This is a genomic window from Filomicrobium sp. (genome assembly GCF_025698805.1).
Classification (GTDB): Bacteria; Pseudomonadota; Alphaproteobacteria; order Rhizobiales; family Hyphomicrobiaceae; genus Filomicrobium; species Filomicrobium insigne.
Genome location: NZ_JAILWT010000001.1, coordinates 229272 through 286942, shown reverse-complemented (window position 1 = coordinate 286942; position 57671 = coordinate 229272). Strand labels below are relative to the sequence as shown.

At 58.0% G+C, this 57671-nt stretch carries 54 protein-coding genes, 1 tRNA gene and 2 pseudogenes (2 of these 57 cut by a window edge); 33 read left to right on the top strand and 24 right to left on the bottom strand.

All coding sequences use genetic code 11. The features are described from left to right. From hisA to K5845_RS01280, 5 genes are all read left to right on the top strand, one after another. Positions 1-204, top strand: partial view of a 1-(5-phosphoribosyl)-5-[(5-phosphoribosylamino)methylideneamino]imidazole-4-carboxamide isomerase gene (gene hisA, locus K5845_RS01300; RefSeq protein ID WP_287958095.1) — the end only. Its footprint begins 525 nt before the window's first position; 204 of the gene's 729 nt are visible here — the last part of the coding sequence; its start codon lies beyond the left edge, outside the window; the stop codon is at positions 202-204. Positions 205-327: 123 nt separating this feature from the next. Continuing rightward, a complete protein-coding gene (locus K5845_RS01295) occupies positions 328-753 on the top strand; it encodes a hypothetical protein (RefSeq protein WP_287958093.1) in 426 nt (141 codons plus the stop codon). 153 nt (positions 754-906) lie between these two features. After that, the gene (locus tag K5845_RS01290; RefSeq protein ID WP_172655254.1) at positions 907-1269 is read left to right on the top strand and encodes a DMT family protein; all 363 of its coding nucleotides are present in this window, start codon (positions 907-909) and stop codon (positions 1267-1269) included. 15 nt (positions 1270-1284) lie between these two features. Next, positions 1285-2067, top strand: coding sequence for an imidazole glycerol phosphate synthase subunit HisF (gene hisF, locus K5845_RS01285; RefSeq protein WP_287958091.1), 783 nt, complete (start codon positions 1285-1287; stop codon positions 2065-2067). Positions 2068-2414: 347 nt separating this feature from the next. Beyond that, a complete protein-coding gene (locus K5845_RS01280) occupies positions 2415-2858 on the top strand; it encodes a penta-EF hand family protein (RefSeq protein ID WP_287958089.1) in 444 nt (147 codons plus the stop codon). A gap of 102 nt (positions 2859-2960) precedes the next feature. On the opposite strand, the gene nth is transcribed toward K5845_RS01280, so the two are convergent. After that, complete coding sequence (gene nth, locus K5845_RS01275) at positions 2961-3731, bottom strand: endonuclease III (protein WP_046477601.1); 771 nt, start codon at positions 3729-3731, stop codon at positions 2961-2963. Positions 3732-3787: 56 nt separating this feature from the next. Here nth and K5845_RS01270 point away from each other — a divergent pair, with 56 nt between their 5' ends. Then, positions 3788-4285, top strand: coding sequence for a DUF2244 domain-containing protein (locus tag K5845_RS01270; protein ID WP_287958088.1), 498 nt, complete (start codon positions 3788-3790; stop codon positions 4283-4285). 17 nt (positions 4286-4302) lie between these two features. On the opposite strand, the gene K5845_RS01265 is transcribed toward K5845_RS01270, so the two are convergent. Next, on the bottom strand, positions 4303-6540 hold the full coding sequence (locus K5845_RS01265; protein WP_287958086.1) for an SUMF1/EgtB/PvdO family nonheme iron enzyme: 2238 nt from the start codon (positions 6538-6540) through the stop codon (positions 4303-4305). Between the two features lie 289 nt (positions 6541-6829). On the opposite strand from K5845_RS01265, the gene K5845_RS01260 reads away from it, so the two are divergent. Continuing rightward, entirely contained in the window at positions 6830-7675 is an 846-nt protein-coding gene (locus tag K5845_RS01260) for a fumarylacetoacetate hydrolase family protein (protein ID WP_046477604.1), read from the top strand. A 189-nt stretch (positions 7676-7864) separates the two neighbouring features. Here the strand turns inward: K5845_RS01260 and K5845_RS01255 are convergent, their stop codons facing one another. Beyond that, a complete protein-coding gene (locus K5845_RS01255) occupies positions 7865-9382 on the bottom strand; it encodes a vWA domain-containing protein (RefSeq protein WP_287958084.1) in 1518 nt (505 codons plus the stop codon). 187 nt (positions 9383-9569) lie between these two features. Between K5845_RS01255 and K5845_RS01250 the strand changes: the two genes are divergently transcribed. Beyond that, positions 9570-10193 carry a LysE family translocator gene (locus K5845_RS01250; RefSeq protein WP_287958083.1) on the top strand — a complete coding sequence of 208 codons (624 nt, stop codon included), beginning with the start codon at positions 9570-9572 and terminating at the stop codon, positions 10191-10193. 13 nt (positions 10194-10206) lie between these two features. Here the strand turns inward: K5845_RS01250 and K5845_RS01245 are convergent, their stop codons facing one another. After that, complete coding sequence (locus K5845_RS01245) at positions 10207-13452, bottom strand: coiled-coil domain-containing protein (protein WP_287958081.1); 3246 nt, start codon at positions 13450-13452, stop codon at positions 10207-10209. A gap of 254 nt (positions 13453-13706) precedes the next feature. Then, the gene (locus K5845_RS01240) at positions 13707-14873 is read right to left on the bottom strand and encodes a thiolase family protein (RefSeq protein WP_160298690.1); all 1167 of its coding nucleotides are present in this window, start codon (positions 14871-14873) and stop codon (positions 13707-13709) included. Positions 14874-15101: 228 nt separating this feature from the next. Between K5845_RS01240 and K5845_RS01235 the strand changes: the two genes are divergently transcribed. The 5 genes from K5845_RS01235 (at position 15102) to K5845_RS01215 (ending at position 19604) form a co-directional block, all read left to right on the top strand. Beyond that, on the top strand, positions 15102-15614 hold the full coding sequence (locus K5845_RS01235) for a Fur family transcriptional regulator (RefSeq protein WP_244466793.1): 513 nt from the start codon (positions 15102-15104) through the stop codon (positions 15612-15614). 67 nt (positions 15615-15681) lie between these two features. Next, the gene (locus K5845_RS01230) at positions 15682-16557 is read left to right on the top strand and encodes an ATP-binding cassette domain-containing protein (RefSeq protein ID WP_076605291.1); all 876 of its coding nucleotides are present in this window, start codon (positions 15682-15684) and stop codon (positions 16555-16557) included. Further along, positions 16554-17351 (top strand): metal ABC transporter permease, encoded by a 798-nt coding sequence (locus K5845_RS01225; protein WP_046477610.1) that lies wholly within the window; start codon positions 16554-16556, stop codon positions 17349-17351. The genes K5845_RS01230 and K5845_RS01225 overlap by 4 nt, the downstream gene beginning before the upstream one ends. Before the next feature lie 113 nt (positions 17352-17464). Beyond that, a complete protein-coding gene (ispG, locus tag K5845_RS01220) occupies positions 17465-18697 on the top strand; it encodes a flavodoxin-dependent (E)-4-hydroxy-3-methylbut-2-enyl-diphosphate synthase (protein ID WP_287958412.1) in 1233 nt (410 codons plus the stop codon). Positions 18698-19136: 439 nt separating this feature from the next. Next, complete coding sequence (locus K5845_RS01215) at positions 19137-19604, top strand: bactofilin family protein (RefSeq protein ID WP_210165803.1); 468 nt, start codon at positions 19137-19139, stop codon at positions 19602-19604. 153 nt (positions 19605-19757) lie between these two features. On the opposite strand, the gene K5845_RS01210 is transcribed toward K5845_RS01215, so the two are convergent. Both K5845_RS01210 and K5845_RS01205 read right to left on the bottom strand, forming a co-directional pair. Next, entirely contained in the window at positions 19758-20234 is a 477-nt protein-coding gene (locus tag K5845_RS01210) for a hypothetical protein (protein WP_046477616.1), read from the bottom strand. A gap of 203 nt (positions 20235-20437) precedes the next feature. Further along, positions 20438-21346, bottom strand: a complete 909-nt coding sequence (locus K5845_RS01205; protein WP_046477622.1) for a polyprenyl synthetase family protein — start codon at positions 21344-21346, stop codon at positions 20438-20440. A 113-nt stretch (positions 21347-21459) separates the two neighbouring features. Between K5845_RS01205 and mtgA the strand changes: the two genes are divergently transcribed. The 3 genes from mtgA to K5845_RS01190 all read left to right on the top strand — a co-directional run bounded on the left by mtgA (position 21460) and on the right by K5845_RS01190 (position 23824). Next, a complete protein-coding gene (gene mtgA / locus K5845_RS01200) occupies positions 21460-22845 on the top strand; it encodes a monofunctional biosynthetic peptidoglycan transglycosylase (RefSeq protein WP_287958077.1) in 1386 nt (461 codons plus the stop codon). A 187-nt stretch (positions 22846-23032) separates the two neighbouring features. After that, a complete protein-coding gene (gene rpmF / locus K5845_RS01195; protein ID WP_046477624.1) occupies positions 23033-23218 on the top strand; it encodes a 50S ribosomal protein L32 in 186 nt (61 codons plus the stop codon). Positions 23219-23398: 180 nt separating this feature from the next. Continuing rightward, entirely contained in the window at positions 23399-23824 is a 426-nt protein-coding gene (locus K5845_RS01190; RefSeq protein ID WP_046477626.1) for a hypothetical protein, read from the top strand. A 172-nt stretch (positions 23825-23996) separates the two neighbouring features. Here the strand turns inward: K5845_RS01190 and phaR are convergent, their stop codons facing one another. Beyond that, entirely contained in the window at positions 23997-24647 is a 651-nt protein-coding gene (phaR, locus tag K5845_RS01185) for a polyhydroxyalkanoate synthesis repressor PhaR (protein ID WP_046477627.1), read from the bottom strand. Positions 24648-24915: 268 nt separating this feature from the next. Here phaR and K5845_RS01180 point away from each other — a divergent pair, with 268 nt between their 5' ends. Then, on the top strand, positions 24916-26106 hold the full coding sequence (locus K5845_RS01180; RefSeq protein WP_287958075.1) for an acetyl-CoA C-acetyltransferase: 1191 nt from the start codon (positions 24916-24918) through the stop codon (positions 26104-26106). Positions 26107-26209: 103 nt separating this feature from the next. After that, a complete protein-coding gene (locus tag K5845_RS01175; RefSeq protein WP_090226545.1) occupies positions 26210-26935 on the top strand; it encodes a beta-ketoacyl-ACP reductase in 726 nt (241 codons plus the stop codon). Positions 26936-27011: 76 nt separating this feature from the next. Here K5845_RS01175 and K5845_RS01170 read toward each other — a convergent pair whose 3' ends face one another. The 3 genes from K5845_RS01170 to K5845_RS01160 all read right to left on the bottom strand — a co-directional run bounded on the left by K5845_RS01170 (position 27012) and on the right by K5845_RS01160 (position 30719). Then, a complete protein-coding gene (locus K5845_RS01170) occupies positions 27012-27206 on the bottom strand; it encodes a hypothetical protein (protein WP_244465033.1) in 195 nt (64 codons plus the stop codon). Positions 27207-27385: 179 nt separating this feature from the next. After that, a complete protein-coding gene (gene polA / locus K5845_RS01165; protein ID WP_287958072.1) occupies positions 27386-30382 on the bottom strand; it encodes a DNA polymerase I in 2997 nt (998 codons plus the stop codon). A gap of 127 nt (positions 30383-30509) precedes the next feature. Continuing rightward, a complete protein-coding gene (locus K5845_RS01160; protein WP_046477631.1) occupies positions 30510-30719 on the bottom strand; it encodes a hypothetical protein in 210 nt (69 codons plus the stop codon). Positions 30720-30961: 242 nt separating this feature from the next. On the opposite strand from K5845_RS01160, the gene K5845_RS01155 reads away from it, so the two are divergent. After that, positions 30962-31609, top strand: coding sequence for a cation efflux transmembrane domain-containing protein (locus K5845_RS01155; RefSeq protein ID WP_090226537.1), 648 nt, complete (start codon positions 30962-30964; stop codon positions 31607-31609). Between the two features lie 39 nt (positions 31610-31648). Here K5845_RS01155 and tsaA read toward each other — a convergent pair whose 3' ends face one another. Further along, positions 31649-32128, bottom strand: a complete 480-nt coding sequence (gene tsaA, locus K5845_RS01150; protein ID WP_046477635.1) for a tRNA (N6-threonylcarbamoyladenosine(37)-N6)-methyltransferase TrmO — start codon at positions 32126-32128, stop codon at positions 31649-31651. Positions 32129-32248: 120 nt separating this feature from the next. Between tsaA and K5845_RS01145 the strand changes: the two genes are divergently transcribed. The 3 genes from K5845_RS01145 to K5845_RS01135 all read left to right on the top strand — a co-directional run bounded on the left by K5845_RS01145 (position 32249) and on the right by K5845_RS01135 (position 34197). Beyond that, positions 32249-32325, top strand: a tRNA-Arg gene (locus tag K5845_RS01145). A gap of 251 nt (positions 32326-32576) precedes the next feature. Continuing rightward, positions 32577-33332: an outer membrane protein gene (locus K5845_RS01140; RefSeq protein WP_287958070.1), complete on the top strand. Its 756-nt coding sequence runs from the start codon at positions 32577-32579 to the stop codon at positions 33330-33332. A gap of 268 nt (positions 33333-33600) precedes the next feature. Next, entirely contained in the window at positions 33601-34197 is a 597-nt protein-coding gene (locus K5845_RS01135) for a GNAT family N-acetyltransferase (RefSeq protein WP_287958069.1), read from the top strand. 292 nt (positions 34198-34489) lie between these two features. Here K5845_RS01135 and K5845_RS01130 read toward each other — a convergent pair whose 3' ends face one another. Then, a complete protein-coding gene (locus K5845_RS01130) occupies positions 34490-35503 on the bottom strand; it encodes a LacI family DNA-binding transcriptional regulator (RefSeq protein WP_046477641.1) in 1014 nt (337 codons plus the stop codon). 117 nt (positions 35504-35620) lie between these two features. Between K5845_RS01130 and K5845_RS01125 the strand changes: the two genes are divergently transcribed. From K5845_RS01125 to K5845_RS01110, 4 genes are all read left to right on the top strand, one after another. Next, entirely contained in the window at positions 35621-37129 is a 1509-nt protein-coding gene (locus K5845_RS01125; protein ID WP_046477642.1) for a tripartite tricarboxylate transporter permease, read from the top strand. After that, positions 37129-37581, top strand: coding sequence for a tripartite tricarboxylate transporter TctB family protein (locus K5845_RS01120; RefSeq protein ID WP_287958068.1), 453 nt, complete (start codon positions 37129-37131; stop codon positions 37579-37581). The genes K5845_RS01125 and K5845_RS01120 overlap by 1 nt, the downstream gene beginning before the upstream one ends. A 35-nt stretch (positions 37582-37616) precedes the next feature. After that, positions 37617-38591 (top strand): Bug family tripartite tricarboxylate transporter substrate binding protein, encoded by a 975-nt coding sequence (locus tag K5845_RS01115; RefSeq protein WP_046477649.1) that lies wholly within the window; start codon positions 37617-37619, stop codon positions 38589-38591. 126 nt (positions 38592-38717) lie between these two features. Beyond that, entirely contained in the window at positions 38718-39914 is a 1197-nt protein-coding gene (locus K5845_RS01110; protein WP_287958066.1) for a CaiB/BaiF CoA transferase family protein, read from the top strand. Between the two features lie 85 nt (positions 39915-39999). Here the strand turns inward: K5845_RS01110 and K5845_RS01105 are convergent, their stop codons facing one another. Further along, complete coding sequence (locus tag K5845_RS01105; protein WP_287958065.1) at positions 40000-40980, bottom strand: MBL fold metallo-hydrolase; 981 nt, start codon at positions 40978-40980, stop codon at positions 40000-40002. Between the two features lie 132 nt (positions 40981-41112). Further along, a complete protein-coding gene (locus K5845_RS01100; protein WP_197540891.1) occupies positions 41113-41697 on the bottom strand; it encodes an OsmC family protein in 585 nt (194 codons plus the stop codon). A 150-nt stretch (positions 41698-41847) separates the two neighbouring features. Here K5845_RS01100 and K5845_RS01095 point away from each other — a divergent pair, with 150 nt between their 5' ends. Continuing rightward, the gene (locus tag K5845_RS01095) at positions 41848-42882 is read left to right on the top strand and encodes a GlxA family transcriptional regulator (protein ID WP_287958063.1); all 1035 of its coding nucleotides are present in this window, start codon (positions 41848-41850) and stop codon (positions 42880-42882) included. Positions 42883-43043: 161 nt separating this feature from the next. Then, positions 43044-43925, top strand: a complete 882-nt coding sequence (locus K5845_RS01090; RefSeq protein WP_287958062.1) for a substrate-binding domain-containing protein — start codon at positions 43044-43046, stop codon at positions 43923-43925. 95 nt (positions 43926-44020) lie between these two features. On the opposite strand, the gene K5845_RS01085 is transcribed toward K5845_RS01090, so the two are convergent. The 5 genes from K5845_RS01085 to K5845_RS01065 form a co-directional block, all read right to left on the bottom strand. Next, positions 44021-44872, bottom strand: coding sequence for an ABC transporter substrate-binding protein (locus K5845_RS01085; protein ID WP_052743766.1), 852 nt, complete (start codon positions 44870-44872; stop codon positions 44021-44023). A 27-nt stretch (positions 44873-44899) separates the two neighbouring features. Then, entirely contained in the window at positions 44900-45670 is a 771-nt protein-coding gene (locus tag K5845_RS01080) for an ATP-binding cassette domain-containing protein (protein ID WP_170832396.1), read from the bottom strand. Then, complete coding sequence (locus K5845_RS01075) at positions 45663-46370, bottom strand: ABC transporter permease (RefSeq protein ID WP_287958061.1); 708 nt, start codon at positions 46368-46370, stop codon at positions 45663-45665. Before K5845_RS01075 ends, K5845_RS01080 begins: the two co-directional genes overlap by 8 nt. A gap of 228 nt (positions 46371-46598) precedes the next feature. Further along, positions 46599-47438 (bottom strand): quinoprotein dehydrogenase-associated SoxYZ-like carrier, encoded by an 840-nt coding sequence (locus tag K5845_RS01070; protein WP_287958060.1) that lies wholly within the window; start codon positions 47436-47438, stop codon positions 46599-46601. Between the two features lie 88 nt (positions 47439-47526). Continuing rightward, on the bottom strand, positions 47527-48261 hold the full coding sequence (locus tag K5845_RS01065; protein WP_082101057.1) for a thermonuclease family protein: 735 nt from the start codon (positions 48259-48261) through the stop codon (positions 47527-47529). A gap of 323 nt (positions 48262-48584) precedes the next feature. On the opposite strand from K5845_RS01065, the gene K5845_RS01060 reads away from it, so the two are divergent. From K5845_RS01060 to speE, 3 genes are all read left to right on the top strand, one after another. After that, positions 48585-50897, top strand: coding sequence for an AsmA family protein (locus K5845_RS01060; RefSeq protein ID WP_287958058.1), 2313 nt, complete (start codon positions 48585-48587; stop codon positions 50895-50897). Positions 50898-51221: 324 nt separating this feature from the next. Then, the gene (gene speD, locus K5845_RS01055) at positions 51222-51779 is read left to right on the top strand and encodes an adenosylmethionine decarboxylase (RefSeq protein ID WP_076605293.1); all 558 of its coding nucleotides are present in this window, start codon (positions 51222-51224) and stop codon (positions 51777-51779) included. Between the two features lie 283 nt (positions 51780-52062). Next, positions 52063-53070: a polyamine aminopropyltransferase gene (gene speE, locus K5845_RS01050; protein WP_090226515.1), complete on the top strand. Its 1008-nt coding sequence runs from the start codon at positions 52063-52065 to the stop codon at positions 53068-53070. A gap of 80 nt (positions 53071-53150) precedes the next feature. On the opposite strand, the gene K5845_RS01045 is transcribed toward speE, so the two are convergent. From K5845_RS01045 to K5845_RS01040, 3 genes and pseudogenes are all read right to left on the bottom strand, one after another. Then, positions 53151-53768 carry a pyridoxamine 5'-phosphate oxidase family protein gene (locus K5845_RS01045; protein WP_090226513.1) on the bottom strand — a complete coding sequence of 206 codons (618 nt, stop codon included), beginning with the start codon at positions 53766-53768 and terminating at the stop codon, positions 53151-53153. A 3-nt stretch (positions 53769-53771) separates the two neighbouring features. Next, positions 53772-54074, bottom strand: a pseudogene (locus K5845_RS21170) (gamma-butyrobetaine hydroxylase family protein); the annotation flags it as partial. A gap of 27 nt (positions 54075-54101) precedes the next feature. Further along, positions 54102-55298: pseudogene (locus K5845_RS01040) on the bottom strand (Mrp/NBP35 family ATP-binding protein); the annotation flags it as partial. Positions 55299-55727: 429 nt separating this feature from the next. Between K5845_RS01040 and fdhD the strand changes: the two are divergent. After that, on the top strand, positions 55728-56606 hold the full coding sequence (fdhD, locus tag K5845_RS01035) for a formate dehydrogenase accessory sulfurtransferase FdhD (RefSeq protein ID WP_046480107.1): 879 nt from the start codon (positions 55728-55730) through the stop codon (positions 56604-56606). Positions 56607-56703: 97 nt separating this feature from the next. Here fdhD and K5845_RS01030 read toward each other — a convergent pair whose 3' ends face one another. Continuing rightward, positions 56704-56982, bottom strand: a complete 279-nt coding sequence (locus K5845_RS01030; RefSeq protein WP_139165282.1) for a hypothetical protein — start codon at positions 56980-56982, stop codon at positions 56704-56706. A gap of 155 nt (positions 56983-57137) precedes the next feature. On the opposite strand from K5845_RS01030, the gene K5845_RS01025 reads away from it, so the two are divergent. Continuing rightward, positions 57138-57671, top strand: partial view of an aminoglycoside phosphotransferase family protein gene (locus K5845_RS01025; protein ID WP_502814118.1) — the 5' portion only. 261 nt of this gene lie beyond the right edge of the window; 534 of the gene's 795 nt are visible here — the first part of the coding sequence; it begins with the start codon at positions 57138-57140; its stop codon lies beyond the right edge, outside the window.

Below are 57671 nucleotides of genomic sequence, written 5' to 3'. Positions count from 1 at the left end.
GGCCTCAACCTGCCCGCAACCGCCGAGCTGGCTCGCTCCACGACGATCCCCGTCATCGCGTCCGGCGGTCTGGCGTCCATTGAAGATGTGCGCGCCCTGCTCAAGCCGGAATACGCCATGCTCGCCGGCGCCATCACCGGCCGCGCTCTCTACGACGGCCGTATCGACCCAGCCGAAGCCTTGGCGCTTCTGAAGGCGGCGTGATCTAGAACGCCGGGTGGCGCGCACAATGAGCTGGAAGCTGATTGTTAAGTGCAACCGCATTAGGCATCTGCCTGCGGACTGGCCGATCGTGTCGCATCAATGAAGCGAAGAGGCTGGGGCAGAGTGATTTTTCAGTATTCAGCAGAAGTGTTCGTTGATGCCTCCGATGGGCTTCGCCGTGTGTGGTCGGCTGTGGAGGTTTATCTAAAAAACGCCGTTGCTAATTCGCCCAGTCTCTCGGGCCTGCCGGTAACAATACGCTATGTACCGATCGCCATGCCTGAAATCACGCGAGGGCGTTATCCCGAGCGCTCGAAGTTGCGCAAGGAGGAACGTCTGTATGACTGCGCGCCTCAGCTCGACTATGATGTCTTTGTTCGAGGGACCTTTGAACAGCAGCTTCGAGAGTACCTGCGGGGCTTTGCGTTGTCGGTGCCGTACTTGGCCGATCTCGGCGCTACCCAAGAGCAGATCGAAGAGTTTGAGGCGATCCTAGCGGATGCGGTTGAGCGCATCATCGCCGAAAGGCCAGAGCAAACGCGGCACTAACGGTCCTCGCTGGTTAGAAATTCGAGCCGACCTTGGCGAGGCAGCGCGGATCAGGCGACAACCACCTCCCGAAATCGTAAAGGATGATGGCTCTCGGCGCTAACGCCAAGGTAACCTCTCGCGGCATCCATCTTCATCTCTCCTGGGGCACCCATGTCCAGCATTGCCATTCCGGCCAGCGTTGCGCCGATCCTGCTCCTGACAATCTCCAATATCTTCATGACGTTCGCCTGGTACGGCCACCTCAACTATAAGAGCTGGCCGCTGTGGCTCGTCGTGATTGCGAGCTGGGGCATAGCGTTTTTCGAATATTGCTTCGCAGTGCCCGCCAACCGGATTGGTCACGAAGTCTATTCGGCCGCTGAATTGAAGACGATCCAGGAAGTCATCACGCTCACTGTTTTCGCGGGCTTCTCGATCTGGTTTTTAAAAGAACCGCTGACCATCAACCACGCCATCGGCTTTGGCCTCATCATCGCTGGCGCCTTTTTTGTGTTCCACGGCCCGATCCGTTGAGGTATGCCCAGCTCCATGACCTTGAAAACGCGCATTATCCCTTGCCTTGACGTCCATGCTGGCCGTGTCGTCAAAGGCGTCAATTTCGTCGATCTCATTGATGCGGGCGATCCTGTCGAAGCCGCAGCTGCTTATGACGAGGCGGGCGCCGATGAGCTTTGCTTTCTCGACATCACCGCAAGCCACGAGAACCGCGACACGATTTTCGACATTGTCGAGCGTACGGCTGAGCGCTGCTTCATGCCGCTGACCGTCGGCGGCGGCGTGCGCACCGTGGAGGACATCCGCCGTTTGTTGGAAGCCGGTGCTGACAAAGTTTCGATTAACACCGCCGCCGTGACGAACCGCCAGTTCGTCAAAGAGGGGTCCGAAAAGTTCGGCGCGCAGTGCATCGTCGTCGCCATTGATGCCAAGAAGGTCAGCAGTCCCGACGAGCCCCCGCGCTGGCAAATTTTCACTCACGGAGGCCGTAAACCCACCGGCATCGATGCCATCGCCTTTGCCCGCGAAGTGGTCGATCTGGGCGCTGGCGAAATCCTGCTCACCTCCATGGACCGCGACGGCACAAAGGCCGGATTTGATATCGGGCTCACCCGCGCGGTGGCCGATGCCGTCAGTGTGCCTGTGATCGCTTCGGGAGGGGTGGGCACCTTGGAGCATCTGGTCGACGGCGTGCGCGACGGACACGCGAGCGCTGTGCTCGCAGCCTCGATCTTCCACTTCGGAACATATTCCGTCGGCGAAGCGAAGCGTCACATGGCCGAAGCCGGCCTCGCTATGCGCCTCGACGGGATTTGAACGCTCTCCACGTCATCCCGGCATTTATTGCCGGGATCCAACGTGCAGCTAAGCACGGCCTCTTGGGGCCCCAACCGAGTGCCGCGCTGCGCATTCTGGGATCCAATACCCGCGTTGTGAGTTGACACAACGCGGGGGCACATCGCGTGCAATCAACCTAGCTTAAGAGCCGTGTTCGATCACAGGATTGTCATCGAAAGGAAATGCGTGTTTGCCGAGAATCCGTGCACTGCGTCAGGATGCAGCACGGCAAAAACACAATCTGATTAGGTTACTTGGTATAGGAAAGCTCGCGCTCGGAATTAACGAATTGAGTGCAGTAAAAATTAGTTCAAGCGAGGCAACAAATGATCAGAAAGCTATCCATCGCCCTCAGCGCATGCTGCGCCGTTGCTGCGACGGTCGCCACAGTTTCTCCGGCCGCGGTCGCCAGCGAGCCCACCTTTGACGATCGGCGCGAAATTGCATGCTCGATTATCGCGAAGCACGATCGCGATCGCGACGGACGGCTGAACATTTTTGAAGCCAAGCGCGCGGGCAAGAAAGCTTTCAAGACCCTCGACACCAACGGTAACTGGACGCTTCAGTATCCGGAAGTGGGTAGTCGCATCAGCCCGGCTGCCTTCGATCGTTACGATCGCATCAAGATTCGCGGCATGGACCGGATCGAGTGGACCCGACTTGTCAAAGCGCGTTTCCGCGCCGCGAGCCAGGATCGCCGTACGGTCACTTGTGATGATCTGCTGATGAGCCGCGAAGGCCGCGATCTCTTAGCCGTCATCTGGTACTAAGAATTTGCGTCCGAACGGACTGACGAACCATCAACGCCGGCTCAACCGAGCCGGCGTTTTTCGTTTTCATGCCCCAGCGGGGAGTACGAGCCGAATAAAGACCTAGGGAGCCGGTGTCTTATCCTCAAAGAGACACAGATCGCTGATGGGGCAGCGCCAGCATTCTGGCTTGCGAGCCTTGCAGAGATAGCGCCCATGCAGGATCAGCCAATGATGGGCTGCGACGCCGTATTCCTTAGGCACAACGCGCAACAGGTCGTCTTCGACAGCCAGAGGCGTCGTCCCGGCCGATAACCCGATGCGGCGCGCGACGCGATAGACGTGGGTGTCAACCGCCATGGTCGCAGCCCCGAAAGCGACGTTCATCACGACATTGGCCGTCTTGCGCCCCACGCCAGGGAGTGTCTCCAGTGCATCGCGGTCCTGCGGCACCTCGCCGCCGAATTCGTCAATCAACTTCTGGCTAAGAGCGATGACGTTTCGGGCTTTGTTGCGATAAAGTCCGATGGTTTTGATCGCTTCACGCACCCGGTCCTCTCCCAGAGCCAACATTTTCTCTGGCGTATCGGCGATCTTGAACAGGCTACGCGTGGCTTTGTTGACGCCAGCATCCGTGGCCTGTGCGGAAAGCACGACAGCGACCAGAAGCGTGAAGGGATTGGAATGCTCCAGCTCACCTTTTGGCTCGGGGGTAATCTCGTGAAAACGTTCAAAGACTTGTTTGATGGCGTCCGGCGACAGAAGTTTTACGCTGCTCTTCGAGCGCTTCGCGCTTTTGCCAGCCTTGCGGGAACTTTTACGTTCCGCTTGGGCTTTCTGCGTTACGGCCCGTCGGGGAGCGGGCTTGGCATCGCCCGGCATATCGGCTTTCATAGGGACTCCTGGGGCAGGTCCTTGAGGATGAGCGCTTAGGCGCGGATGAGACACTGATGACCGAAGCAGCATCGAAAAAGCAAGAGCCGGGGACGTTCAAAGCTGTGCTCTTCCCCTATCGGTCGCTTAGACCGACCGGTTTCCTTATATTGATGACGCTGATCGGGATTACGAGTTTTTCGTTAGGTTTGGTCTTCGCCTTCATGGGGGCGTGGCCCGTCGTCGGCTTTTTCGGCCTCGACGCATTGTTGATCTACTTCGCTTTCAAACTCAACTATCGCGCCGGCCGAGAATACGAGATGGTTGACCTAGATCCGCGTCAGCTTGTGCTGACACGTGTCGACCCCAAAGGACGCCGTGAGATCTTTGACTTCAATACCTACTGGGTCCGAGTCAACCTTCTTGAGGAACATGACGGCCGCACAAGCCTGTCATTGTCCTCCCACGGCAACGAGATCGTCTTCGGCAGTTTCCTGACAGACGATGAACGCAAGGATTTCGCCGTCGCATTACATGATGCCTTGTTGACGGCACGCACTGTGCGTCCGGCGTGAGCGACGGTTCCTCTTCTTTATTTCGCGTTATCTGAGCGGGTCTTCGCTGTGAGGACCCGGGCCACACGGAAGCCTGTGTGGTCATTGCGCGTGGACGCCTTTAGGCGATTCCGGCTTGATGAGCGAAGTGACCGCGGAACATCTGGCCATCCCCCCCCACGGACGACCTTCGGACTTTGCCGGTCCCCGGCGAAGGCGGACCCGTCGCCAGGCGCATCGCTGTAGGTATCCGTCCAGGTATCCTGCACCCATTCCGCGACGTTGCCATGCATGTCGAAAAGACCGAAACGGTTGTCGTCGAATTGGCCAACTTCAACAGTCTTGCCCGCGCACCCCCAATGGTCGAATGAGCAGTGAGCGGCTTTGCGGCCTAGATAGGAGCCCGTTGCATAAGTCGTTGTCGTGCCGGCCCTGCAGCAGTATTCCCATTCGGCCTCGGTAAGCAGCCGGTACGTGTGTCCCGTTTCTTCGCTAAGCCACTCGACATAAGACTGCGCATCCATCCAAGACACGTTGATCACGGGCCGCCGTCCGCGTCCCCAACGTTTGTCCGACGGCTGATGCAAAAGGCCGCCCGCATCGTAGGCCGCATCCCATTCCTCGAAGGTGATGGGATAGAGGCCAACAGCCAGCGCCCGCGGAATGACAACGCGATGTTCGGGCAGCTCTGACGGGTGCGCCTTTTCTTCTCCTGAGCCCATCGTGAACGTGCCACCCGGCACGATAACAAGCTCTGGCGCGATATCGCTGTCCCGGAAGACGTGCCCGATTTTGAGGAGTTCCGTTTTGACGCCGTCGTCGACAGTCACATCGACCTGCGCCAAACCTTCGGAGCGCAGCTTGATGTCCTGCGCATCACCTTCCGCTCGTGCTTTGGTCTGACGGTGAACCTGCTTTTGACCCTCGTCGAGTTCCTGTAGTCGCCCGTGAGCAATGGACGAGTACCGCCCGTGCGGCCAAACTGCGAGGAAGCGCTGATAGGCTTCAACGCTGTCACGCTGGCTCGCCCAAAGCCAATTCGAATGCTCGCGAGCCTCTGACGACAATTGGTGCGCCCGATCACGCGCTAGCTCTCCATAGTAGCCAGGGAAGTGCTCAGCAAATCTTGTAAGCAGCGCGATGTCGCGGGTGTTGCGCAGCCGTTCCCATTCTGCTGCACCGAGTGCCAATGCAAGTTGCCCGGCCATTTCACCGATATTGTTGATGCTGAGCTGAGTGCCTGCTGGAAGCGTCGGTCCGATCGGTGCGTGCGCCGGTACGGATATAGGCGCGGGCGCAGGAGTGTCAGCAGGCCGTTCGCTGCTCACAGGGGCGGTCGCCGTCTTCACCCTCTCAGGGGGACGGGGTGACGCGGTGTCCTGGGCTTGCCGTTGCGGCTGCGAGGAAGGCTGCGGCGTCGGCGTGACGCGCGTCGCTGCAGGCGTTACGCGTAGCTTTGCCGCGACCGCGTGCCCTCCAACGGTGACGGACGGCCGATTACTATCGCTACGTGCAACGGGCGCTGAAGCCCGAGGGCCTTCGCCCAGGGAAGACATATAAAACGGACCCGGGAGATCGGAATGCATCCAGGGACGTTGCGCGCCGCTCGTTGCTGCAAAGACCCGATCCTGGACGTGCGTGAAAACGTCGGTGATCTCGCCTTCATCGTCCGCGAGGCTCTCAAGCAGTGCGCTTGTGAACGGACTATGTTTGCCGGGCGTGTCATATGCAAGCTCGCCCGGGCTGGCGGCGAACGCCACAAACGCGCCCTGCGGAGCTTTGATGTAGGCAAGTCCCGAGCCGCTACGCCCACCAGACCGATAGTCCGTATTGAGCGATCGCGTTGCGCTACGTTGAAAAGGGTTTTCCTGACAGGCGTCAATGAGTGCGACGGAGACACCGGCGCGATCGACCATGCCCTCAAGGATGTTACCGAGGAAGAACGAACGCCGATGCACATGATCTTCAAATTCAATCCGTGCATCCACGGGAAGCAAATAGTTTTGCCCCCAAATATTGGTTCCATGACCGGCAAAGTAGAAAAGAGCTGCCGCGCAGCCCTCCATCTTAACGCGAAAGGCATCCAGAGCGTCTTCCATGGCGCCACGGTTCAGATTTTGCCGGACACTGACGTCCCAGCCCATGCGCTTTAGCGCGCGGCTGACCTCGACGGCATCATTGGCGGCATTGGCGAGAGGCGCCGTGCGCTGATACTCCGAATTTCCGATCACGAGCGCGCAACGCTTTCCGCCTCGGGCCGCTTGCGAACCTGCCATCGCCATACCATCCGTCTGTTTGTGTAATTCCCACTCTGATGACAACTCAAACTGCGATTCGTAATTCTGCGAAAGACGGCGACCTGGACAAGTCCACATGCCTGAAATTGGTGTGGGTTAAATTGGCTGAGGTCACCTGCGTCAGTTTGATGTCTCCGCCGGTTCGCCAAAAGATGAGTGGGTTTGGCTACGCTTGTCTTTGCCCTTTGTCCGCAAACGCGGCATTGTCCGACGCGGCGTAATCTAGCCGGTGGTCGCCGGCCCCACGCAAAGGGAGACAGAAACGCACATGCGGTTGGTTCGCTTTGGCGCACCGGGTGCCGAAAAGCCTGGTATTCTTGACGATGAGGGACGTATCCGCGATCTGAGCGGCCACACCGCGGATTTCGCCAGGGACGGGTTATCCCCCGAACGTTTGGCGCATATTGCCGGACTGGACCGCCAGAGCCTGCCGATGGCTCCTGATGACGCGCGGATTGGTCCGCCGGTCGGCGATGTCCGCAATTTCATCGGTATTGGTCTGAACTACGCCGACCATGCGGCCGAAGCAGGCTTGCACATTCCTAGCGAGCCCGTGGTCTTCAACAAATTGGCCAACTGCATTATCGGTCCCAACGACGACGTTATGCAGCCTCGCAATGTGCAGAAGATGGATTGGGAGGTCGAACTCGCCTTTGTCATTGGACAGCGTGCCCGTTACGTCGAGAAGGCGGATGCGATGCGGTATATCGCCGGTTTCTGCATCTGCAATGACGTCTCCGAGCGCCACTTTCAGCTCGAGCGCTCCGGTCAATGGGCGAAAGGCAAGTGCTGCGAGACATTTGGCCCCCTCGGGCCGTGGTTGGTAACCCCGGACGAAGTCGACGTGGCGAATCTCGGCCTTTGGCTCGATGTCAACGGCGAGCGCCGTCAGACCGGCTCAACCGCAACGATGATCTTCGACGTGCCCTACATGCTCTCGTACGTCACACAATTCATGGTGCTGGAGGCGGGGGACGTCGTCACGACCGGAACGCCGCCAGGCGTTGCGCTGGGCATGAAAGAGCCGAAGTGGCTACAAGCAGGTGACGTTATTCGCCTTGGGATCGATGGCCTCGGAGAACAATGCCAGAGAGTCGTGCCCTTCAAGCTGTGATGTCGAGACAGCAGACGGCCCGCCCCGGAGATGCAACGGGGGCGGGCCGATAAACGCGCCGGTCTCGGGCCCTTGGGGTCATAGGGCTGGGCACCTGCGCACGACCATTGTCGGCACTGCCGGCGCGTTTGAGTGCTTCCGGAAAAGTGGGCACCGGTCTTCCGATAGGAAGCACGGTCAACAGAGCCCCTAGTAGGACTGCTGCCGTTTGGCCTTATGCTGCTCGTAACGCATTGTCTTTCGCGTTTTGCTCCATTCATCGCCATCAAGATTGCTGGCCGCCTCCGAATTTTGCGCTTCGAGTTGGTTGAGCGTACCGACGATCGAAGCGGAAGCTGCCCCTGGGCCGCTACCGTATTGCGCGCGCGACTTTGCGAGGTAAGCCGCGTTGTCCTGTAGCAACTTGCGAGCGGCCTTCACGTCACCTTTGTCGCGTAATTCCACCGCTCGTTCGGAGGTCTCCGTTGCGATCTGAGCCGCGACCTGACTCATGACAGCTTTATCGATGCTGTCTTCCTGCGCTTTTTGATCGGTCGAAAAGCTGACGCTGACATCGGCCTTCGCATCGCGTCGCGAACCGGCATCGAGATCGATATAATTCACCGAGACCTGCGCAACATCGTCCGGTTCTGCACGCGTATTGGCGTCGGCCTCCAGTTCAACCACGAGATAGCGTTCGTGACCGCCTGTCAGTTGATTGAGTTTGAGCTTGATACGATTGCCTTCGATATCGGCGGTTCTGCCGAGAATACGTCTGGGACGGAAGCCCTTACGGCATTCGATAATGATTTCGATATCCTGTGCGGCAATGGACAGCGCATCGCCAAATTCGGAGTTGAAGATCTTCACGAGGTCGCTCGGCGTTTCAGCAAATGCGTGGTTGCCGTCGCTCGCCAGCGCGAGCCTTTGCATCAGGTCCTCATTGTAGCCGAGGCCCAATCCGATCGTCGTTACGGAAATCCCTTTGCCGCCGAGCTTCTGGCCAAGCTTTGCAAGTTCGCCTGGGCTCGACGGACCGACGTTGGCCTGCCCGTCGGACATCAGGATCACGCGATTGATACGTCGCTCGGAAAGCTCTTTTTCAACTTGGCGGCCGCCTTCGACGACACCGGCAAAAAGCGCTGTCGTCCCGTCTGCACGCAATCGGTTTACAGCCTGCTGCAAGTCTTGATGTGAGGTCAGCCGTTCGGCAGCTTGCAAAATATCGACGTTATGATTGTAGGCGATGAGGGCCACAATATCGTCCCTGCCCAAACGGCTCAGCGCCATTTCCGTCGCCTCTTTGGCAGCCTCGAGGCGCTTACCACGCATTGATCCCGACCGATCGAGCACAAGCGCGACGTTGACCGGGGTGCGTGACTCTCGGACCTCCGTTTCGACGGGCTTTAAGCTGAGCCGCAAATAAACTTTGCCGCCCTGGGCGGGCAGCACCGATTGACCGAGATCCGCCGTAACGTTGACTTCTGCGGCGAAAGCAGGCGTCCGGATCGCCAAAAACAATCCAATGAAAAGGGCGAAAAGGCTAAGCCCCAGGACCAGGGCCGCTGCTTTCGCAGCCGCCTGAAAAGTGTCCAGTACGGACATGTCGGACGTCTCCTCGCTGATAATTAAAACAATCACGACAAGATGCCGCATCGTTTCGGCGGAAACGGGCAAGGCATTGGGCAAAACCTGGATCAATGGCGGCAGGAAAAAGTTCGCGTGCATCTGTGACCTTGGAGGCACACGAATTGTCGGCACACACGAGAACGAAGATGGGTCTGAGAACCAGGAGGCCGTCGCACCGTCTTGTGTGAAAGTCTCTCGGCGATCATAGTGACGCCGCTCACAAATCGTGGAGTCCATTCAGAGTCCCGCGAACTCAGAAAAGAAAAGTCACGAGGAAATTTGCCCGGTGCAGATCAGTATGACGCTTGGCAGCGCTATCGCTTTGCTCGGGTCCATGATTGTTCTTGCGGTTGTTCCGAGCGTGAGCGTCATGACGGTAACCGCGCGGGCGGCGTCGGCCGGTTTTCTTCACGGCGTCTTCGTCACGCTCGGCATCGTTGCGGGTGACGTGATCTATATCATGTTGGCGATCTTCGGCCTTGCGCTTCTCACCGAAACGCTGGGAAGCACTGCCTATCTGATCAAATATGTCGGCGGCGCATATGTGCTCTGGTTGGGTATCAGCCTATGGCGTTCGACGGGACGCGTCACGGGCGAAAGGCACGAGGACGGATCCTCGCTTCTGTCGAGCTTTATGAGTGGCCTGCTTCTCACGTTGGCCGACCAAAAGGTCGTGCTCTTCTACCTAGGCTTTCTTCCGGCTTTTCTGAATCTCTCGAAAATCACGGGTGTCGATCTGGCGATCATTATCGCCATCACAGTCGTTTCTGTGGGAGGAGTGAAGCTCGGCTACGCATATTTGGCGGACCGTGCCGGATTGCTTTTGGGAGCTGGGGCAAGCGGGCTCCTGAACAAGGCCGCAGCCGGTATCATGATCGCCGCCGGCGTCTACCTAATCCTCAAGCCGTAGCGATAAAAACCTCCTAGCGCTCGTCCACGCTGATCAGAGCTTCCTCGACCATTTGCCACGCCTCGACTTCGCTGAGATCGAGATCCGCCATGACCTGCTGAACGTCGCGCAAGCGATCGAGAAGCTCTTGCTCGTCGACGGTCAAGCCATTGGCATAAGCGGTCTCCAATTCGGCGATGATGTAGGAGATGAGGCCGGTTTCTGGGAACAGCATGAGGATCGGGAAAAGTTCGTTCACGTCCCGGTCAGCACGATCGAGAATATCGGCGCGTTGGCCGTTTCCGTCGATCTCGCTGCGGAGACGGGAATATTCTTCACTCAGCGCCAAATTATGCTGGTTCTGGTATTCACCCATCAACTCGTGCAGCCGCTGGTTACGATCGGCATTACGCTTGAGCGCTTTCCAAGCGTCGATCGCCGCCTCGCGCACGCCTTCTGTTCCCAGACGTTCTTTGATGACGACATCCGTCAGGCCGAGCGCCTTTAGCAGCCGGCCCTCGTAGTACGAACGCAATTTCTCGGCTTGTTCAGGCGATAGGTCATCACTCTCTGCGGATTTCTTGTCGCGCGCATTATCGGCATACGTCAGATATGTCGGGAGATCCTGCGGCACACTTGCCGGGGCGGCGTTCAGCACGCCACCTTCCCGCACTTCATCCTTGCCTCCTATCAGCAGCGGATGACCACTTTGCCAAGTTCCCGTCATGGGGTTTACAGAAGAAATTTTCGCGATCGTTTTATAGAGGTCTTTGTGAATGTAGAACCGGTCGCGCTCATCGGCCCGCGTATCTTGCACCGCATACCGCAAGGTCGCCGCGGCATTGAGGGTCCGTCGCAGGATGGGCTGATGCGGTGGGCTCACCTCATTGAAGAGAACCTCGGAGGAAAATCCGTCGCGTTCATTGATCGGTTGAAGGTTGTGCAACACGATTGCCGCGTGATCACCAACATGAGGCTGCAACGCAACCGTGACCAGCTGCTTAAGCTCTGCCAGACGCCGATGCTCTTCGCTACTTTCATACTGCTTGCGTGCCACGATCGACAGGAACTCGAAGAGTTCCGGACGCACCAGATAACGGCGCGGTTCCATCGGATCTTGTGCCACCGCCCCGATTGTCGCCCCGGCGTTCAGAACTTTGCGAACGCTGGCCCTGTCACCTGTCTCATTGTCCGAGAGTATGACTTCTTGCGTAAACCCATCGACGGGCGTGATTGGCTGCATGGCCTCAATCACCGCATGCGCCGTCTCATAGGCATCGGGTGCGAGTGCATTTTCAATGATCGCCTCAAGCTGCTTGGCCGAACGTGGCTTGTAGCTCGGCACATCCTGCAAAGGTGAGCGCAGCGCATTGGCACCAAACAACCCGGTCATCAGAACCAGGAGATCGATCGCGATCGCATTGGCAAGCGCCAGATAGGCGAGCCGGTTGCCGTCCTGGAACGCATTCCAGCTCACGACGAAGTTGTGCGCTTTGTCGTCCCGGTTGAGTTCGGCGAAATTGATCCGCTTGCGCAATTGATCGGTGGTTTCGCTGGGCAGCCCGGAATCCGCGAGACAGCCGCGCGCGAAGTCGAACAACTGATCCGTTGTCGAATGCCGTTCGAGCTTTTCGCCGCCAACGCAGTTCTGCGCGAAGACCTTGGCGCCAGCGTTGAGGGTAAACAGTGCGGAAGCGGCATCCGTTGCCCGTTTGGGATCGCAGTCGACCGTTCGAATGCTTTCGCGTGTGGCTGGCGTGGCCGCCATGGCACCGAGCAACTGCGCACATTGCTGCTGAAGATCAGTGAGACGTTCCACAGTCGGCTGGCGGCGGAAGGCAGCCTTGGCGCGCTCAAATGCAGGAAGTACGTGCGCTGGATCGACATTCAGCGCGGACTCTTCCACGCCGGTTGTGCGTTCGGCCGCGGAGATGCGTCGTTCCGCGGTGGCTGCTTCCCCCTTGAGTTGTGCAAGGGTGCCTTCGATTTGCGACAGCTCCGACTTGATAGAAGCGATGCGTTTATCGATCTCGCTGACGCGCTTTTGGGGGCCGCGCAGGCGTTCGTTGGCCACCTGCAGCTCGGCAGCGACGCGGTCAAGCGCGGCTTTCTCGGCACGCCACATCTGACCGCGACCGGCTTTGCCAGAGCCTTCTACGCCCTTCTCTTCAGCGAGGACCTTGGCCCGCTGCTCATCCATACGCCGCTCGATTTCCGAGACGACTTGCTGCTGTTCAATCACAGCCGTCATGGCGCCGGGACGTTCCGCTTGCAGCTGTGAGAGCTCCTCATTCAGTTGAACGTTCTTGCCTTGCAGTCCGGCTTGTTGGCTTTCCGCCGAGGCGCGACGCTCCTGCTGTTCGGCTATGGTGCGGCGGCGCGCTTCCATTTGTTCGACGAAGTAAGCTTCGATGGCAGATTGCGAGCCCTGGGCTTTTCCGGCGAGCTCGTCGAGCTGGTTCTCATAAGCGCCCCAGCCCTCGGATCGAAAGAGCGTTTCAGTTTCGGTTTGCTGCCGCGCAGAAAGCGTACGTCCGATATCGGCGACAATTCCGGCAACCTGATTCTGCGCCCGCAGCACGGATGCGCGCGTCCGTTCCTCTTGCGGAAAGATCGCGGTGAACCGCGAGTCGAAGGCGAAGAAGACAGAGGTCCCCATGCAGGCCAGAAACATGACCCAAAGAACGGCGTTTCGGACGATCACCTTCGCGCCCTGGAAGTAGGGTCGAACGAGATCGCCCTGCAGGATCGCAAGAAGCAGGATGAGCGCCAACCCGACGCCCGCGAACAAGATATGGTTGGTGGTGAGGGGGAGGCCGCCGGTTGACGCCAGCGCGATGACACCGCCGACAATGCCGAAGCCAGCAAGCATACCCACGATGACGCCAGTGAGACCGTAGACGCGGTTCCGCGAGCGGCTATGCATACCTGTTGCAAACGATTCACCGATCAGCCAGGCGGCAATCAGCATAACGCCCTGTATGCCGAAGGTGATCAAGCCGGACAGAAGCGGTTCGCGCGTGAAATTGCGCATGCCGTCCCACGTTGTCCAGCCAGAGGCCATAGACAAAGCGAACGCGGCTAAACCAAGCAGCGCCAGCCGCCAATTGGAAAGGATGTTGGCTTCGAGCGCGGCCCACATGCGCTTCCAGAAACCCTGCGTAAGCCAAAAAAGCAGAAAGGCGCTCATCAGAGCGAGCAGCGTCGGCCAAGCCGGGCCGATCGCATCTTTCAGCGGCTGCAACCACCCGGTGATTGCGTCTGGGCTCAGATTTTCCATCACCAAATCCGTTTCAGCTCGTCCCCGCTTGCTGACACGGCTTTATCCGGAAGCAGTGTCGGGCGATAGGGATGCTGCGCTCCGATCCGCTGAGAGCCGCGTACACAAACAAATCAATTTGGGGATATTTGCTGCCGATCCTGGCGATAAAGCGACGAATGCGGCGGCAATGGACCGGCGCCGGGGCCTAATTTTGAATAATTGTTCGCGGACCCATCCACATGTGCCCCGACTTTATGCCGAGAGCCTGTCGCTCAAATTGCTTCGAACAAAGCGGCCACGCCGATCCCGCCGATCGCACCTAGCGCCGCAATTCCCAAATTTGGTTTTTTATCGTCGCGTTGACGCACCATGCGGGTGAACAACCGTACGACGAGAACAGCACCAGCTGCCGCCAAGGGATTTCCCCGCACGATCGCTCCACCGTCCGGATTGACGAGATCATCTTCGAGGCCGAGTGAAGACGAAAAAGCGATCGCCTGCGCAGCAGAGTTTTCGTTCAGCTCAACGAGGCCGATGTCTTTCGAATTGAAACCTTCGAGGCGGCCATAGAGCTTCTTCATCGCCTCCATTGGCGCTCCGGCCTCATTCCCGTGGACGACCCCCTGCGAGACGCTCGCCACAAATCGTAAGGCCGGGGGCTTGCCGAGCTTCTGCCAGACCGCCTCGGATACGATTGCGACGATGGCGGCGCCGTCATGCATGGCGCTGGTGTTGCCCGGTGTAAGGGTACCTGTGGGCGGAAGAAACGGAGGAAGTGCAGTAAGTTCGTCCAGAGACGGATCAACGCCGGCGCTCTGGTCACGGGCCTCCTCAGCATTGCCACGCAACGGCACGATCTCTCCGACAAACGTCCGCTTGTCCTGTGCCGCGTTTGCCTTCAGGTGGGACCGCAGCGCCCATTGGTCCTGCTGATCGCGGCTGATGTTCAGGCGCTGGGACAAAACCTCGGACGCTTCAAAAAGCTGGGCGTCCTCCCCTGTTTCTTCGCTCGCGGCCTCCAAGCCAATAAAATGTGGCGTTTGATAAAGGCTCTTCGGCTTAGCGATGCGCCATGGAGCCGTGGAGATGGATTCGGCCCCTCCCGCGATCACGACCTCGGCTTCACCGGTTTCGATAGCACGGCAGCCTGCAACGATGGCATCGAGGCCGGAGGCGCACTGCCGGTCAACGGTAATGGCGGAAGCTGTCTCTGGTAGTCCGGCAGCTAGGCCAATGAGCCTTGCCGGATTTCCGCCCTGCATCGTGTTGCCGAGGATGACTTCGTCAACCGCCGCGGCCTCAAGTCCGCTATCTTCGAGCACCGCAGCAACGACCGGAGCCACGAGGGCCTCAATACGACGGGAGCGATGCAACCCGCCGACACGCCCCAACGCCGTACGTTTCGCTGAAATGATATAAGAATGTCCCGAGCTGGGCATATTGGCTAATGACCCGACCATCGCTATGTGAATTGAGAAAGAGCGACTTGCCTCTGCTGTAAAATGCGCGGGAGGCCGCCGAAGTGCGCTCATGAAAATAGAGGAAAGTTTACCAAAGTAAGGCGATGCGGAGGGATTACGGACTGTGCATAGTAGGCGCGGCCTGCATCAGGTAATAGATTTGAACTAAGTTTATTGTATTGTGCGGTTTGGGGCAGGAAACAGGCAATGAACCACATGACAAAATCGACTGAAAATTCAGTGGAGTTGACTTTAGAGCCGAACGAACTCGCTAGACTGAACAAGACGCTTGAGCATGCCCGCGAGGCGTTCGACTCAAAAAATCTACGTTTCACAGACCTCCGCGAGCAGGTGTTTACGGAGATCGCCTCAACACGCGGGTCCATTGGCGCTTACGACATTCTCGAGCGACTGGCCCAGAAGGGGACCCGGCTCGCACCGATTTCCGTTTACCGGTCCATCGATGCCTTGATGGATGCGGGCGTGATCCACCGCCTTGAAAGCAAAAATGCTTACTTCGCTTGCCGTCGCCATGAGCATGGCGGTAAAGGTCGTCCGATCTTTTTAGCCTGCGAGAACTGCGGCACAGTTACCGAGGTTTCCGCCCAGCCAATTTTTGATGCGATAAAGGAATTGGCTGAAACTGCTGGCTTTGAACCGAAAGTAAAGTTTGTCGAAGTTTCGGGTCTTTGCAGCGAGTGTAAGTCCAACAAAGGGTGATGCTGGGCAGGGCGCGCCCCGATGCCGTTCGTTCAAACATCGCGCCCTCAGTCCGTCGAGCTAGCTCATGCATCAGCCATCGTCGTCTTGCGATGCGCATCACGATCATCCGCCGATCGTTCTTCGCCCCGACGCTCTGCTGAGCGCGGAAGGTTTATTCTATTCTCGCGGTAGCCGGACGATCCTTTCCGACGTCACGCTGGATATCGTTGCTGGCGAAGCTATCACGCTGATTGGTCCCAATGGCGCTGGCAAGACAACGCTCGTGCGTCTCCTGTTGGGTCTGGATAAGCCCGATCGCGGCAGCGTGAACCGCCGCCCCGGTCTTTCGGTCGGGTACGTGCCGCAACGTTTTGATATCGATAGGGCGCTCCCCATAACGGTTGGCCGCTTTTTGGAATTGGGGCTTGCTCCGCGCGTGCACTCTTCAGTCATCACGGAGGCTTTGTCCGAGGTAGGGGCAGACGGTCTGGCTCAGCGGCAGCTATCGTTATTGTCCGGCGGTGAGCTGCAACGCGTATTGCTCGCTCGCGGCCTGTTAAGAAACCCGCAGCTTCTGGTGCTCGATGAGCCCGTTCGTGGCGTCGACTACCTGGGTGAGGCGGAACTTTATGCGCTGATCGGCAAGCTGCGCGATGAACGTGGGTTCGCTGTCTTGATGGTCAGCCATGATTTGCACGTCGTGATGGGCTCCAGTGATCGAGTACTCTGCCTTAATCGTCATATCTGCTGCTCAGGTGTGCCCACGACCGTTGCCCGGCATCCTGAGTACGAGCGATTGTTCGGGCGACGCCTTGCTCCGGCGTTTGCTGTTTACGAACATCACCACGATCACGCCCACGACTTGTCCGGACGCTCCATAGAACCTGCTTCGGATTCATCAGGTGGCGCAGCTGACACGCCACACAAGGCGCACCCTCGCGATGAGGACGTCGCAAAGTGATTGAGCCGTTTCTACTAAACGCGTTTCTTGCCTCAGTCGGCCTTGCCGTTTTAGCGGCCCCTCTGGGGTGCTTGGTTGTGTGGAATCGCATGGCCTATTTCGGTGAGGCGATCGCACATGCCGGTCTCATGGGGGTCGCACTCTCCCTCGCATTTCAAGTTGATTTGACGCTCAGCGTGTTGCTGGTTGCGCTTGCTGCGGCAGTTTTCGTTCTGGCATTAAGTCGTCAGCGCGTTGTCCCGATCGATTCCGTTCTCGGACTTCTGCACCACGGCGCGTTGTCTCTCGGTATCATCGCGACAGGCGCACTCTCGGGACCTTCGGTCGATTTGCGCAGCTATCTCTTTGGAGACATTTATGCGGTGGTGCCGAGCGATCTGTACTGGCTGGCTGGAACAGCCGTCTTGGTGCTTGGCGCATTGGTCTGGTTATGGCAGCCCTTGTTGCGTATCGCGGTTCACGCCGAGCTCGCCGCTGCCGAGGGCGTTCCGCGTCAACGAATACGTGCGGCCTTCATAATCTTGATGGCGCTTGCCGTCGCGATGGCGATTAAGTTCGTCGGCATTCTGCTGGCGGTCGCTTTTCTAATCGTTCCAGCGGTCGCCGCCCGACCATTCGCGACAACTCCTGAACGAATGGTGGTCATTGCTTTAGCGATCGCGGTTGCGGCCGTTGTCGCGGGGCTATACGGATCGTGGACTTGGGACCTTCCCGGAGGTCCGTCCATTGTGCTGGCGATGGCTCTGGCTGCTGCGACTTCCTTGTTCTGGGTCGGCGCACGCGACAACGGTTGAAGCACCGCTTTGACTGCTGACGTTGACAATTGGCCGGGATTGCCGATTTGAGTACTGCGCCGAAGCTGAAGAAGGCTTTGCGCGAAGCGAAGTTTGGGCGCGAAGGATTTAACATGACGGCATCACGCCGCCTAAGTGCAGCTGTAAACATCGATGGTGTCATCGTCGGAGGCAACGCCCCCGTCGTCGTGCAATCGATGACGAATACGGATACGGCCGATATCGCTGCCACGGTCGCGCAGGTCGCTGCGTTAGCACGCGCCGGTTCTGAGCTCGTCCGGGTTACGGTCGACCGGGACGAAGCCGCCAAGGCTTTACCGCATATCCGCGACCAGCTGCGCGCACAGGGCTGCCAAGTCCCGCTGGTTGGTGACTTTCATTACAACGGTCATACGCTGCTTTCTGAAAATCCGGCGTGTGCCGAGGCGTTGGCAAAATACCGCATAAATCCCGGCAATGTTGGCTTTAAGGACAAGAAGGACCGTCAGTTCTCAGCCATCATAGAGTTGGCACTGCGCTACGCCAAACCGGTCCGCATCGGCGTCAATTGGGGTTCTCTCGATCAGCAGCTTCTCACGCGTTTGATGGATGAGAACGCCAACAGTCCCACGCCGAAAGATGCGCGCGCGGTGATGCACGAGGCCATCGTGCAGTCTGCGCTGCTTTCAGCAGCCCGCGCCGAGGAACTCGGCATGAAGCCCGAACACATCGTGATCTCCGCGAAGGTGTCTGCTGTACAGGATCTCATCAGCGTCTACACGATGTTGGCTGAAAGGTGCCAATACGCTCTGCACGTTGGCCTCACGGAAGCCGGGATGGGTTCCAAAGGCATAGTCGCTTCGTCGGCCGCGATGGGTGTGCTGCTTCAAAGTGGAATCGGCGATACGATCCGCTTCTCATTGACACCGGAACCGGGCGGTGACCGCACGTTGGAGGTGCGCGCCGCACAAGAGTTATTGCAGACGATGGGTTTGCGATCGTTCGTGCCGATCGTTGCGGCCTGCCCCGGCTGTGGTCGTACGACGTCGACGGTGTTCCAGGAGTTGGCGCGCGATGTCCAGGATATGATCCGGGACCGCATGCTAGAGTGGAAGACCCGCTATCCCGGTGTCGAGACGTTGAACCTCGCCGTCATGGGCTGCATCGTGAATGGCCCTGGTGAATCCAAACACGCTGATATCGGCATTTCATTGCCCGGCACCGGCGAGCAGCCCTCCGCACCCGTCTTCATCGACGGCAAAAAGGCGCTGGTGTTGCGCGGTCCCAACATCGCGGAAGAGTTCAAAAATATCCTTGAAGACTATATCGAACGCCGCTTCGGCGCTGCGAACCGTAAAGCGGGCTAACGCCGGCCCGACGAGCATACCTTGTACTCTTGGTGGCTAATTCGAAGCGCTATGGAGCGCAACGATCCCTCGTGATCTTCCGCGTGCGGAGCCCACTGTTTTGCCATCTAAAATTGCGTCCCTGTGGGCACACTCCCGTTGAAATCCAATAAATTGAAGTCGCCATTCAGAGGCGAATCAACAATTCATACACATGCTGCTTGAGCGACGCTGTAAGCGGCGCAACGGAGCTTTAGCGATCCTGGACGTTTAAGCAGGGCGAGCCATGCGAACCGCATCCCGATGATGCGCATCTGCCCAAACCTCGAATAAGGGATGAAACAGCATGTTGTTCTCAAGAAGCTCAGGCGAAGAAGCAAACCAATTTCACGCTGATGTGACGGAGGGGCACACGGGGGCCTCTGCACCAGAATCTCAATCGGCTGGTAAGGAGCAGACGTTGAACAGAATCGACAAGGGAAAGTCCACCAGTTCGGTGATCGACGAATGGCTTTCGATCACGGGCAATCTGCAGACCGACGGTGACGTACTCGTCAACGGCAAGATTCATGGCGATGTGCGCTGCAAACTTTTGATCGTCGGTCAACAGGCCGAGGTTGAAGGTCTCGTCGTTGCGGATGAAGTTGTCGTCCGTGGCGCTGCACGCGGGGTTATTCGCGCTAATCGCGTGCGCATCGAGAAATCCGCGCGTGTCGATAGCGAAGTATTCCATCGCGCCCTGTGCGTGGAAGAAGGAGCGGAGTTCGTTGGTATGTCGCGACGTTCTGACGACCCCGTTAACGAACTGGCGTCCACCGAAAGCCAATCCGCTGCTTTGCAGGAAGTCGCTGAGAAAATGAAGAAGTCGGGCTCCAAGCCTGCAGCTGCGAGCAAGAGCGACACAGACAAGAGCGCTGCCGTCGCCTGATCCTCTCGCTCAAGCGAATAGAACTGCTTTCAGCCTGATAGAGAATGCAATGAGGCCAGCAAATGCGCTGGCCTTATTTTTTTGGTCATGCCGTCGCGGCGACAAAAAAAGCCCCGGCTCGAGCCGGGGCTTTCAAGGTGGCAGTAGGAACTCTTAGCGACGGTCGCCGCGAACGTGCGCCGCGCGGGGTGCACGATTGAAAAGGCTTGCACGCGGAGCACGTTCCGTGCGCGTGAACAGCGGACGTGCGGGACGCTCAGCGCGAACATGCGAAACACGCTCTTCGCGAGGAGCAAGCTTGAACAGCGGATCGCGCGGCGGAAGCTTGAACATGTCACGCGTGAACAGCGGGCGGCGGACGCGCTCAGTGCGAACGTGCGAAACACGCTCAGCGCGAGGGGCGAGCTTGAACAGCGGATCGCGCGGCGGAAGCTTGAACATGTCACGCGTAAACAGCGGACGAGCTGCGCGCTCGGTGCGGACGTGCGCAACGCGTTCGCGCGAGTGAGAGAACATCTTGCAGATACGGCATTCGCGCGCACCGTCGCCACGCGAACCAGCCTGCGAAGCAGCGGGAATAGCCACAAGTGCGGCGGTCACGACGGCCGCACGAACGAAGGTCTTCAGCATCTATAGTTTCCTCTTTCCAGTCTCTGGCGCGGACCGGTTCTCAGCACACGCCGCTGCCACCATTTAACCGTTTTCAAGCCTGGCGGCATGGGTCGCCTTTGAGATTGGTTAGGTCGAAAGGTTAACGCCCGTGAAATAGCTGTATCGACGGGGAGGTACAACAAGCGAGCGAGCCCGAAAACAGGCTTTGGTGCGTATGCATGTCAATGGTCGCGGCTGGCAACGAATTCCGCGGCTGCAATGAGGGTTTCTGCCCGCTTACCAAACATTTTAAGCTCCGCTTTGGCCTGGTTAAGAGCCCTGGTGAGAGCCTCCCGCGCTGCGTCGATACCCATAAGGGAGACGAGCGTCGCCTTGCCGGCCTCTGTGTCTTTGGCAACAGCCTTGCCGACGCGCTCAGCGTCTCCTTCCGCATCCAGAAGGTCGTCTGCGATCTGGAACGCGACGCCCAGATGCTCCCCGAACTGGCGCAGGGCCGCACGTTCAGGGCCCGTATGGCCAGCCAGAACTGCGCCTGCCTCGCATGAAAACCGGATGAGTCGTCCGGTCTTCATTGCCTGCAGGTTCGTGACGTGATCGACGTTGGGTGTCGCCGGGATAGAGAGCTTTTCAGATTCAAGGTCGATCGCTTGGCCGCCGACCATTCCAGCCGCGCCCGACGCAGCGGCGAGTTCGCGCGTCAACGTTATCGCGCTGAGCCCGTCGCAATTGCCGGATATAGCGGTATCAGCTAGAACCTGGAACGCAAGGGCCTGCAGAGCGTCCCCCGCTAAAATGGCCGTCCATTCGTCAAAAGCCGCCCACACAGTGGGTTTGCCTCGCCGGAGCTGATCATCGTCCATGGCTGGAAGATCGTCGTGTATCAGGCTGTAGCCATGAACAAGCTCGACAGCTACCGCGCACGCCAGCGTGCGTTCTGAAGGCACATCAAACAGGGCAGCGCTTTCGATGACAAGGAAGGGGCGCAGCCGTTTTCCGCCCCCGAGCATCCCGTGGCGCATCGCCGCGACTAGGCGTTCCGGTGCGCCAGTTCTATTAACGTCGTTGAGCAATTCCTCAAGTTTACTCTCGACCAATTGGCCGTTGTGGCGAAGCTTCTCTGCAAAATTCATGGAAGAGGTACTCTTGAGCTGTCGACGAGGGCGGGGGATAACCCAGGGGTGGGCAGGTCACCGGCCGCGCCCGACACAGACGGGAACCCAAAGCAGCCGAGTGTCAAGGCCGTATGCACGACCGAAAGCTGACAGTCTGCGTTGATCGCGCTGGCCCGGAGATGACGAACGAACCTGTAAAGGAAACGTCGACCTCCGAACAGCCGCCGATGCCGCATGAGGCCGCGCGCCGCGATATCCTGGCGCGTTTGGTGCTGGCAGCCACGGAAGTCGCACAGGTATCACCGGAGCGCGTTGCCGAAACAGATGGGTCCGATCCTGCGGTAAGCGGGGACAGGGGCCTTCCCCCAGCGAGGATATCCGAACCGGCCCGAGAACTGCTTCCATCAGTCCCCGCTGCTCCTCTGCCGTTGGGTAGACAGGGAGCAGACGAAGAACCGTGCGAGGTGGGAAGCGAGCCGCTGTCGCAAGGCCAGTCAGAAGGAGAGGCTGTATCGGAGCCCGAGCCGGTTCTCCCCGCGGAACCAGTTGAAAACACAGGAGAGGGACAAGTCCAGGAGGCGCCGGCTACCGAAGTCGATACTGCTCCAGTAAGCTCCGAACCTGTCCTTCCGGCCAGCGCCGCCAACGTCGAAACCGGCCCCGAACCGGCGGCCGAGATAAGTGCTCAGTTAGAGGCACAGGCATTCCAACGTTCGGCCGCGCCGATGAGCCGATCCTATTATGCAGGTCCGACCGCTGGCGCGATGGACGCACCAGTTCCGTCTCAACTGCAACGAGAGACACGCACCGAACCGACGAAACGTCGCAAGATTACGCGAATAATTGGTCGTGTGGCTCGGTATATGATGCTCGCACTGGTTGCATGGTATGTGGCGATGGTGGTCCTGGTCGCGGTGCTTGGCTTCGTCAATCCACCCACCTCCGCCCTAATGCTGATCCGCGCAGCGCAAGGCGTCGACATCGATCAGCGCTGGGTTCCGCTCAACAAAATTTCCCCCAAACTCGTGCATGCGGTGATCGTGTCGGAGGACGGGCGTTTCTGCCGCCATTGGGGCATCGACCCGAGAGAGATTCTGGCGGCCATTCGGCGTGCGAACGGTGGTACACCGCGTGGCGCCTCCACAATGACCATGCAACTTGCTAAGAACATGTTCCTGTGGCCGCAGCAGAGCTATGTCCGCAAAGCACTTGAAGTCCCGTTGACGCTGACGATAGATGCGCTGTGGTCGAAGGCGCGTATTGCCGAGATTTACCTGAATATTGTCGAATGGGGACCCGGTATATTCGGTGCCGAAGCAGCAGCGCGTCGTCATTTCGATAGGTCGGCAGAGAAACTCACAACCCGCCAGGCCGCACTCTTGGCGGTCTCGTTGCCAAGCCCGATCAGACGCAAGCCTGGCTCTCCGAGCCGCCTGATGATTAAAATGGCATCCACTATTATTGCTCGTATGCGCACCATGTCCAATGCGGATGCCTGCGTCACCGAAGCTCGGTAGTGTCGGGCAAAGGCCCCGAAGGGACTGGCGTTTCCGCGATTTTACGCGTATATAGCCCGGCAAATGATCGGGGGAAGTCGCCATGCTGAGCGGCCGCCCGCGTGAAAAGCTATAGACAATCAAGCCTGTTAGCGGTCTGGGGCACACCTCCGACGCCAGCGGGTCATATGCACTTTGGAGTCGAGAAATGGCAGTTCCAACAAAGAAAGTATCGCGGACGAAGCGCGGCACCCGCCGTTCGCACGATTCGCTCAGCGCCCCGACCTATGTTGAAGACAAGGAATCGGGTGAGCGTCGCCGTCCGCATCACATCGACCTGAAGAGCGGAAAATACCGTGGTCGTCAGATCTTGGCCCCCCAATCTGACGTCTGATAGATTGACGCTACGCAATTTCCCCATGATCGTCTGACCACTATCGAGTCGCGGCCGAGCTGATATGAGCTTGGCCAGGACGTTCTGCGGGGCATGGACCTGATTGCCACGTGAAACGTTCAGCTGTCATGTACTGATGCTATTCCAGCCTGCCTCGGGCTATCACGGGAGATGTAGTAGATGTCGATCCGGTCCCTGCCGCTAATCGTTTTCGCCTTTATTTTCTATAATATCGTTGTGTTGCTAGGCGGCAGCGCGGCGCCTGACGACGTTCTGCGTCAAGAAATCTTCCAGTTGCCGTCCTTCCGCGGTGGCGAACGGGTGTGGAGCTTCAACTGGGGCGATCTTATTTTGCTCGTCACCATGCTGATGCTCTTCGCTGAGATCTTGAAGGCGACATACACGTCGACGGCGTCGTTGCTCGATCACGGATTATCGATGGTGGTGTTCATCGCGTGCCTTATCGAGTTTCTGCTCGTGGATGCGGCCTTCACCAGCGTGTTCTTCCTGATCATGGTTGCAACCCTGATCGACGTGGTCGCTGGATACACAATAGGAATTCGTGTGGCGCGCAGGGATATTGGCTTTGGTGGCTTAGACCACTAGTGACGACGGTCGTCCTTTAAGCGAACCGAACATCGACGCGCCAACATCTCGTTGGCGCGTCTTTTTTATCTTGAAGCGTTATGAATTCTGCAAAGGCGTTCGGCTCACGGTAGGAACCGTCTGAGTAACGGGGGCCAGCGTGGGGGATATCCGCCACCTGTTCAGCGTGAACTCAGTCCTGGTCGCGGGAGAGTTTCTCGATTTTCTGCTGCATCGCCGCCAACTGAGACTTCAGCTCGGCAATATCGTCGAGGGAAGCGCTATTTGTTGCTGACGCGGATCCACTTTCCGAGGACTCCGTCTCTGAGCCGGGCTGTGGGGTGCTTTGGGCCGCGTCCGCACCTTTCGGTGAAAAAGGCGTCCACATCGACATGGCCTGCTCAAAAATTGCCATGTTGCGCCGAGCTTGCTCTTGGTATGCCTCGAACGCAGCGGAAGGGTTGCCGAAGGCCGTTGCGAACTGACTGCGGAAGCGCTCTTGTTCCTTCACCAGTGCCTCAAGACTAAATTGCAGGTAGGTGGGCACCATCCGCGCAATACTGTCATCGTAGAAGCGGATCAACTGCCTGAGGAACGGAATAGGCAGCAGCGTCTGTCCCTTGCTTTCCTGGTCGACAATGATTTGCGTTAAAACAGAATGGGTTAGTTCATCGCCGGTTTTAGCGTCGTAGACAACGAAATCGCGATCGGAGCGCACCATGGCCGCCAGATCGTCGAGCGTTACGTAGGTGCTCGTTTCGGTATTGTAGAGGCGGCGGTTGGCGTACTTCTTGATGACGACGGTTTCACGCTTCTCGCCGGACGCTTCAGGTTTGTTCAGCATATTCGAAAAATCCCGATGTCCTGCATTGTTGTGCGCTGCATGAAAGTAACATAGCAGCCGGTGCTCTTGAAAGTCGTTTGTGCTGATTGATTAGGCATACTGAGACAATTGACCCTCGTTAGTCCCGATTGCCGTCGTGATCGACTAACTGCTATCACCGCTAGAACGGGTTTCCAGCCAATCGTGTTACGACGCTTGGTCATCACGCCCCGATCCGATTAAATTTATCATTAAGCGGCCGGCATAGATCCGGCGAAGGAGACGCTACATGAGCCAAGATAATGAGACGATCGTAATTGCTAGCGCGGCACGCACGCCCGTCGGTTCGTTCAATGGCTCGTTAGCGGCGGTTCCAGCCCACGAACTCGGAAAAGTCGCCATTACGGCGGCGTTGGAGCGGGCTGGCGTTCAACCCAACGAGGTCTCCGAGGTTATTCTCGGTCAGGTTTTGACGGCCGGTGCCGGTCAAAATCCAGCCCGTCAGGCGTCCATCGCGGCGGGTCTCCCGATTGAAACAACCGCTTGGGGTATGAACCAGGTCTGCGGCTCCGGTCTGCGCGCCGTGGCGCTCGGCGCTCAGCAGATCATGACTGGGTCGGCTTCCATTGTTGTCGCCGGCGGCCAGGAAAACATGAGCATGTCGCCCCACTGCATGCATCTGCGCGACGGTGTGAAGATGGGCGACGCCAAGATGATCGACACCATGATCCGCGATGGCCTGTGGGACGCCTTTAACGGCTATCACATGGGAACGACCGCTGAAAACGTTGCCCGCCAGTTTCAGATTACTCGCGAAGAGCAAGACGCCTTCGCAGCTGCGTCTCAGAACAAGGCGGAAGCAGCCCGCAAAGCCGGTAAGTTCAAGGATGAAATTGCACCGGTGACGGTCAAGACGCGCAAGGCCGAGGTGGTCGTCGATCAGGACGAGTACATCAAGGAAGGCGTCACTGCGGAATCGATTGCGAAGCTGCGTCCGGCTTTTGATCCTAAGGAAGGCACCGTAACGGCCGCTAACGCATCCGGCATCAACGACGGTGCGGCGGTTGCACTGCTGATGACGGCGGCTGAAGCCAAGCGTCGTGGCTTGACCCCATTGGCGCGCATCGTGTCATGGGCAACGGCCGGCGTCGATCCGTCCGTCATGGGTACCGGCCCGATCCCAGCAGCCAAGAAAGCACTCGAAAAGGCTGGCTGGTCAGCGGATGACCTCGATCTTATTGAGGCCAATGAAGCCTTCGCGGCGCAGGCTTGCGCGGTCAACAAGGGACTCGGCTGGGACGTTTCCAAGGTCAACGTCAACGGCGGCGCTATTGCTATCGGCCATCCCATCGGTGCTTCGGGCTGCCGCATTCTCAATACGCTGCTGTTCGAAATGCGTCGCCGTGATGCGCGCAAAGGCCTGGCAACCCTGTGCATCGGTGGCGGTATGGGCATCGCTCTTTGCGTCGCCCGCGATTGAGGGTTCACGCAATTACTTTAGGGTTCCGGAGGCGCAGCTTTGCCCTCCGGCATTTCTCAGTTTGAAAAACATAAGCGTTTACAACTAGGAAGAGGAAGAAAACATGGCAAGGGTAGCCGTCGTTACAGGTGGTACGCGCGGTATCGGTCACGCCGTTTCTGTTGCACTCAAAGAAGCCGGATATCGTGTTGCCGCCAACTACGCCGGCAATGATGAGGCAGCTGAGAAATTCAAGGCGGAAACTGGTATTCCGGTTTTCAAGTGGTCGGTTGCTGACTTTGACGCGTGCGCCGAAGGCATCAAGCGCGTTGAGGCCGAGGTCGGTCCTGTGGATGTCCTCGTCAACAATGCCGGCATTACGCGTGACGGCATGTTCCACAAGATGACACGTGAGCAGTGGGACGCGGTCATCGGCACCAACCTCAACGGCTTGTTCAATATGACCCGGCCCGTCTGGGAAGGCATGCGTGATCGCAAGTTTGGCCGCATCATCAATATCTCGTCCATCAATGGCCAGAAGGGCCAGATGGGCCAGGTGAACTACTCAGCCTCGAAGGCCGGCGATCTCGGGTTTACGAAAGCGCTCGCACAGGAAGGTGCATTCAAGGGCATCACCGTCAATGCGATCTGCCCGGGCTACATCGGCACTGAGATGGTGCGCGCCATCGACCCTGCGGTACTTGAAAAGAACATCCTGCCGTACATTCCTGTCGGCCGATTGGGTGAGCCTGAAGAAATCGCACGTATCGTAGTATTCCTGGCCTCCGAAGATGCTGGTTTCATCACCGGTTCGACGATCTCGGCCAACGGTGGCCAGTACATGGTCTGATCGTTTTTTCTCGATCGAGAATCCACGTTGGAGGGAGCCTCAGGGCTCCCTCTTTTTTTGAAGGCGGCCTCGGATCTCACGGATGTGCGATGCGCTCTTCGGGAGGGTTGCGCTTATCGCCCCGTTGATTGCTTCTCCGGGAATAGGTGATCATCGCTTCGGGATGAACAATCTTCGCCTTAAGGGCGGCGACGAGCGCATCTTCCGCCTCAACGACAACGTGGTTCGCTTTCCCCTCAAGTTTGAGGCCGACAGTGAATTTCTGGGTCACAGGGCACCTCTCGATCAAAAGCATCGCCGAAGTGGCACCCGAGAGTAGATCAAACAGCCCGGTAGTGCATCTTCAACGTGCCGGAGCCGCGAGGGAGACTAACCGCCTCACCTCTCAAACAGTCGAATACGGACAACGGCAATCCCATCAATTTGGTTCGGCAGCCCGTGAAGCGTTGCTCAATGCGCCGCTTCCCAGTTGTCTGCAGCCTTCGCGTCGACATGGATTGGCACGCTAAGCCTGACCGCCGGTTCCGCTGCACCCTCCATCACAGAGCGCACGGTTTCGATTGTGCGATCGACGTCCGCATCGGCAACCTCGAAGATCAATTCGTCGTGGACCTGCAGGAGCATGCGTGCGGAACGCAGGTTCGCGTTTTCGAGTGCCGCGGGCATGCGCACCATGGCGCGCCGGATGATATCGGCGGCCGAGCCCTGTATCGGCGCGTTGATCGCCGCACGTTCCAAGAAGCCACGCATGGACGGATTACGCGTATTGATCTCGGGATAATGGACATGACGGCCAAAGATCGTGGTCACGTAGCCATTCTCGTGGGCGAACTTCTTGGTCTGATCCATGTAGTCGCGAATGCCGGGGAAGCGCTCGAAGTAGGTTTTAATGTATTGACCGGCTTCTTCGCGTGAAATTCCGAGCTGATTGGCGAGCCCGAACGCCGAAATCCCATAGATGATCCCGAAGTTGATCGCTTTGGCGCGCCGCCGCACTTCGCCGGGCATGCCTTCCACAGGCACCCCGAACATCTCGGACGCAGTCATCGCGTGAATGTCGAGGCCGTCTGCGAACGCCTGCTTCAACTGAGCGATATCCGCAATATGCGCGAGAACCCGCAACTCGATCTGCGAATAGTCTGCCGAAATGAGCTTAGCCCCCTCCGATGAAATGAAGGCAGTACGGATTTCACGTCCTTCTTTCGTCCGAATCGGAATGTTCTGGAGGTTGGGATCCGACGAAGCCAGGCGCCCAGTCGTCGTCGACGCCATGGCATACGACGTATGAATGCGACCGCTTTCGGGATGAATGTAATTCGGCAAGGCGTCCGTATAAGTCGATCGTAGCTTTGAGAGCTGCCGCCACTCCAGCATTGTCAGGACTAGACGACGAGCATCTTCAGGAAGGTCCTCGTTGTTCGCGAGATCATCCAGCAGGCTTGCGCGCGTTTCCCACTGTCCGCTTTTCGTTTTCTTCCCGCCTGGCAACTTCAGTTTGTCGAACAGCAGAACGCCGAGCTGCCGCGGGGACCCGAGATTGAACGTATCCCCCGCCAATTCGTGGACCTCAGCCTCTAGAGCCGCGATCCGCTGCTGGAACGTGCCGGACAAACGCGAGAGGATCGTTCGGTCGACCTTGATCCCACAACATTCCATGTCGGAGATGATGCGCACGAGAGGTCTCTCCAGCGTTTCGTAAACACTGGTCATGCGTTCGGCGACGAGACGTGGCTTCAGCTTATGCCACAGCCGCAGCGTCACCTCAGCGTCTTCCGCGGCGTACTCTGTCGCTTTGTCGATCGGCACCGCTGCAAACGTTTTCGTCGCCTTTTTTCCGCCCGGCGCCGTCTCAATTACTTTTGAGAATGGCACGCAGCTATGGCCGAGATGGCGCATGGCCAGTTCGTCCATGCCGTGGCCGCCGCGGCCGCCGTCGAGGGCATAGGAGATCAGCATCGTATCGTCGAAGCTGTTCAACCGAATGCCGTAGCGCTGCATGACGAGGCAGTCGTACTTTAGGTTCTGCCCGATCTTCAGAATGCTGGGGTCTTCGAGCAGGGGTTTGAGCAGGTCGAGCGCCTCGCGTATGGGCATTTGCACGAGGTCGCTCTCACCACCAAAATCGAGCCCACCGCCCGCCGCGACGTGACCCAGCGGCACGTAACAGGCCGCACCTGGTTCGGTGGCCATCGAAAGGCCAACGAGATCCACCTGCATGGCGTCGAGCCCCGTGGTCTCCGTATCGAAGGCGAAATGGCCGGTTTCATAGGCGCGTGTGATCCAGTCGGACAACTGTTCCGTCGTCGTCACCGTCTCATATTTAGTCCTGTCGATCGGGGGCTCTGTCGCGAGCAGATTTCCATGCGCAACCGAGGCGTCAGGTGTGCCCGCCCCACCTGGAGACGACGCAGCACGCGATGTGTCGTCGACCACAGTAAAGGTCTTCACTTTCGCGACCGTCACGCCCACGGAAACCTTCAAAGCGGGCGGTGGCTCCGCACCGAGCTTCTCTGCGATGCGCCGCGTCAGCGTGTTAAATTCCATCTCCTGGAGGAAGCCGAGCAGGGATCCCGCCTCAGGATCGCGAACACCAAGGGCTTCCAGCTTGACGGCGACGGGAACATTAGCGTCGAGTCGAACGAGATCGCGGCTGACCCTGGCCTGATCGGCAAACTCGGTGAGCCGTTCACGCCGCTTTGGCTGTTTGATCTCTCCTGCACGTTCCAACAAGGCATCGAGATCGCCAAACGTATTGATCAGTTCGGCCGCCGTCTTAACACCGATTCCCGGCACCCCCGGAACGTTGTCGACGGAATCCCCTGCAAGCGCTTGCACGTCGACGACTTTGTCGGGCGGAACGCCGAATTTTTCGCGCACCTCGTCCGGACCGATGCGCTTGTTTTTCATGCCATCGATCATGACCAGGCCGGGTCTGACGAGCTGCATCAGATCCTTATCGGACGAGATAATCGTAACGTCGGCACCTGCGTCGAGCGCTTGCCGTCCGAATGTCGCGATCAGGTCGTCCGCCTCGTAGCCTTCCTGTTCGATGCAAGCGACATTGAAGGCCTGCACCGCCGTTCGGATAAGCGGAAATTGCGGGATCAGCTCTTCCGGCGGTGGCGGCCGGTTGGCCTTGTAGTCGGCATAAATATCGTTGCGAAACGTCTTGGCGGAATGGTCGAACACCACCGCGATGTGGGTCGGAGCCTCCGACGCCTTGCTGTCGGCGAGCAGCTTCCACAGCATTTGACAAAAACCGTGGACCGCTCCGACCGGCAACCCGTCCGAGGGACGCGTCAACGGCGGCAAAGCGTGAAAAGCTCTGAAAATATATCCGGAGCCATCGACCAGATAGACGTGGCTGCCCTTGATGACGGGCACCGGCTCGCCTTCCGGCACCGTACACGTCGTGGTGATGGAGTCTGCTATTTTGGATGTGCTCATGGGCCGGGACTATAGGCTGAAACCGAAGCCCCGGTCACCTGCAGTCCGCTAAACTCCTGCGTCAAATCGTTGGACCCTGTTTCGCGGCCCCTCGCTGGCCGCGAATCGCTCTGGAGAAGACGCCGGATTAGCGGTTTGATCCAGCCGGGCGGTCGGCGTCCAGGGCTTCGCGCGCCACTTCGGCGACATCGGACCAATTCATCGGGGCATAGCCCGGCACACCTTCGGCCGCAGTCAGGATACGTTGAAGCGCGCGGCGCATGCGCGTTTCACGTGCCCGGTTGCGGGCAGCTTCAGCCTCGATCAGGCTACCTTGGACAGAGCGGAACTCCATCATCGTCGTCGTGCTCCCTTAGCTGTCGCGTAACAGTCGCGATAAGCCAAGTGTGACGCAAAAAGGCTTGCTGCATGAAGATGTTAGATGGCAACAGTGGACGGTCTGTGAACATCCTGTTGGCAACTGATCCGCAGCCCTCAGTCGATTCTGACGATGTCTCCGATCGATAGTCGCCATGTGTTGACCCTATAATGATGACAGGGTTCATTTGAATCGTGGGCCGAATTTGACAAGGTGACGATATGGTCGGCTGCTGCCAACACGATACCTGCTCGTCCAGCAATCCAAACAATAGTCCGCAGTGGCGGCAGGCACTTTGGATAGCGCTTGCTGTCAACGCCGGTATGTTCCTCGCAGAGATCGTGGCCGGCGTCGCAGCCGGCTCGGCCTCACTCCAAGCTGATGCCATCGATTTCCTGGGAGATTCCGCCAACTACGCGATCAGTCTCTGGGTCGCGGGCATGGCACTCGCGTGGCGAGCACGTGCTGCGCTGGTCAAGGGGTGGTCGCTCGCGGTACTGAGCACCGCCGTGCTGGCCTCCACTGCATGGCACTCATATGCGGGGACGTTACCTGAAGCCGGTACCATGGGAGTTGTCGCCGTTCTCGCGCTCCTTGCCAACGCGGGCGTGGCGGTGATGCTTTACCGCTTTCGGACCGGGGATGCGAACATGCGGTCGGTCTGGATCTGTTCGCGCAACGACGCGATTGGCAACATCGCCGTTCTGGCTGCCGCTGCAGGTGTTTTCGGGACCGGCACGGCATGGCCAGATCTGATCGTCGCAACAATCATGGCGGCACTTGGCGCCAGTGGCGGATGGCAGATCATCCGGCAGGCGCGAACAGAGTTGCGCCAACCCGAACTGACACCGGCGCAAGCGGCGAGCTAGTCGCCTCGCGTAAAATTCACGCTCTATACAACATGCCCGTTAGGGTCGCTGTGCGTCTGGATAGCTGTCCGTCGTCGAGAAGTAGGGTTTGAGATCGAGAAGAGGCGTCCCGTCGGCGCAATCGATATTGCGGATGGTCAAAACGTTGTCCGCGACATCAACAAGTTCGATGACGGACAACCCGATAGGGTTGGGTCGTACGGGCGATCGAAGCGCGAAAACGCCACGCGGGGCATCGAGATGGCTCGGCGATTGGACGATCAGATCACGTCGTGACTGGTCAAGCCAATAAAGCGCAATGAGATGGTCGAACAGCGCAATATCTTTCAGGCCGGGCGCGAACAGCGGCGACACTTCAATTTTTGCCTCCACATCTTTCCGTTCCGCGGAGTTCTTCGGGCAGTCCGATGGTGTGGGCCACGGGGTCCGGATCACCCCGATGAACTGCAGTCCGGCATCGATTTCGGGCGGCAGTTCGATTTTCAATTCACCCGGCCGCAGCGGCTTGAATTCTGGCATTGACGCTTGTCTCCTGCGCTTTTTGGCCCGTCCGGGCCAACCCGATTTCGGCTGGAGACTATTTACCGGCATCTGCTCAATTGCGCACGCGGTCCGGATAGGCTATCTACGTGCCTTCAAGCACCCGTAGCTCAGCTGGATAGAGTGTCGGATTCCGATTCCGAAGGTCGCAGGTTCGACTCCTGCCGGGTGCGCCATCGATATTTCCTGCCCTTTGGGCCATATCTCCCTTCCCCCCCATCTCAAATCGCGACGTTGGGACGGCGAGTTCGTGTCGTTCTCATAATTCGGACGATGTAATCCCTCGCGCCGTGAGCTGACGTATGGCTCGCCGAGCGAAGAAAGTCACCACTGCACGTTGCATTACGGCAACCACCGACGAGCACCTTCGGGATATAAGCTAAGCAGTTGGGAATATTCAGTTTCGTGCGTACCCGGTGTGTTTGCAGTGTCAGTTTTGCGTCAGTTTTGGATCGCAAATGCCGCTTTTATTCTCGGCACTCTCGTGCTGTCAGCTAACGCGACAGCTCAGGAGCCTGACTGGACGAAGCCCTATATCGGCGGCCAGCTCGGATACAGTTGGGACAATATCGACGTTTCCAGCAATCCGCCCGGAGCTTTCAGCAACCTCGGTGATTTCGGGGGAGCGATCGGTGGGATTCAGGGCGGCGGCAACTTCATTCAACAAGGCGGCCTCGTCTTCGGCCTCGTGACCGATTTCAACTGGCTCGACGGCAGCGCGCATGCGTCAACCTCCCAGTCCGCCATGGCGATTGTAGATGTCTGCGGTGACGGCTGCCTTGAGGAAACAACGGTCGAGAGCCAAACTGCGGTTGGGCTGGATCTCGAATGGAAGGCCAGTGTTCGCGGCAAAGTCGGCGTCCTCGCTGCCCCTAACGTCCTCCTCTACGCCACCGGCGGCATAGCGTTTGCCCGGCTTGAGGCAAACGCTTCACAATCCACCACTGTCACGACCATTTCGCCTTCGCAAACAACGACGTCAGCGGGCTCCGATAATGCGATCCTGACTGGCTTTGTGCTGGGCGCAGGAGCAGAAGTTTTGGTGACCCCTGCCATCGGCGTGTTTGCGCAGGTGCTGCATTACGAGTTCGAAACCGAGAGCTTGGATCTGCTCGGATCAACCGTGAATGTTGATCTCGATGAAACGGTCGCAATGTTTGGCGTGAGCTTCTATCTCAACTGACGGCCGTCCGCCGGACATACGACGGAGTGAGGCTCCTGGGCCTCCTCAGAATTCACTCAATTTCTGAGATGGGCCCGACGGCTCCCGCAATATCAAACACTCGCATTTTTCACGCGTTACACTTGGAACAGAAACTCTCGGATATCTGCCGTATGAGCGCCCTGTACAAACATTTGGGAGCGTTTATGACGAATTTTGGCAGATTGCACATCGGCTCCCGCTCCGTCGCAATGCGCCGCGTTGCGACGCCGATCAGGAGGTCATGCTGATGGATCTGAAACTTAGGCCGGGCAAACGAGAAGACGCGGACGTGCTGGCCAAATTGGTCAACTACGCAGGCGAGGGGCTTCCTCGCTACCTCTGGGAGCAATTGGCCATGTCGGGTCAATCGGCGTGGGATGTTGGCCTTGAACGCGCGCGGCGCGACGACGGTAGTTTCTCCTATCGCAACGCCACGGTCGCTGAGGTGAACTGGCGACCGGCCGGATGCCTGATCGGCTATGAAATCAGCTCGGCGCCAGAACCGATTCCTGACGACATGCCAGCGATGTTTGTTCCCCTGCAGCAGTTGGAGAACCTTGCCCCGGATACGTGGTACGTGAATGTCCTGGCGGTGATGCCAGAGTACCGAAATCAAGGTCTCGGGTCTGCGCTCCTCGATTTCGCCGACACCTGCGGTAAACAGAGTCTTAGAAGTGGCATGAGCGTAATTGTATCGGACGCCAACCCATCCGCACGTCGATTGTACGAACGCCATGGCTATGTCGAGAAAGCACGCCGGCAGATGATCAAGGAAGGTTGGCAGAACGACGGAAGTTCGTGGGTGCTACTCGCGAAATCTTTCGGCGGAAACTCGACGATCTAGGTTCGCAGACAAAATGTGCCGCGGTGGTGCGATCTACGCGGCCCTAATTGCCGCCAGGACCCAGGCTGGAGGACGAGGTGCTAAACGTCTCTTGGATCAGGCGCTGGGAAGGGCAAGGGGAGGCGACCGCTCGTCCAGTATGCGGATCAGGTTGGTCGAGGGCGAAATGTTGTCGTACCTGATCCTCGAACACATAGGCACAAGCCCATACCGGCGAGGCGGCGTCCACCACCAGATCAAGGTTCAGCTGAGAATTGCAGGCTCGGGGAGGTGCAACGTTGCCGACAAGACGTCAGCCAATCGCTTTGGTGGAAGCTCGAAGAACGAGTTCGGTATCGAACTGATTATGGACGAGCGGCGTGCTATCCGGATCGGCGATATGTGCCGTGAGCAATCTTCCGGCGACTGACCCAATTCGGTTTGCGGGAATGCGGACGGTGCTCAATCCAGGCTCGATAGCCGATGAGGCTGCATAGTCCCCGATACCCATAATGGATATGTCGTCAGGGATGTGGAGACCGGCGCGTTGTGCAGCATAGATTGCAGCGTGGGCGATAACGTCATTGCCGCAGAGGAGTGCAGTCGGGCGGGGCCGCGCGGAAAGCACGTCGAGGCAAACGCGCTTTGCGATATCGAGAACATACGGTGAGGTTGCGCTCCACATATCACGTTGGCGGACTCCGTACTCTGAAAACACCTCCAGCACACCCCCTATGCGGTACCGCGCGCGGTCATTGTCTAAGGTCTCTGCGAAGATGAGACCGATGTCGCGATGCCCGAGCTCGCAGAGGTGCCGGGCTGCCACTGCACCGGCATGGCGGTTATCAGCCCCGACGCAGGGTAGCCGAGAGCTTTCATCGTACGTCCAGATGGCGATAGCCGGTATTTTCTGCTGTGCAATGAGTTTGTAGGTTGCGTCGTGATGATCGAAGCCGACAAGGGCGATTCCGTCCACGCGATACTCAAGCAATTTGCGCAAATGGCTATGCTCAAGTTCGAGGTTATAGCTGTGTGATGCGATCAGGATCGTGAAGCCTTCTGCGTCCACCGCGTCGCTGAAAGCCTGGATCAGTTCCGAGAAGATCGTGTTGTCAACTGTCGGGACCACGAGGGCGATGGTTCCGCTGCGCTTGCCATGCATCGCATGGGCCGCACGGTTGCGGATATAGCCAAGATCTTGAACCGCTTGTTCGACGGCTTTCCGCGTTGAGCTGCGTACCAGATGAGGATGGTTAAATACTCTCGAAACGGTAGACGGTGAAACGCCTGCAACGTTTGCAACGGAAATGATGCTAGCCTTATCCATCTGAAATTCCTTAGTATTTTTGTTGAATTATAGCGTCTTATGAAAACGTTTGCAATATAGTTTTCATTCATTACCCTCCGCTCGATAAGAGGCGTTAAGCGTCCAAAGGGAGGGAAGATGGAATTTGTTCACTATCTGGGCAATGTCTTTGAGCCTGTGTCTTTTCTGCTGTTGGTCGGTGGTACAATCGGCGGTCTGATTCTGGGTGCGACGCCCGGTCTATCGCCGACGTTGGCAGTCGCACTGCTGATCCCCTTCACATTCCATCTTCAGCCCGCGCAGGGGCTCATCCTGCTTGGGGCAGCCTACACTTCGACTGTTGCTGGGGGCGCCATCAGCGCCATCCTTCTCAAGATTCCTGGTGCGCCGTCCAATATCGCGACGACCCTTGATGGCTACGCGATGGCGCAAAAGGGCGAGGGGCGAAAAGCTCTACAGATCTCGTTTATCTCTTCACTAATTGGCGGCGTTATAGGTGTGTTCCTCCTCATCTTCCTGTCGCCGGTGTTGATGAAATGGGCGCTGGCTTTTGGTCCCTCGCACCTGTTTTGGCTTGCGATCCTTGGTGTCACGATGATCGCGACGCTGGACTCCAAGTCTGTCGTCAAGGGATTGCTGTCCGGATGCATCGGCATTTGGCTTGGCACCATTGGCTTCGATGACGTCATGGGCGCGCAGCGGTTCATTTTCCACGAGTCATTGAGTGGCGGCATCAACATTATCGCTGCGCTGGTGGGGCTGTTTGCCATTCCCCAGGTTCTCACGATGTTTGCGATGCAGGGAGCCGGCGGCAGCAGCGAGGTCATAAAGGTTGCTCCGCATCCGATAATGAAGGCGGTTCGCGAAGTTCTGTCGCGCACGAGGGCGCTAGCGGTCGGGACGATTGTGGGCAGTATCGTCGGTATCATTCCAGGTATCGGGGGGCAGATCGCTGGTCTCGTCGCCTATGATCAATCTCGCCGTTTTTCTCGTGAACCTGAAAAGTTTGGGACGGGACATTCTGAGGGGATCATTTCCGCTGAGGCAGCCAACAACGCGATGGTCGGACCTTCGTTGGTGCCGCTCCTTACACTCTCAATTCCTGGCAGTCCTACTGCGGCGGTTCTGCTTGGAGGCTTGCTGATCCACGGCATTTTCCCGGGTAGCGATCTTTTCAATAATTACCCAGAGGTCGCTTGGACCTTCATCAACTCGATGTTGGTTGGCCAGTTCCTGATGCTCATCTTCGGCCTTTATATCGCCGGCGTAGCTGCGCGCGTCGCCATGGTTCCAAGACCGGTTATGGCGGCTATCGTCTTGGTTCTCGCGGTCTTCGGATCCTACTCAATCCAGAGCTCAATGGACGACGTTTACGTCATGGTCTTGCTGGGTATCGCGATGTTCTTCCTCGAGCGATACGGATTTACGGCGGCGCCTCTGGTGCTCGGGCTGATCCTGGGGCCAATCGCGGAAACGAACTTCATTCAAGGTTCGATGATTGCTGACGCCACAGTTGGGCGCATGGCCTACTTCCTGACGGGAACTTTGAACCTGGTGCTGATTGCAATCATCGTTGTTTCGGTGGGTTACACGCTGGTCATGGAGATGAAGCAACGCCGGAAGTCCACGAAGGAGGTAGCGGCCTGATGCAACTTCAACGAGTCCTTCCTACGGCAATTGTCACCTTTGTTGGCGTGTGGGTTTGCTGGCTTAGCTACACGCAGGAGCCGGCTGCTGCCTACCTTTTTCCGCGCATCATTTCGACAGTGTTTGTGGTCCTTTCTCTGTGGTCGCTTGGCCGCGCGTTGCTCGGCTTGTCTCAATCCGGCGATGGCCTGTCTGCTGAAATGATGAAGGCCATTGGGCCCGGTTTGCTGATCGTGCTGGTCTATATCTTTTTGCTGCTGCGCACACTTGGCTTCTATTCGGCCAGCGCGGTGGCAGTTCTGACGGTCCTGACCGTCTACGACGGGGCGTCACACCTGCAAGTTATGACATGGGTGAAACGTCTCATCATCTCCGCAGCCTTCACCGCGGCGATGTACCTGATCTTTGGCATCGCGCTGAAGGTCTTTACGCCCAACGGGCTAATTATCTGAAAACGTTTGCAAGAATTGTAGAGAGGAGACGATCTATGCTCGGAAGGGCGCTAAAGTTGCTCGCTTTGCCAGCAGTGTGCACGCTGGCCATGGCCGGAAGTGTTTCAGCTGACACGAAATATCCTGATCGGCCGATGACGCTGATGGTTGCCTACGGTCCTGGTGGGGCAACCGATTTCCAGGCTCGCATTGCGACTATGAATGCGATCAAGGAAGATTATCTCGGCCAGCCGATGGCAATCATCAACAAGCCGGGTGCCGGCGGTCGTGTCGCCTTTAACTGGTTCAAGAAAGAGGCCGGCACGGACGGTTATGCGCTCGGCACGTACAACGTTCCTCATTTCATTGCTCAGTCGATCGAAGGTGGCGTGAGCTACTCTGCTGACGACTTCGAGCCGATCGCGAATTGGGGTGCGGATCCGGCCGTCTTCGTAGTGTCCAAGGACAGCAAATTCAACACGATGCAGGAAGTGCTGGACTACGCCAAGGAGAACCCGGGCAAGTTCACGTTCTCCGGTGCAGGTCTCTATGTCGGCCATCATATCGCTGCCCTCCAGATCCAGAAGGCAGCAGACGTCAAGCTCGCATACATTCCAAATTCCGCGGGTGCAGTCGGCGCTCTGAAGTCAGTGCTTGCCGGTGAAGTTATGGGCGGCGTCAACAACGTCTCCGATGCCTACCGGGCGCAGAAAGCCGGCAACGTGAAGATTCTCGCGATCGCCCATCTGAAGCGCAGTCCCTTCCTTCCTGACGTTCCGACGATGAAGGAACTGGGTCTCGACGTCGACAACTCCTCCGTTCAGTACCGCGGCATCATGGTCCGCAAGGGGACGTCGGAAGAGCACATCAAGTTCCTCGCCGACCGCGTCTACAAGATGTTCCAGGATCCAAACGTCAAAGACAAAATGGAAGCTGGCGGCGCGGCCTTGGAAGTGATGAACCGCGAAGAGGTTCAGGAGATGTGGAAGCAGCGTCAGGAGACGCTGAAGGAACTTCTCGCCGGCCTTTGATACAAAAACTCTCCGCTGGCGACCGCCCGGTCGCCAGCGGGTATCCGCGAGATCGCCCTGGGCCATCGGGCGATGCGGATCTTTGTGCACTTCGCCGACTCCGGCACATCCAGACAGGACCAACAAATGACGAACAGCCGAGAGCAAAAGGGACAATTGCCGTTGAGCGGCATTCGCGTGATTGAGATCTGCCAGATCGCGGCTGGACCCTTCTGCGGTATGCTGATGGCTGACATGGGGGCGGACGTAATCAAGATCGAGCCGCCGAGTGGAGATGCAATGCGGGCGTGGCCGCCCATCGTAGACGGCTACAGCGATAACTTTGCTTCGATTAACCGGAACAAGCGCTCCATAGCGCTGGACCTGAAGAACGAAGACGATCTGAACGTTGCCTTGGACCTTATCCGAGGCGCCGATGTGTTGGTCGAGAACAGCCGCCCCGGCGTAATGAAACGGTTGGGATTGGATTACGATACGGCTGCCAAGATTAATCCGCGCCTCATTTATTGCTCGATTTCCGCATTCGGGCAGACGGGTCCGCGCGCTTCGCAGGGCGCTTTCGACGTTACGATGCAGGCGATCGCGGGCGTCATGAGCGTCACTGGCCATGAAGGTGGCGAGCCCGTAAAGTGCGGTGTGCCGATTGCTGACTTCGCCACGGGCCTCTACGCAGCCTACAATATTTCCACGGCATTGCTGGCGGCACGCGAAACCGGCCAGGGGTGCCATATCGATGCGTCGATGCTGGGCTGCTCACTTGGCATTGCGGCGCTTCAGACCAGTGAGTATTTCGCGAATGGCAAGGCTCCCAAGAAACTTGGTTCAGCCCATCCGAGAAATGCCCCTTATCAGGCATTCCGCGCGCAAGACGGATTTTTCGTTATCGCAGCGGGCAACGACCGCCTTTGGGAAATGGTCTGTGACGTAACCAATCTTCCGGAACTGAAAAGCGATCCGCGTTTCACCACCACGACGGATCGCGCTAAGAACCAGGAAGCACTCAAAGAACTTCTCGAGGAGAAGTTTGCTGCCGATACCGCTGAGACATGGTTGACGCGTTTCTCTAACGCTGGTGTCCCGTCGGCGCCGATCAATGATTATGGGGCCGCGCTCGCAGATCCTCAGGTCGACGCGATGGGATGGATCGAAACGATCAGCCTGCCGTCGGGACGAGAGATCAAAACCTTCGGACCGCCGGTCGCCATGTCCGGGCAGGATTTCCGGATTCGTCGTGGTCCACCAGCGCTCAACGGCGATCGCGACGCGCTGCTGCACGAAATAGAGACACAGCGGTCACAACAACTGGCACCGCAGTCTTCCTGATTTTGGTACGTGCGTAATCCGCCGTCGCTGTTCGCGACGGCGGATTTGTATCGTCCTGCGTGCGCCGCGAGACCAGGGCAAGCACTCACAAATTGAACTGATAGCTGGCTGGTACCCAGCGATAGCCTTCAGTCGTCTTCTCCACGAAGCCAACGGCTGGGAACGGCATGTGATAGCCAATGGCCGGGATAGCATCGGTCGCGACCATATCGAGGATACGCCTGCGTGTAGCAACGGCATCCTCTTTGGAGTGGTCAAAAGAAACGTGCCACTCGGGTTTCATGAGAGACATCACGTAGTGGTTGGTGACGTCGGCCCAAAGCAAGAGGCGTCGCCCCTCGCTTTCAATGTTGTACGCTAGCATCCCCGGCGAATGCCCGAAGGCATCGACGGCGGTAACGCTTGAGACGACGTTTTGGCCTGGAGCGATGAACGTGGCCTTATCCGCAATGGGTACAGCAACCTTGAGAAAAAGCTCGCGGTTCTTCTGGCGGGCTTCGGGGACATCTTTACCGGCCTTCCAGTAGTCGAACTCGACTTGGCCAAAAACGTAGCGCGCGTTCGGGAAGGTCGGGCGACCGGCTGACATCAACCCGCCGATATGGTCGGGATGCCCATGCGTTATGACAACGATGTCCACCTGTTCCGGCTTATAACCCGCTTGAGGCAAGAGCTCAGCGAGCATGCCGACATCGCTGCCGCGCGCGCCACCGTTCCCCGTGTCGAACAGCACAAGGTCGTTGCCGGTGTTCACGAGCGTAACGATGTAGGGGTTCTCTAGCGTCGTGTCGGGAAGCTGGTTGGCCCGCGCGAACTCCTGGACGACTTGCACGGGCTGGTCATGTCCGAAAATGGGGTGCGGACCCGAGCGCTGCAGGACACCGTCCAGAATATTCGTGATCTCGAACGCGCCGAGTTTGAAACGGTAGATCTTTGGCCGTTTAACGCCGAGCATAGGCGCGGCGGCAAAGGCGCCGGTCTGCTCCCAACCCAGAGTGCACAGAGCTGCAGATGCCATGCCGAGCGAAAGGGCGCGACGCGTGACGTGAAGTGATCCTCTTTTCATGAAAGCGATACTCCAAAGACCAATAATTCCTCGTCGGCCATTTGGGAATGCTCAACTCAATGCGCAAACGCCGACGCGCTATTGAGTAGCGCGTCGCTGGTTTCATCTGGGAGCAGTTTTTCCGAAGGGCACTCAACCCTTGGCCCGTTCAATGACCACAGGCACCGGTCGGCAGACGGTATTGCAAACCGGTGAATGCTGTTGGGCATAGGTCATGAGGTCTTCCAGATCCTTCTCAGAGCAATCAGCTTCGACGTGCATGCGGATGCGAATCTGCTCGTAGCCCGGCGGCACACTTTCATCGATCCCTAGCAGGCCTTGGAGATCGATATCGCCTGCAAGCTCCGTCGAAAGGTCGCGGATGTGGATGCCGCGCGCCATCGCATGCAAAACGAAAGTCGTCGTGACGCAACCGGCGAGGGCATGCAGCAGGAACTCAACCGGGTTTGCCCCCTCGTTGTCACCGAGTAGAACGGCCGGCTCTCCGTTGGTGAATTCGAACGTCATAGTACGTGAATCGTCCTCCCGCCCTACTCCATAAAAATCTCGGATCGTCGAGCGGTTCTCGCCGCCGCTAATCCACGTGTTGCGCGCACGAAATTGAAACCGTGCCAAAGATTTGTCCGCCTGGATGGCTGCAATAGTGTTCCGGGCGGCCGTAACGTCCAATCCGTTGATGAGTAATGCTTCCTCGGCGATCATCGCATGCTGTTCCATGGTCATGCTCCTTTGCATCTGGATCACAAATCGCGCAGCTCACTGGAAGGAGGGCAGCGCTGATCCTGAAACATTGCGCTTGACACCGTCGCGACATCAGATCGAGTTTCGCCAAAAGCGATCTTTTCATGCCACGAACGCGGATGAAACGTGGAGCAGCCTGAGCCGATCGAAGCATTCATAATAGCTTTGCCGGAGACGGCCGGGTCCGCGCTCTATGGGATCGTCGACGTGCTTTCAGCCACGGGAACGCTCTGGCAGGAATTGGTTGGAGAAGGGGCAGGCGGTACGTTGATACGCCCTAGAATTGTTTCGCTGAACCGAAAGCCCTTCTGCTGCGGCAATGCCATTCCAGTCAGTCCCGATCTAGACTTGGCGACCGCCGCCACAGCCGAGCTGATAATACTGCCCGAACTTTGGCTCGCCCCAACTGACGACCTTAGCGATCGCTACCGGGAGTTAAAGGAATGGCTCGTGCAGCGTTATCACGATGGCAGCACGATCTATTCGGCCTGCTCGGGTTCCGTTCTGCTCGCGGCGAGCGGTTTGCTTGAAGGTCGTGAGGCGACGTCGCACTGGGGCTATGAGGATCTGTTCCGCAGAAGTTTCCCACGCGTTCGGTTCAAACCCGATCCCAATCTCGTTTTCGCCGACCCGTCAGGACGCATCGTTACCGCAGGCGGTGCCACGTCGTGGCACGATCTCGCCATTCATATCATTTCTCGTCATTGCAGCCCGGGAGAAGCAATGCGGATAGCGAAGGTCTATCTGTTGAAATGGCACTGCGAAGGACAGCTTCCCTATGCGAGCCTCATGCGCCGCCAGCCACACGCGGATTCAGCCGTACGCCGCGCCGAAGACTGGCTCGCCCGTCATTTCCGCGAAGCGAATGCAGTTTCAGGAGCGGTGGCAGCATGTGGGATTCCCGAACGGAGCTTAAAGAGGCGCTTCAAAACTGCCACGGGCGCCACCCTCATGCGTTATGTCCAGAACCTGAGAATTGAAGACGCCAAACGATTGCTCGAAACCGAACGCGGCCCGTCCGAAGATGTTGCCTCCGCAGTTGGATACGAGAACGCTGCGTTCTTTCGGCGACTGTTCAAAAGGTGCACGGGGCTGACGCCGGGTCAGTACCGGCAAATGTTCCAGCCGGTGGCGCATGCGGCTAACGCTGCAGCGGATTAACCAAACGCGCTCCACCTGAGTTTCACGAGCTTGAACACCAGCAATGTCCATTCGGCATGGGTAACGCATCGCCAACACAAAACCAAAGTCGGCAGCGTTCAGCTTTGCAAGTTCCGGCGCACCACTGCATAATCTACCACGCTATTGGTTCGAGAGCTTCGATGCACAGATACCTGACCACGAAAGAAGTCGCCGATTTGCTGCGCTTGAAGGAGCGCAAGGTTTACGACCTTGCCGCGTCGGGTGGCATTCCATGCACGCGCGCAACAGGCAAATTGCTGTTCCCGCGCGACGGGGTGGATGCCTGGCTGTCCAATAATACGGACGCCGGGGCTCTCGGAGCCGCTGGCCAACGCCCGAACGTGTTCCTTGGAAGTCATGATCCGTTACTGGACTGGGCATTGCTCGAGTCCCGCTGTGGTATCGCGACGTTTTTTGATGGCAGCAGCGATGGCTTGGAGCGGTTTTGCAGCCGCCAGGGCATTGCAGCGGGTATTCACCTTATCGACGCGGCGACCGGCGACTGGAATGTTCCGATAGTCAATGCGCGCCTTGGTCTTGCCAGCTGCATCCTTGTGGAATGGGCTTGGCGTCGTCGTGGCTTGATCGTTGCCAAAGGACAGGCGGGAAAGTTCGCAACGATTGGAGACCTCAAGGGACACCGAGTCGTTCCGCGTCAGCCTGAGGCCGGCAGCCAGATCCTGTTGGAGCACGTGATGGCCGAGAACAGGCTATCCGACACCGACGTCCAATTCATCCCCGCTGCGCGGTCGGAAACTGATGCGGCCGTCGCCGTTCTTGAAGGCAAGGCCGACGCTGCGTTTGGTTTGGAAGCCCTGGCTGCCAAGTATCGCCTCGACTTCGTACCGATTTGTAACGAGCGCTACGATCTTCTTGTCGACCGTCGCGCTTGGTTCGAACCGCCGATGCAGAAGTTGCTTGCGTTTTGCCGATCATCAACTTTCACCGAGTGTGCCGCGGATTACGCAGGCTATGACGTAAGCGGTTTTGGCCGCGTCCACTTTAATGGTTTGAGCGCCTGATCGGCCCGAATAGAAGCAAATAGAAAAAGCCTGGAGTCCCCTCGCGGAGCTCCAGGCTTTTTGGATTGAGAGATCAGTGCTCGCCGCGATGTGGCTTAGCCAGCCTTTTGCATGGGTTCGGCTTCAGCGTTAGGGAAGAACAGCTGCTTGCCATCGAGCTGGAATGAGCGGATCGTGTTCTGCCCGTCAGCCGACAGGACCCAATCGATGAAGGACTGGCCGGCCTTTGCCTTCACGTTCGGGCACTTTTCTGGGTTCACGAGCATGATGCCATACTGGTTGAATAGCGACTTGTCGCCTTCAACGAGAATTTCGAAATCGCCTTTGTTCTTGAAGCTGATCCAGGTGCCGCGATCCGTCAGGGCATATGCGCCCATTCCTACAGCGGTGTTCAGTGTCGCGCCCATGCCGGAGCCCGTTTCCCGATACCACTGACCACTCGAATCTTTGATGTCGACGCCTGCGGCCTTCCAAAGCTTGATCTCCGCTTTGTGCGTACCGGAGTTGTCACCGCGCGAGGCGAAGTTGGCTTTGGCCCCTGCAATCTTCTTCAAGGCGTCGCCCGCTGATTTGTCACCTTTGATTTTGGCTGGATCGGAAGGCGGGCCGACGATGATGAAGTCATTGTACATGACGTCACTGCGCTTCAAGCCGAAGCCGTCGGCAACGAATTTTTCTTCGGCTGATTTGGCGTGAACGAGCAGCACGTCGCCGTCGCAGTTCTGTGCGTTCTTGATCGCTTGGCCCGTCCCGACAGCGACGACGTTGACCTTGATGCCCGTCTTCTTCTCGAAGATTGGCAGCATATAGTCATAAAGACCGGAGTTCGCTGTCGAGGTCGTTGACTGCACGATGATCGATGCATCGTCGGCGACAGCTGGTACTGAAATACCTGCTGCGAGGACAAGGGCCATTGCGAAGCGCATACCCGCTTTTGTTGTGGTCATGAGGACGTCTCCCTAACGTTGATTGATTTAAAGGACGATGCGGCCCGCCAGGAAATCGGCTCCCTTGGCGGTCTGGGGTTTTTCGAAGAACTTCTCAGCTGGCGTGTGCTCAAGCACACCACCGCGATGCATAAGGACAATGTCGCCCGCGAGCCTCTTGGCCTGTCCGAAATCGTGGGTGATAAAGATGATTTTTGTGCCGCTCGCGTGTGCACTCGACACAATTTGCTCAATCCGCAGAACTGAAGCTGGATCAAGACTTGCTGTCGGCTCGTCGAGAAACAGAACGTCGGGTTCAAGCGCCAGAGCACGAGCGAGTGCCAACCGTTGCTGCTCTCCGCCCGACAGCAGTCGGGCAGGTTGCTTCGCGTGCTCCAGTAACCCGACATGCTCGAGAATGTGGTCGCGTTTGGCCTTGTCGGTGGGGCCGCGCAAACTCAGCACAAAGTCGACGTTTGCAGCCACGGAGCGTCGCAAAAGCACGGGCCTTTGGAAAACCATGGCCTGGCGACGCCGCATGCCTTCATTCAGCTGTTCGCCGGACCACGTTATGGAGCCGGAGGTCGGCGTGATCATTCCATGCAGAAGCCGGATGAGTAGACTTTTGCCGGCGCCGTTCGGCCCCATGATCATTGTGATGGAGTTGGCGTTCAGATCGAGATCGACGGCATCGACCAACCGTTTGCCGCTAATCGCCAGCGTCAGGCCGCGAGCCTCCATCGGCAACAAGCCGCGCGGTGCGGCCTTTGACGCAATGATCCGTTCCCCCGCGGTTGTCCGGTCCACCGCATCAAGCATAGGCATACCTCGCAGCCGTTGAGCGCAAGGCCATGACCGAGGCGTTGACAAGGATGGCGATCGTTAGCAGCACCATGCCGAGTGCCATTGCGAGGGCAAGATCACCTTTCGAGGTTTCCAGGGCAATCGCCGTGGTCATCACCCGGGTAAGATGAGCGATGTTGCCGCCCACGATAATAACCGCGCCGACTTCGGCGACGGCGCGCCCGAAGCCGGCAAGGGCCACTGTCAGGAGGCTGTAGCGGGCATCCCACAACAACGCCCCAATGGCGGTATGCGTTGGCACGCAAAGGGAACGGAACTGTTCGGCGTACTCAGAATAGAGGTCTTCAAGAACCTGTCGGGAGAGCGCTGCGATGATCGGCGTGATGAGGACCGACTGCGCGATAATCATGGCCGTGGGTGTGTAGAGAAGCTGCAAGAAGCCAAGCGGTCCAGCGTTCGACAGCATGAGATACACCACAAGGCCGACGACGACTGGCGGCAAGCCCATGAGCGAATTCATGAGGACGATTACCGCGCCCCGCCCCGGAAACCGCAGTACAGCTACGGTCGCCCCGATCGCGAGTCCGAAGGCGCAGGAAATCAGCATCGCCGAGAGACTGACGCGCAGCGACAGACCGATAATTTCCAGAAGGTCTGGATCTCCGGATAGCACGAGTGTGAATGCTAGCCGAAACGCCTCTGCAAAATCCTGCAAAATTAATCTCTTTATTGCAAAGTTGCCATTTCGATTGGAACTTTGCATGAAATAAAGAAGCGTATCAAGCAGGATTGCCTACCTTGCAGGCGTTTGCCTGCCACGATAGGGGCGCCCCGAAAAAGAAAAACCGGATCGCGTCAAGAATCGGGAAATATTGCAGAAATATGCAGTTTTGGGGCGCCGGCGGAAAAGCGGTCAAGCCTCCGTCATCAAACGAGACCGCGCTTAGCTCGCGTGACCGACCGGGAAGCTCTGTTGCCAGCTTACTCCGTCGCTATCGCTGATCGTGACGTCCAACGCATGCGCCCCATTCACGCGATAATCGAAATCGATTGACGGATTCTGAGAAAGCGTCATGGAGCCAGCCATGGAGAACACGAGTTCATCGCCCTGCCGCACATCGACCTGGCTGACGATGCGCAACGGGATGTAGAGCAGCGAGATCTGATCCAAGACCATGCCGGTGTGGTTCGGATGCGAGATGTCGAGGCGCGCCTTGGCCTCGATCTGGCTCATCGCTGCGGGAGCTGAAGCGTTGGCGAGCTTCATCTGTCCCATGGTGGCCCGGATTTCCTCTGGGTCACCTTGCGGCGGGGCCGAACAAGACGCCTGCCCCCCTGCAAATTTTACATGGCGTTCCACCATATAGAGCAGCCCGTCGCTCGCTTCGATTACGGCACGGACATCCGTCTCGGCATTAAAGCGGAAATTGGCAGCGAGTCGAACATGGGGCCGTTGTCCTCCAATGGTGAAGACGGCTGCCACCGGCGAGGGGTTTTCATCGACAATAATGCTGACGGATTTGATCGTCCGGCCGTCCTGGAAGCGGGCATTGACCGCAACAGGCACCGCGCTTTGGTCGTCAGGTCGCGTCGGTGCGGAAAGTTCAACAACCTCACGGCCATCGAGGATCGCGCGATCGCCAAATACATCTGGCTTTAGGCCATCCCACGTCGGTCCGGCGAGTGCGGCGGCTGGCATAAGCAAACACGCGACAGTCAAGCCCCAAGCGCTGGTCCACACGGAACGTCCCTGCCATCCTGCCAAGTGCGCGCTGCTAGCCATGATCCAATCCCTGCCGCATCCTTGCAATTTTCTGCATGTGTGCGGAGAGTCGTGGAGTGCGGATAATTTGTCAACGTCCACGAAAGAGCTATTCGAACCGCGCAGCACGCCATCCCGCCGCGATGGCCTCTGCCTCATTGCAGAACCAGCGTTCGCCGCGTCCTGTGTCGATGCTTACCCTGTCGTACCAAGGGCTCCACGGAAGGTGATAGATATGGCCCGCGTGTGAGATGTTGCCCTTGATTGCGCAGCCGGCCGGCGCGGTTTGCTGTGCGCTTTGCCAGCGTTGTTTTCGATAGTCCCAGGCCGGTTTGACGGGCTTATCAGCCGTCCAGATTCCGACCTTTGCCGCCTCGGCTTCGCGCTGTTCTCCAGCATAGACGTCCGAGTACTTGGTAAAGGCCCAGGCATAACCCGCGCGCACCATCTCGGCGTTGATGTCCCGCCCTTCCACAAAACAGGTTCCAATGAGACGGCCATAGCTATCTCGTTCATGCCCCTCACACGTAACCGTGCGCATCTGTATGATCTTGCGAAGTTGATGGCCAGCGGCATCTCCGCAGCGCCAGCTGCCAAGCCAGCGGCTAGGGCAGGATTGACTGGTTTCCGGCGCGTCTATGCCGTTAAGACGAATGCGTTCGCCTTTGATTTCGATCGTGTCGCCGTCGATGATTCGCGCGGCGCCAGAGATCGCTTCCGTTCCGGAGACACGCGCTTTCAATTTCGCAGGCAAAATCTGCAGAGTGAGACACGCGATCAGTGCGCAGGCGAGCGCAAACGCCACCCGCAAAGTTGCGCGACGAAGAAGAACAATTTCACCCATAGATTGAAATTGCTTGATTCGTGGGTCAGTTTTGCGGCGAAGGATGGATTATAAAATGACATAATTGAATCAGTTTTTTGCGCGCTCTTTCGCGAGAGAGGCTGGAGGTATGTGTGCAATTAACAGTTGCGTAGGGAGTATTGCTTAGGGCCGTGTCCGATCCGTTGTGATACGAAGCGGGCTCTGACGCGCCGGTGGGTTCTTAACCCCTAGTTTTTGCGGGATAGAGCGGGACCGTGACATAGTCCGGTCCTACCATGATGGTATCCCGCGCCCGCGTTTGCACGATCAAGCACCCATCTAAGGGAAATCCGAGGCCGACCATGACCAACCGAAACCCGCCCCCGAGTTTCCAGGATTATCGGCCGAGTTATGAGCAGGATGGCCAAACGCGACGCCGCCCACCGGCGCCGGGCGCCGGTCCATCGCGCAGACCGCCGCAACGCCAGCGCCGGGCACATCAGCGGTCATCCGGCGGCTTCGGCACCATTCTCGTTTTTGTCCTCGTCGCAGTCGTGGCTGTGATCGCGGCAGGACTCGCGTTTGTCGTTATTGCACCGCCAACGGACTTGATCCGCAGTCAACTGGTGGCGCAGGTCAAACAGAAGACCGGGCGTGATCTGACGATTGCCGGTCCGGCATCATTTAAAATATTCCCGGCGCTTGGCGTATCACTTGGTGACGTTAGCCTCGGTGCCCCGCCACAAATGGGCGGCGAACCGTTGGTCACGATGGACAGCCTCGATGTCCGGGTGAAACTGCTCCCTCTGCTGTCGGGAAAAATCGCGGTTGATACACTGGTATTGACCAATCCCGTCTTTGCTCTGCGCGTGGATGAGAATGGAGCCAAGTCCTGGGAGTTTGCCTCACAAGAGCGATTGCGTCCTGTGCGGTTGGCTCAAGCGTCCACCAGAACGACCTCTGACGCCCCTTCGCTTGTTCCCGACAGTGCACGAGGGTTTTTAACTGGTGCGTCCCCTTCGGAAGCGGCGCCGATATCGATGTCCGAGATCGAACTTGGCGAGGTGCGCATAGACAACGGCACGATCCACTTCGCTGACGCGCGTACAGGCGCGCGCGATCAGGTCGAGCAGATCAATGTCGCTTTGGGTCTGACGTCCCTTGCCGATCCGCTTCAGCTGCGGGGTGATTTTGCCTGGAAAGGTGAGAAAGTTGCGACGACAGCGACATTGACGTCGCTTGATGCAATCCTGCGGGATGCACCCGCTGATCTAAAAGCTACCGTTGAGGCTGCCACGGTGCTGGCGGGCTACGACGGTTCGATCGCTTTCTCCGATGCTCTCGCGCTGGATGGTGCCACGATTTTGGAAGCTAAGTCGCTGCGGGAGCTTGCGGCTTGGCTCGGCACGGCCCTACCGCAATCCTCTGGCTATGGTCCACTGAGTCTTCAAGGGCGGCTCAAGGTTGCCGGCAACAGCATCTCTTTACTGAATTCCAAGTCGACTCTCGATGGTTCCGAGATTGCAGGCGATATTGTTGTGACGAAGCGGCCCGGGCGTCCGCACATCAAGGCGAATTTGAAACTCGCTGAACTCGACCTCAACAAGTACATCGGCAGTCCGCAGTCACCTAGCGCTATCAAAGTCCGCCCCGCATCCACGCAAACAACAAAGGGGAACTCGCCGCAGTCCATAGAGGATCTGCTTCGCGAGCCGGGGCCACGGGTCAAAGGCTACACAAAGCGCAAGGGGTGGAGTAGCGAGCCGATCGACCTCACATTGTTGTCCGCAGCCGACGCTGATCTGGCGCTGAGCGTCGATCGTCTTCTTTTCCAGGGCCTCAAGGCGGGACGCTCACAGCTGGCCGTCGCACTCCAGGATGGGACGATGCAAGCCGATCTGCAGGAGGCCGTTCTTTATGAGGGCACTGCGCGCGGCGTCATCACGCTGAATGCGGCAAACCCGACGCTAGGTTTCAATGCCAACATCGTCGCCGATGGTGTTTCAGGTCAGCCCTTGCTGACGGATGCCGCAGATATCGATTGGCTGGCAGGACGCGGAAACCTCTCACTTGCCCTTGCAAGTCAGGGCGGCAGTGAACGTGAGATCGTTGAAGGGCTGTCCGGGACTGCGGATTTCCGATTTACGGACGGTGCGCTTGTCGGATTTAATTTGGCTCAGGCGATCCGTGGATTAACCCAGGGTCGGGTGTCGGACTTCAATCGCGTCCCGACCCAGAAAACCGATTTCAGCAATCTCTCTGCAACATTTAAGATCAAAGCCGGCGTCGCCGAGAGCGACGACCTGAATATGGCGAGCCCGCTACTGCGTCTGACGGGAGCAGGCAAAATCATGCTGCCATCGCGCGAAGTCGATTTTACGCTTCGGCCCAAATTGGTCGCTAACCTGACGGGACAAGGCGGCCAGACAGGACTTGCCGGTATTGAGGTCCCGGTGCGCGTCCACGGTCCCTTCGACAACTTGAATTACACGCCCGATCTCGGCGATGTCCTGAAGGATCCCGATAAAGCCGCTGATGCAATCAAGAAGGTTGGAGAGCAGTTTAAGGGCAAGAGCGCGCAGGAAATCATCGACGGCTTCGTCACCGAAGATGAGACCGGCAAGAAGAAGATCGACACCAAAAAGCTACTGAACGGGTTGTTCGGAGGTCAGTAGATGTCGACATTGACCCCCGAATTTTAGGGCAGGGATTGATTCGGGGGACCGCGGGACCATATGAACGCGTCGGGTTGGCCATTAGAGCGCCTTGTGTGCTGGCACGTCCGAAAGTAGCCGGAACGCCTCTCGTGAACCTATTGTTTAAGCAAGAGGAAACACGAGAATTTTTTTTTCTCCGCGACCTCGAATTTTTCTTGCATGCAGGGGGCGATCCAGACATAAAGCCGACTTCCGTTCGTCCACCTGCCCCAAAGGTATCAAAACAACCCCTAAGGTAAGGAGCGGACGGGTCACATCTATCTACTGGTTGGGGAGGGTCCGATGGCCTATGACGACACCCTCTTCCAATTGGGGATGGACTTGACTCGTTCAAGCACCGCCCAAAAGGAAGATCTGAATGAAATTGCGCCCGTAGCGCAGGATGAAAGAAAAGATTTCTTCATCGAGCGTGACGGCGTTCGCTTCGCTGGTACCCATTTGATCATTGATCTATTTGGCGCCCGGCGGCTTGATGATCTCAAGTATGTAGAGCAGACGCTGAAGCGTTGTGTTGAAGTTGCTGGTGCTACGTTGTTGCACATTCATCTTCACCACTTCACGCCGAATGGCGGTGTCAGTGGTGTGGCGGTTCTCTCAGAGAGCCACATTTCGATCCACAGTTGGCCCGAGGCGGATTACGCTGCTCTCGACGTCTTCATGTGTGGCGAGGCGAAACCGCATCTCGCGATCGATGTGCTTCGCAAGGCTTTCCACGCTGAAGATGTTGTCGTGAAAGAGCATCTTCGCGGCGAGGAGCTGGAAGAGATGAAGTGGCAGACAGCCGCTTCGCGCAAGGCACCCGTCCGCCTTATGAAGGTGACGGCAAAGCAAGCCGCCTAAGCTGCAACAGATTTTTGACGAGCGGGGTGGCCGGTGTACGCACCGGCCACTTTCATTTTGAAACCGTGCAGGTGACTGTGCGGTGCTCCTGCTCGTTTCCGGAAAAGTGGGAACCGGTTTGTCGATCAGAAGCACGACCAAGCAGAAAGCCAGGTGCTTTCCGTCTTTCAGTGACGATCGGAAAGACCCTAGTCCACTGCGACTGTCATCGTACTATCATGTGAACGCAGTTTAACGCCGCCAGATTCTGATCGCTGATCGTCAGCACCGGAGAGCCCAAAAGATGAGTACCCGCTGGATTGAGGAAACCTTCCACCCCCACTGGCGCGTCGCGCTTGAGGCGTCGGAAGTGTTACATGAGGTCAAGACCGAGCATCAGCATCTCGTAATCTTCCGTAACGAGACCTGGGGCACGGTGCTGATGCTGGACGGCGTCTGCCAGCTCACGACCTCGGATGAGTTTGTGTACCATGAAATGATGGCGCACGTGCCGCTGATGGCGCTCGAAAAGCCCAAGAATGTCCTCGTGGTCGGTGGCGGAGATGGTGGTGTTCTGCGCGAGGTGCTCAAGCACGATTGCGTCGACAAGGCCACCATGGTCGAGATCGATCGCACCGTTATCGATACGGCCCTCGAACACTATCCCGAGATTCCGGGTGCGGCGTTCGATGACCCGCGCGCCGATGTCGTGATCGCCGACGGCCTCGAATACGTCGCCAAAACGGAAGAGAAGTTCGATGCTATCATCGTAGACTCCTCCGAGCCGATAGGGCCATCGGCCGTGCTTCACACACGCGAGTTCTTCGCCGATTGCAAGCGCGCGCTCGCCAAAGGCGGCGTTCTCGTTACGCAGAATGGTCTGCCGTTCTTGTTCCCGGATCATCTCGCGGGAACGACGCGCGTGTTTGCATCGCTCTTCAAGCGGGTGGCACCATATATGTGCACCCAGCCTTGCTATTTCGGCGGCCCCTTCGCGCTCAATTTTGCGACCGACGACAAGTCGATCCTCAACCTGGAGCAGAAAGTTCTGGCAAAGCGCGTGCGCAAGCGTGGTATTTCTGACCTGAAGTACTGGACGCCTGCGGTGCATTCAGCGGCGTTTGCGTTGCCCGCTTATGCGGAGGCGGTGGTCACCGAAGCAATTGCGGCGGCAAAAGCCGGCGACGATAGTGCATACGCAAGCACCCCCGCTCCGGCACCCACGAAGCTGGCAAGCAAAACCAAAAAGAAGCCCGCTGAGAAGAAGCCTGCGGCAAAGCCCACGCGCGCGAAATCCGACTCGCAAGCATGATATTCGACGGGGGTCGGCTGCATGATCTAGCCGACCACCACGATATCAGGCGGTGGGCGTGTCAACCTTAGGCGAGACCCCTAATAGAGAGTTTTTTGGATTCGATCCGGAAGCTCGGCATCGTAGGCTGTGTCATCGAAGCCGGTCTCTACACCGGCGAGAATTTGGCCCGCTGTGGGGAGCGCTGACGCGTCCCGATGACCCGCCGCATCCCACAACTTCGCACGTGTCAAAGCCCGAGCACACTGAAAGTAAACTGAGTCTACGGCAACGATCAGCACAGTACGTGGAAGCTTTCCATCGATTGAAAAGCGCGCCAGTAGATCCGGGTCGATTGAAATTTCTGCGCGTCCGTTGACGCGCACGCACGCGTTGAGACCGGGAACAACGAAGAGCAGCGCGACCCGCGGATCCTCAATTACGTTGCGCAGTGTGTCGATGCGATTGTTGCCCGGCCTATCCGGCATCAGCAACGTTTTGTCATCTGCGATCTGCACGAAGCCTGGCGCATCTCCCCGGGGCGAGCAATCAAGCCCAGTCGCCCCGGAGCTCGCAAGAACGGCAAAGGGAGAAGCTTCAATCCAGGCACGGTATTCGGGCGTAATCCGGTTGACCTCTTTGATGAGGGAAACACGGCGCGGTGAACCATAGATTTGCGTCAGCTCTTCGAGAGATCTGATTTTGTAATCGCCCGTCAACGTCTATCCTCTTTTCAGGCCTTTCTGTTCCAGTTCTGACAGATACTCTGCCCACCGCGCATCTTTCTCGCGTCCGAGCAAATCGAAATAGGACCAAGTGAATAGACCTGTGTCGTGCCCGTCGTCGAAGGTGATCCGCGTCGCGTAGTTGCCGACGGGCTCGAGCTTTGTGATCTTCACATTCTTTTTGCCGCCAACCGTCACGCGCTGATCCGGCGAATGTCCCTGCACCTCAGCCGAAGGGCTCATGACGCGCAGCATTTCCGCACTCAATGTGTACGCAGCGCGGTCATCGAACGTGACATTGAGCGCCGCGCCGCCATCAGCGATGTCGAGCTTGGGAGGGTTGAGACGGTTGCCGTGAGTGGCTTCGAGCTCTGACCAGGTTTTGGCGGCGATATCTCGGTAGATCTGCGCATGTGCGCTCTCCGGGCTCGTCGCCGTGATCGGCTGGCCTGAATCTGATTTAGCGCGGATATCCATGTGCAGAGGGATGCCACCGAGGAACGGCAACCCGAGCTTTGAGGCTTCTTCCTCTGCGCCGCCATGACCGAAGATATGGCTTTCTTCCCCGCATTTCGGGCAGATGAAGGTGCTCATGTTCTCGATGATGCCGAGCACGGGCACGTCCACTTTGCGGAACATGTTGAGCCCTTTGCGGGCGTCGATAAGAGCCAAGTCCTGCGGCGTCGAGACGATAATCGCCCCTGACAACGGCACCTGTTGCGCCATCGAAAGCTGCACGTCGCCCGTGCCAGGCGGCATGTCGATAACGATCACGTCAAGTTCGCCCCAGGCCACATCGCGCAGCATCTGGTTGAGCGCCGAAACCACCATGGGGCCACGCCAGATAATCGGGGTGCCCTCATCGACGAGGAAACCCATGGACATGACCTTGAGGCCATAACCTTCCATCGCCTTCAGCGTATTGCCGTGCGCAACGGAGGGACGTCCCGTAAGGCCGAGCAGGCGTGGTTGTGAGGGGCCGAAGATATCTGCGTCGAGAATGCCCACCTTCAGTCCGAGGGACTGGAGGCCGAGCGCGAGGTTGACGGTGGTCGTCGATTTGCCGACGCCCCCCTTTCCGGAAGCTACGGCAATGAGGTGCTTCACGCCGGGCAAACCCGCGCCTCTTGTCCCGCCACCTGCTCCAGCTTGCGGACCTGCCGGAGGTGCATTGCCGGCCATACGCTGACGGGCTTCCGCTACACGCGGATGTTCGTGAACGTTGCTGCCCGATTGCGGCGGCGGTGCTCCGTTGGCAGTCGGCGCACTCTTAGTGTTCGCCTCGGCGGTCAAAACCGCTGTGACACCTTTAACGCCCTCGACGTCCTTGACGATCTTCTCGGCGGCTTCCCGTAACGGTTCGAGCTCCTCAGCGCGTTCGGCCGGAACGGTAATGGAAAAATACACTCGGTCATCCTTGATCAGGATTTCCGACACCAATCCGAGATCGACAATGTTCTTTTCGAGGTCCGGGCCTTTAACCCGCTTAAGCACTTTGAGAACCCGGTCCTTGTCAACCGACATCCAAATTCCTCTCCCTGGGATTGCGGTGCGGCCTGCTCCGTTGAGCGGCGCCAAGCGGATCTTAACTGTCCGCCTCGGCGGCACAGATGGTCGACGCGCGAGTATGAGATACGTCGATACTGGCAGACGATCGCGGTAAAGTCACGGGGCTTGGCAAAGAGAATTGCAATAAGGATTGCAAGGCAATAGTCGGATGCTCTTTACGAATTGGGCCAGGCAATCGAAATATTTGTGGCGCATCAACGAAAGCTGCGCCCATACACCCGGCTATGGGATTGAAAACCAAGGTACAACGCCTGTCCAAGGACCGCAGAATTCGGTCCTCACTTCTGCAGGCCCTTTACCCGCAGCGGACGAACCCCCATTGTCGAGAGACCCAGACCGCGACGACATGGCTGGTCAAAAAACAGGTCCAAGGAGGCCGCCAACGTGAAGGAATTCCAGGTTCGACCGACTCCTGACGATCCACGTCTGTCGGTCCCTGTCACCGGCATCGATCATGAAGGTCGCTCTGTAACCACCGATGTGGTGGCGGAACGGCCTCTGACGTTGTTTCTCAACGCTCGCGAAATCGTGACGATGATGACCATCGGCGATCATCCGGATTTGCTGGCAATCGGCTTTCTGCTGAACCAGGGCATGCTGCGACCAGACGATGAGATTACCGGGATCGACTACGACGACGATATTCAAACCATTGTTGTCCGCACGGCACGTGAAACGAATTACGAAGACAAGTTGAAAAAGAAGGTGCAGACGTCCGGTTGCGCTCAGGGGACTGTCTTCGGCGACTTAATGGACGAACTGGAAGGCATCGAACTCCCCGCCGACGCGCGCATCACCACGACATGGCTTTATCAGCTAACACGAAAGATCAATACGGAGCCGAGCCTCTACCTGAAGGCCGGTGCCATTCATGGTTGCGTGCTGTGTGAAGAGGATCGGCCCCTGGTCTATATGGAGGACGTCGGTCGCCACAACGCCATCGATAAGATTGCGGGCTACATGTTCCTCAATTCCGTCGAGCCCGGAAACAAGATCTTCTACACCACCGGCCGGTTGACCTCCGAAATGGTCATCAAATGCGTGAAGATGCGTGTACCGATTCTCGTGTCCCGTTCAGGCTTCACGGCCTGGGGCGTGGAGTTGGCGCGTCAGTCAGGTCTGACGCTGATCGGCCGCGCGCGTGGCAAACGTTTCGTGTGCCTGTCCGGAGCGGAGCGTGTCGTCTTCGATGCCGATACGACGACAATGGATGAAGAAGATCGCAAACATAGCCGCAAGGGCAGCATGAACATGGCCGACTGACCAGTCCACCAACGCGACGACAATGCCAAAAAACCAAGCGGGTGCCGGATTAATCCGGCACCCGTTGGCGCTAGGGGACGAGGAACGAGGTCTTAAATTAGTTATTGAAGGCCCTGCGGAAGATGCGCTTCGCAACGCGCTTCTTTTTCCAGTGACCATGGGCGTGATGCCGCTTGGTGAAGCAGCGACCGATGCGGGTCTTCGAATAGACACGCCCCGTATGGCGGTTTTTGCGGACGAGATACTTGCCGCTGCCGATGCACTGCTGAACCGTAACGACGCGCTTGTAGCCGCCAGAATGAGCCGAAGCCGTTGTCGCGGTGCCTGCAGCTACTACGGTGAACATCGCTGCTGCGATCAGAGTCTTACCAAGCATGTTGCTTATCCTTACCCGTTTCAGTTTGTTGATCCGTTCTGCAATTGCTTGCATGACTGAACAGATCGCATGGCGTGGCTGAACCAATTTGGAAGGACTTGTTCATGCGGAATTCATCGAGCGAGACCAGGCAGATAATGGATGCTGAGCTCTCCATATTTGCGCACCACCTGACGGCTTGGGCGTTGACGCCGGACGGCAATTCCCTCCGCACGCGCAGTGGTCATCTCCTGCCGGTTCGACATCGAGGAAGCGCTGCGATGTTGAAGGTCGCCGTCAAGGCGGAGGAGAGGTTAGGTGGCCCCCTCATGAAATGGTGGGAAGGTCAGGGTGCGGCACGCGTACTGGCTCATGATGGAGAAGCGCTTCTCTTAGAGCGTGCGGAAGGCAGCTGCTCTCTAGTCGAATTTGCGTGCTCGAGACGCGATGACGAAGCTAGCCGAATAATTTGTCGTGTCGTCGCAAAACTGCATACGCCTCGCAACAAGCCACCGCCGGAACTCGTGCCGCTTTCACAGTGGTTTAGCGAACTCGAAACCGGAGCCAATACACATGGAGGGATTTTGCGACGATCCGCCGATACGGCGCGCGCCTTGCTCGCAGAGCCACAAGACATTCGCGTGCTTCACGGCGACATTCACCACGACAACATCCTCGATTTCGGTTCGCGGGGCTGGCTCGTGATCGAC

Coding starts and splice junctions, on each gene's coding strand:
- K5845_RS01070 (WP_287958060.1), bottom strand. CDS start 47,438: ATGGCTAGCAGCGCGCACTTGGCAGGATGGCAGGGACGTTCCGTGTGG.
- nth (WP_046477601.1), bottom strand. CDS start 3,731: ATGAAAGCCGATATGCCGGGCGATGCCAAGCCCGCTCCCCGACGGGCC.
- speE (WP_090226515.1), top strand. CDS start 52,063: ATGAGTACCCGCTGGATTGAGGAAACCTTCCACCCCCACTGGCGCGTC.
- K5845_RS01155 (WP_090226537.1), top strand. CDS start 30,962: ATGGTCGGCTGCTGCCAACACGATACCTGCTCGTCCAGCAATCCAAAC.
- ispG (WP_287958412.1), top strand. CDS start 17,465: ATGACGGCATCACGCCGCCTAAGTGCAGCTGTAAACATCGATGGTGTC.
- K5845_RS01030 (WP_139165282.1), bottom strand. CDS start 56,982: ATGCTTGGTAAGACTCTGATCGCAGCAGCGATGTTCACCGTAGTAGCT.
- K5845_RS01120 (WP_287958068.1), top strand. CDS start 37,129: ATGCAACTTCAACGAGTCCTTCCTACGGCAATTGTCACCTTTGTTGGC.
- K5845_RS01230 (WP_076605291.1), top strand. CDS start 15,682: ATGCATCAGCCATCGTCGTCTTGCGATGCGCATCACGATCATCCGCCG.
- K5845_RS01135 (WP_287958069.1), top strand. CDS start 33,601: ATGGATCTGAAACTTAGGCCGGGCAAACGAGAAGACGCGGACGTGCTG.
- K5845_RS01205 (WP_046477622.1), bottom strand. CDS start 21,346: ATGAATTTTGCAGAGAAGCTTCGCCACAACGGCCAATTGGTCGAGAGT.
- K5845_RS01060 (WP_287958058.1), top strand. CDS start 48,585: ATGACCAACCGAAACCCGCCCCCGAGTTTCCAGGATTATCGGCCGAGT.
- K5845_RS01280 (WP_287958089.1), top strand. CDS start 2,415: ATGATCAGAAAGCTATCCATCGCCCTCAGCGCATGCTGCGCCGTTGCT.
- K5845_RS01290 (WP_172655254.1), top strand. CDS start 907: ATGTCCAGCATTGCCATTCCGGCCAGCGTTGCGCCGATCCTGCTCCTG.
- K5845_RS01105 (WP_287958065.1), bottom strand. CDS start 40,980: ATGAAAAGAGGATCACTTCACGTCACGCGTCGCGCCCTTTCGCTCGGC.
- mtgA (WP_287958077.1), top strand. CDS start 21,460: ATGCACGACCGAAAGCTGACAGTCTGCGTTGATCGCGCTGGCCCGGAG.
- phaR (WP_046477627.1), bottom strand. CDS start 24,647: ATGCTGAACAAACCTGAAGCGTCCGGCGAGAAGCGTGAAACCGTCGTC.
- K5845_RS01255 (WP_287958084.1), bottom strand. CDS start 9,382: ATGCACGCGAACTTTTTCCTGCCGCCATTGATCCAGGTTTTGCCCAAT.
- K5845_RS01125 (WP_046477642.1), top strand. CDS start 35,621: ATGGAATTTGTTCACTATCTGGGCAATGTCTTTGAGCCTGTGTCTTTT.
- K5845_RS01160 (WP_046477631.1), bottom strand. CDS start 30,719: ATGATGGAGTTCCGCTCTGTCCAAGGTAGCCTGATCGAGGCTGAAGCT.
- rpmF (WP_046477624.1), top strand. CDS start 23,033: ATGGCAGTTCCAACAAAGAAAGTATCGCGGACGAAGCGCGGCACCCGC.
- K5845_RS01130 (WP_046477641.1), bottom strand. CDS start 35,503: ATGGATAAGGCTAGCATCATTTCCGTTGCAAACGTTGCAGGCGTTTCA.
- K5845_RS01090 (WP_287958062.1), top strand. CDS start 43,044: ATGCACAGATACCTGACCACGAAAGAAGTCGCCGATTTGCTGCGCTTG.
- K5845_RS01115 (WP_046477649.1), top strand. CDS start 37,617: ATGCTCGGAAGGGCGCTAAAGTTGCTCGCTTTGCCAGCAGTGTGCACG.
- K5845_RS01175 (WP_090226545.1), top strand. CDS start 26,210: ATGGCAAGGGTAGCCGTCGTTACAGGTGGTACGCGCGGTATCGGTCAC.
- K5845_RS01080 (WP_170832396.1), bottom strand. CDS start 45,670: ATGCTTGATGCGGTGGACCGGACAACCGCGGGGGAACGGATCATTGCG.
- K5845_RS01260 (WP_046477604.1), top strand. CDS start 6,830: ATGCGGTTGGTTCGCTTTGGCGCACCGGGTGCCGAAAAGCCTGGTATT.
- K5845_RS01180 (WP_287958075.1), top strand. CDS start 24,916: ATGAGCCAAGATAATGAGACGATCGTAATTGCTAGCGCGGCACGCACG.
- speD (WP_076605293.1), top strand. CDS start 51,222: ATGGCCTATGACGACACCCTCTTCCAATTGGGGATGGACTTGACTCGT.
- hisF (WP_287958091.1), top strand. CDS start 1,285: ATGACCTTGAAAACGCGCATTATCCCTTGCCTTGACGTCCATGCTGGC.
- K5845_RS01100 (WP_197540891.1), bottom strand. CDS start 41,697: ATGGAACAGCATGCGATGATCGCCGAGGAAGCATTACTCATCAACGGA.
- K5845_RS01235 (WP_244466793.1), top strand. CDS start 15,102: ATGAACCACATGACAAAATCGACTGAAAATTCAGTGGAGTTGACTTTA.
- K5845_RS01190 (WP_046477626.1), top strand. CDS start 23,399: ATGTCGATCCGGTCCCTGCCGCTAATCGTTTTCGCCTTTATTTTCTAT.
- K5845_RS01240 (WP_160298690.1), bottom strand. CDS start 14,873: ATGCCCAGCTCGGGACATTCTTATATCATTTCAGCGAAACGTACGGCG.
- tsaA (WP_046477635.1), bottom strand. CDS start 32,128: ATGCCAGAATTCAAGCCGCTGCGGCCGGGTGAATTGAAAATCGAACTG.
- K5845_RS01110 (WP_287958066.1), top strand. CDS start 38,718: ATGACGAACAGCCGAGAGCAAAAGGGACAATTGCCGTTGAGCGGCATT.
- K5845_RS01270 (WP_287958088.1), top strand. CDS start 3,788: ATGACCGAAGCAGCATCGAAAAAGCAAGAGCCGGGGACGTTCAAAGCT.
- K5845_RS01065 (WP_082101057.1), bottom strand. CDS start 48,261: ATGGGTGAAATTGTTCTTCTTCGTCGCGCAACTTTGCGGGTGGCGTTT.
- K5845_RS01245 (WP_287958081.1), bottom strand. CDS start 13,452: ATGGAAAATCTGAGCCCAGACGCAATCACCGGGTGGTTGCAGCCGCTG.
- polA (WP_287958072.1), bottom strand. CDS start 30,382: ATGAGCACATCCAAAATAGCAGACTCCATCACCACGACGTGTACGGTG.
- K5845_RS01265 (WP_287958086.1), bottom strand. CDS start 6,540: ATGGCAGGTTCGCAAGCGGCCCGAGGCGGAAAGCGTTGCGCGCTCGTG.
- K5845_RS01210 (WP_046477616.1), bottom strand. CDS start 20,234: ATGCTGAAGACCTTCGTTCGTGCGGCCGTCGTGACCGCCGCACTTGTG.
- K5845_RS01085 (WP_052743766.1), bottom strand. CDS start 44,872: ATGACCACAACAAAAGCGGGTATGCGCTTCGCAATGGCCCTTGTCCTC.